This is a genomic window from Stenotrophomonas sp. YJH_SMC_29 (assembly GCF_059371235.1).
This window is the reverse complement of the sequence record NZ_JCAFUK010000002.1, coordinates 227,221-284,231: the sequence shown is the minus strand read 5'-3', so window position 1 is coordinate 284,231 and position 57,011 is coordinate 227,221. Positions and strand designations below refer to the sequence as shown.

49 protein-coding genes (2 of these 49 only partly in view) are annotated in these 57,011 nt (G+C 67.8%); 14 read left to right on the top strand and 35 right to left on the bottom strand.

The window, feature by feature from the left end; translation table 11 throughout:
- From queE to aspS, 17 genes are all read right to left on the bottom strand, one after another.
- Positions 1-21, bottom strand: the 5' portion of a protein-coding gene (gene queE, locus AC5P9I_RS04430) for a 7-carboxy-7-deazaguanine synthase QueE (protein ID WP_049465524.1). The gene continues 681 nt to the left of window position 1, outside the view; 21 of the gene's 702 nt are visible here — the first part of the coding sequence; its start codon is at positions 19-21; its stop codon lies beyond the left edge, outside the window.
- A gap of 109 nt (positions 22-130) precedes the next feature.
- Entirely contained in the window at positions 131-949 is an 819-nt protein-coding gene (gene ybgF, locus AC5P9I_RS04425; RefSeq protein ID WP_049465527.1) for a tol-pal system protein YbgF, read from the bottom strand.
- Positions 950-952: 3 nt separating this feature from the next.
- On the bottom strand, positions 953-1,471 hold the full coding sequence (gene pal, locus AC5P9I_RS04420; RefSeq protein ID WP_049465529.1) for a peptidoglycan-associated lipoprotein Pal: 519 nt from the start codon (positions 1,469-1,471) through the stop codon (positions 953-955).
- A 64-nt stretch (positions 1,472-1,535) separates the two neighbouring features.
- A complete protein-coding gene (tolB, locus tag AC5P9I_RS04415; RefSeq protein WP_049465532.1) occupies positions 1,536-2,855 on the bottom strand; it encodes a Tol-Pal system beta propeller repeat protein TolB in 1,320 nt (439 codons plus the stop codon).
- Between the two features lie 282 nt (positions 2,856-3,137).
- Entirely contained in the window at positions 3,138-4,193 is a 1,056-nt protein-coding gene (tolA, locus tag AC5P9I_RS04410) for a cell envelope integrity protein TolA (RefSeq protein ID WP_049465534.1), read from the bottom strand.
- The gene (gene tolR / locus AC5P9I_RS04405; RefSeq protein WP_005410751.1) at positions 4,183-4,611 is read right to left on the bottom strand and encodes a protein TolR; all 429 of its coding nucleotides are present in this window, start codon (positions 4,609-4,611) and stop codon (positions 4,183-4,185) included. Before tolR ends, tolA begins: the two co-directional genes overlap by 11 nt.
- Before the next feature lie 24 nt (positions 4,612-4,635).
- Entirely contained in the window at positions 4,636-5,415 is a 780-nt protein-coding gene (tolQ, locus tag AC5P9I_RS04400; RefSeq protein ID WP_005410752.1) for a protein TolQ, read from the bottom strand.
- Positions 5,416-5,425: 10 nt separating this feature from the next.
- Entirely contained in the window at positions 5,426-5,857 is a 432-nt protein-coding gene (gene ybgC / locus AC5P9I_RS04395) for a tol-pal system-associated acyl-CoA thioesterase (protein WP_049465537.1), read from the bottom strand.
- Positions 5,847-6,887, bottom strand: coding sequence for a Holliday junction branch migration DNA helicase RuvB (gene ruvB, locus AC5P9I_RS04390; RefSeq protein ID WP_049465540.1), 1,041 nt, complete (start codon positions 6,885-6,887; stop codon positions 5,847-5,849). The genes ybgC and ruvB overlap by 11 nt, the downstream gene beginning before the upstream one ends.
- 126 nt (positions 6,888-7,013) lie before the next feature.
- Positions 7,014-8,933, bottom strand: coding sequence for a potassium transporter Kup (locus tag AC5P9I_RS04385; protein ID WP_049465542.1), 1,920 nt, complete (start codon positions 8,931-8,933; stop codon positions 7,014-7,016).
- 49 nt (positions 8,934-8,982) lie between these two features.
- A complete protein-coding gene (gene ruvA, locus AC5P9I_RS04380) occupies positions 8,983-9,576 on the bottom strand; it encodes a Holliday junction branch migration protein RuvA (protein ID WP_005418517.1) in 594 nt (197 codons plus the stop codon).
- Positions 9,577-9,589: 13 nt separating this feature from the next.
- On the bottom strand, positions 9,590-10,111 hold the full coding sequence (ruvC, locus tag AC5P9I_RS04375) for a crossover junction endodeoxyribonuclease RuvC (protein ID WP_049465546.1): 522 nt from the start codon (positions 10,109-10,111) through the stop codon (positions 9,590-9,592).
- A 105-nt stretch (positions 10,112-10,216) separates the two neighbouring features.
- Positions 10,217-10,948: a YebC/PmpR family DNA-binding transcriptional regulator gene (locus AC5P9I_RS04370; protein WP_049465548.1), complete on the bottom strand. Its 732-nt coding sequence runs from the start codon at positions 10,946-10,948 to the stop codon at positions 10,217-10,219.
- A gap of 177 nt (positions 10,949-11,125) precedes the next feature.
- Entirely contained in the window at positions 11,126-11,758 is a 633-nt protein-coding gene (locus AC5P9I_RS04365) for an esterase/lipase family protein (protein ID WP_049465551.1), read from the bottom strand.
- Between the two features lie 75 nt (positions 11,759-11,833).
- The gene (locus AC5P9I_RS04360; protein WP_049465553.1) at positions 11,834-12,355 is read right to left on the bottom strand and encodes a GNAT family N-acetyltransferase; all 522 of its coding nucleotides are present in this window, start codon (positions 12,353-12,355) and stop codon (positions 11,834-11,836) included.
- A 31-nt stretch (positions 12,356-12,386) separates the two neighbouring features.
- Positions 12,387-12,707 (bottom strand): hypothetical protein, encoded by a 321-nt coding sequence (locus tag AC5P9I_RS04355; protein WP_049465555.1) that lies wholly within the window; start codon positions 12,705-12,707, stop codon positions 12,387-12,389.
- Positions 12,708-12,723: 16 nt separating this feature from the next.
- Positions 12,724-14,475: an aspartate--tRNA ligase gene (gene aspS / locus AC5P9I_RS04350; RefSeq protein ID WP_049465557.1), complete on the bottom strand. Its 1,752-nt coding sequence runs from the start codon at positions 14,473-14,475 to the stop codon at positions 12,724-12,726.
- Between the two features lie 157 nt (positions 14,476-14,632).
- Between aspS and AC5P9I_RS04345 the strand changes: the two genes are divergently transcribed.
- Positions 14,633-15,370 (top strand): DUF3011 domain-containing protein, encoded by a 738-nt coding sequence (locus tag AC5P9I_RS04345; protein ID WP_049465559.1) that lies wholly within the window; start codon positions 14,633-14,635, stop codon positions 15,368-15,370.
- A 99-nt stretch (positions 15,371-15,469) separates the two neighbouring features.
- Here the strand turns inward: AC5P9I_RS04345 and AC5P9I_RS04340 are convergent, their stop codons facing one another.
- The 4 genes from AC5P9I_RS04340 to blaL2 all read right to left on the bottom strand — a co-directional run bounded on the left by AC5P9I_RS04340 (position 15,470) and on the right by blaL2 (position 20,052).
- On the bottom strand, positions 15,470-16,111 hold the full coding sequence (locus AC5P9I_RS04340; protein WP_049465561.1) for a hypothetical protein: 642 nt from the start codon (positions 16,109-16,111) through the stop codon (positions 15,470-15,472).
- 60 nt (positions 16,112-16,171) lie between these two features.
- On the bottom strand, positions 16,172-17,728 hold the full coding sequence (locus AC5P9I_RS04335) for an ArnT family glycosyltransferase (RefSeq protein ID WP_049465563.1): 1,557 nt from the start codon (positions 17,726-17,728) through the stop codon (positions 16,172-16,174).
- Positions 17,729-17,832: 104 nt separating this feature from the next.
- A complete protein-coding gene (locus AC5P9I_RS04330; RefSeq protein WP_049465566.1) occupies positions 17,833-19,062 on the bottom strand; it encodes a cation:proton antiporter in 1,230 nt (409 codons plus the stop codon).
- Between the two features lie 84 nt (positions 19,063-19,146).
- On the bottom strand, positions 19,147-20,052 hold the full coding sequence (gene blaL2, locus AC5P9I_RS04325; protein WP_057494722.1) for a L2 family extended-spectrum class A beta-lactamase: 906 nt from the start codon (positions 20,050-20,052) through the stop codon (positions 19,147-19,149).
- Between the two features lie 175 nt (positions 20,053-20,227).
- On the opposite strand from blaL2, the gene ampR reads away from it, so the two are divergent.
- Entirely contained in the window at positions 20,228-21,094 is an 867-nt protein-coding gene (gene ampR / locus AC5P9I_RS04320) for a LysR family transcriptional regulator AmpR (RefSeq protein ID WP_049465574.1), read from the top strand.
- 159 nt (positions 21,095-21,253) lie between these two features.
- Here ampR and AC5P9I_RS04315 read toward each other — a convergent pair whose 3' ends face one another.
- Positions 21,254-23,119, bottom strand: coding sequence for an ABC-F family ATP-binding cassette domain-containing protein (locus AC5P9I_RS04315; protein ID WP_032958937.1), 1,866 nt, complete (start codon positions 23,117-23,119; stop codon positions 21,254-21,256).
- Between the two features lie 334 nt (positions 23,120-23,453).
- Here AC5P9I_RS04315 and AC5P9I_RS04310 point away from each other — a divergent pair, with 334 nt between their 5' ends.
- Complete coding sequence (locus tag AC5P9I_RS04310; protein WP_049467960.1) at positions 23,454-25,841, top strand: TonB-dependent receptor plug domain-containing protein; 2,388 nt, start codon at positions 23,454-23,456, stop codon at positions 25,839-25,841.
- Positions 25,842-26,041: 200 nt separating this feature from the next.
- A complete protein-coding gene (gene ybaL / locus AC5P9I_RS04305) occupies positions 26,042-27,739 on the top strand; it encodes a YbaL family putative K(+) efflux transporter (RefSeq protein WP_049467962.1) in 1,698 nt (565 codons plus the stop codon).
- A 411-nt stretch (positions 27,740-28,150) separates the two neighbouring features.
- Here ybaL and AC5P9I_RS04300 read toward each other — a convergent pair whose 3' ends face one another.
- Positions 28,151-29,437, bottom strand: a complete 1,287-nt coding sequence (locus AC5P9I_RS04300) for an O-acetylhomoserine aminocarboxypropyltransferase/cysteine synthase family protein (RefSeq protein ID WP_130767801.1) — start codon at positions 29,435-29,437, stop codon at positions 28,151-28,153.
- A 180-nt stretch (positions 29,438-29,617) separates the two neighbouring features.
- Here AC5P9I_RS04300 and AC5P9I_RS04295 point away from each other — a divergent pair, with 180 nt between their 5' ends.
- From AC5P9I_RS04295 to AC5P9I_RS04285, 3 genes are all read left to right on the top strand, one after another.
- Positions 29,618-30,355, top strand: a complete 738-nt coding sequence (locus AC5P9I_RS04295; RefSeq protein WP_049467562.1) for a winged helix-turn-helix domain-containing protein — start codon at positions 29,618-29,620, stop codon at positions 30,353-30,355.
- Positions 30,352-31,641 carry an ATP-binding protein gene (locus AC5P9I_RS04290; protein WP_130767800.1) on the top strand — a complete coding sequence of 430 codons (1,290 nt, stop codon included), beginning with the start codon at positions 30,352-30,354 and terminating at the stop codon, positions 31,639-31,641. Before AC5P9I_RS04295 ends, AC5P9I_RS04290 begins: the two co-directional genes overlap by 4 nt.
- A gap of 140 nt (positions 31,642-31,781) precedes the next feature.
- On the top strand, positions 31,782-32,582 hold the full coding sequence (locus tag AC5P9I_RS04285; RefSeq protein ID WP_049467567.1) for a MipA/OmpV family protein: 801 nt from the start codon (positions 31,782-31,784) through the stop codon (positions 32,580-32,582).
- A gap of 39 nt (positions 32,583-32,621) precedes the next feature.
- Here AC5P9I_RS04285 and AC5P9I_RS04280 read toward each other — a convergent pair whose 3' ends face one another.
- The 3 genes from AC5P9I_RS04280 to AC5P9I_RS04270 all read right to left on the bottom strand — a co-directional run bounded on the left by AC5P9I_RS04280 (position 32,622) and on the right by AC5P9I_RS04270 (position 36,849).
- On the bottom strand, positions 32,622-33,167 hold the full coding sequence (locus AC5P9I_RS04280) for a hypothetical protein (protein WP_210240849.1): 546 nt from the start codon (positions 33,165-33,167) through the stop codon (positions 32,622-32,624).
- A 93-nt stretch (positions 33,168-33,260) separates the two neighbouring features.
- On the bottom strand, positions 33,261-35,846 hold the full coding sequence (clpB, locus tag AC5P9I_RS04275) for an ATP-dependent chaperone ClpB (protein WP_012481080.1): 2,586 nt from the start codon (positions 35,844-35,846) through the stop codon (positions 33,261-33,263).
- Positions 35,847-36,027: 181 nt separating this feature from the next.
- Complete coding sequence (locus AC5P9I_RS04270) at positions 36,028-36,849, bottom strand: DUF3014 domain-containing protein (RefSeq protein WP_049467570.1); 822 nt, start codon at positions 36,847-36,849, stop codon at positions 36,028-36,030.
- Positions 36,850-37,017: 168 nt separating this feature from the next.
- Here AC5P9I_RS04270 and AC5P9I_RS04265 point away from each other — a divergent pair, with 168 nt between their 5' ends.
- Positions 37,018-37,728: a glutathione S-transferase gene (locus tag AC5P9I_RS04265; RefSeq protein WP_049467572.1), complete on the top strand. Its 711-nt coding sequence runs from the start codon at positions 37,018-37,020 to the stop codon at positions 37,726-37,728.
- 228 nt (positions 37,729-37,956) lie between these two features.
- On the opposite strand, the gene AC5P9I_RS04260 is transcribed toward AC5P9I_RS04265, so the two are convergent.
- From AC5P9I_RS04260 to AC5P9I_RS04245, 4 genes are all read right to left on the bottom strand, one after another.
- Positions 37,957-39,561 carry a SulP family inorganic anion transporter gene (locus tag AC5P9I_RS04260; protein WP_049467574.1) on the bottom strand — a complete coding sequence of 535 codons (1,605 nt, stop codon included), beginning with the start codon at positions 39,559-39,561 and terminating at the stop codon, positions 37,957-37,959.
- 556 nt (positions 39,562-40,117) lie between these two features.
- Complete coding sequence (locus tag AC5P9I_RS04255; RefSeq protein WP_049467576.1) at positions 40,118-41,836, bottom strand: thiamine pyrophosphate-dependent enzyme; 1,719 nt, start codon at positions 41,834-41,836, stop codon at positions 40,118-40,120.
- Between the two features lie 108 nt (positions 41,837-41,944).
- Positions 41,945-42,802, bottom strand: coding sequence for an SH3 domain-containing protein (locus AC5P9I_RS04250; RefSeq protein WP_049467585.1), 858 nt, complete (start codon positions 42,800-42,802; stop codon positions 41,945-41,947).
- A gap of 36 nt (positions 42,803-42,838) precedes the next feature.
- Positions 42,839-43,321 carry a DUF3574 domain-containing protein gene (locus tag AC5P9I_RS04245; protein ID WP_049467579.1) on the bottom strand — a complete coding sequence of 161 codons (483 nt, stop codon included), beginning with the start codon at positions 43,319-43,321 and terminating at the stop codon, positions 42,839-42,841.
- A gap of 215 nt (positions 43,322-43,536) precedes the next feature.
- Between AC5P9I_RS04245 and AC5P9I_RS04240 the strand changes: the two genes are divergently transcribed.
- The 4 genes from AC5P9I_RS04240 to otsA all read left to right on the top strand — a co-directional run bounded on the left by AC5P9I_RS04240 (position 43,537) and on the right by otsA (position 50,045).
- On the top strand, positions 43,537-45,972 hold the full coding sequence (locus AC5P9I_RS04240) for a TonB-dependent receptor plug domain-containing protein (protein ID WP_049467581.1): 2,436 nt from the start codon (positions 43,537-43,539) through the stop codon (positions 45,970-45,972).
- A gap of 130 nt (positions 45,973-46,102) precedes the next feature.
- Complete coding sequence (otsB, locus tag AC5P9I_RS04235) at positions 46,103-46,861, top strand: trehalose-phosphatase (protein ID WP_049467582.1); 759 nt, start codon at positions 46,103-46,105, stop codon at positions 46,859-46,861.
- A 41-nt stretch (positions 46,862-46,902) separates the two neighbouring features.
- Entirely contained in the window at positions 46,903-48,684 is a 1,782-nt protein-coding gene (locus AC5P9I_RS04230; protein ID WP_495217227.1) for a glycoside hydrolase family 15 protein, read from the top strand.
- Positions 48,681-50,045: an alpha,alpha-trehalose-phosphate synthase (UDP-forming) gene (gene otsA, locus AC5P9I_RS04225; RefSeq protein ID WP_049467583.1), complete on the top strand. Its 1,365-nt coding sequence runs from the start codon at positions 48,681-48,683 to the stop codon at positions 50,043-50,045. The genes AC5P9I_RS04230 and otsA overlap by 4 nt, the downstream gene beginning before the upstream one ends.
- Before the next feature lie 72 nt (positions 50,046-50,117).
- Here otsA and AC5P9I_RS04220 read toward each other — a convergent pair whose 3' ends face one another.
- From AC5P9I_RS04220 to rluD, 4 genes are read right to left on the bottom strand one after another with little or no spacing between them, the layout of a single operon-like run.
- A complete protein-coding gene (locus tag AC5P9I_RS04220; RefSeq protein WP_053461182.1) occupies positions 50,118-50,555 on the bottom strand; it encodes a thiol-disulfide oxidoreductase DCC family protein in 438 nt (145 codons plus the stop codon).
- Positions 50,530-51,036, bottom strand: coding sequence for a DUF4166 domain-containing protein (locus tag AC5P9I_RS04215; protein ID WP_049466566.1), 507 nt, complete (start codon positions 51,034-51,036; stop codon positions 50,530-50,532). Before AC5P9I_RS04215 ends, AC5P9I_RS04220 begins: the two co-directional genes overlap by 26 nt.
- 20 nt (positions 51,037-51,056) lie before the next feature.
- Positions 51,057-51,827, bottom strand: coding sequence for a peptidoglycan editing factor PgeF (pgeF, locus tag AC5P9I_RS04210; protein WP_049437910.1), 771 nt, complete (start codon positions 51,825-51,827; stop codon positions 51,057-51,059).
- A complete protein-coding gene (gene rluD / locus AC5P9I_RS04205) occupies positions 51,827-52,816 on the bottom strand; it encodes a 23S rRNA pseudouridine(1911/1915/1917) synthase RluD (protein WP_053461185.1) in 990 nt (329 codons plus the stop codon). The genes pgeF and rluD overlap by 1 nt, the downstream gene beginning before the upstream one ends.
- Before the next feature lie 113 nt (positions 52,817-52,929).
- On the opposite strand from rluD, the gene AC5P9I_RS04200 reads away from it, so the two are divergent.
- Both AC5P9I_RS04200 and AC5P9I_RS04195 read left to right on the top strand, forming a co-directional pair.
- Positions 52,930-53,817, top strand: a complete 888-nt coding sequence (locus tag AC5P9I_RS04200; RefSeq protein WP_032960726.1) for an outer membrane protein assembly factor BamD — start codon at positions 52,930-52,932, stop codon at positions 53,815-53,817.
- Between the two features lie 171 nt (positions 53,818-53,988).
- On the top strand, positions 53,989-55,191 hold the full coding sequence (locus AC5P9I_RS04195; protein ID WP_049466562.1) for a lipase family protein: 1,203 nt from the start codon (positions 53,989-53,991) through the stop codon (positions 55,189-55,191).
- A 486-nt stretch (positions 55,192-55,677) separates the two neighbouring features.
- Here AC5P9I_RS04195 and AC5P9I_RS04190 read toward each other — a convergent pair whose 3' ends face one another.
- Positions 55,678-57,011, bottom strand: partial view of an NAD+ synthase gene (locus AC5P9I_RS04190; protein ID WP_049471428.1) — the 3' portion only. Its footprint extends 301 nt past the window's final position; only the last 1,334 of its 1,635 coding nucleotides appear in the window; the start codon falls outside the window, past its right edge — the gene reads right to left on this strand; it ends in the stop codon at positions 55,678-55,680.

The following is a 57,011-nucleotide window of genomic DNA, read 5'->3' as shown; positions in this document are numbered from 1 at the left end:
GGACGGGGTAACGGCGGTCATGGCAGGAAATTCTTCAGGGGCGGGCGACCGGTATATCGGCGCCGGAAACGAAAGCAGCCGAGCATGGGCTCGGCTCTACGGGGTGCGCAGTGTACGCCCGTCAGGCAGGTCAGCGGATCTGCTTGCCCAGCCGGATCGACTGCAGGCGGTCCTGCGCGGTGCGCGCGGCGTCCGAGCCGGGGTACTGCGCCACGACGGCCTCCAGCGTCTGCTGGGCCTGGTCGACCTTGCCCTCGCCGTATTGCGAGAGGCCAACCTTGAGCAGGCCGCCAGCGGCCTTGTCGTGGGTCGGATAGCGCGAGAGCAGTTCACGGAACTGGGCCTCGGCCATCGGGAAGTTGCGGGTGGCGTAGTAGCTCTCGCCCAGCCAGTACAGCGCGTTCGGCGCATAGACGCCGTTCGGGTACAGCTGCAGGAAACTCAGGAACAACTGCGCCGAATCATCGTACTTGCCGGCCTTCAGTGAATCGAAGGCGACGTTGTAGGAGGTGCGCTCGTCGCCGGTGGCGGCAAGACTGCCGGCATCACCGTGTACGGAAGGCGGCCGCTCGGAAGTGGCCGCCGCTGCGGGTGTTGCCGGGGCCGGAGCGGCCTTCGGCGCGCTCGCCGGAACGGGCGGCAGGGCCGGGGCGGCATTGCCCCCTTCCAACCGGTTCAGGCGGCTGTCCAGATCCAGGTACTGATCCTGGGCGGACTGCTTGAGCTGGGCATTGTCGTGCTGCAACTGCTCGATCGAGGCCTGCAGGCTGGTGACCTGCTGCCGCAGCTGATTGATCTGGTTCAACAGGTCCTGGTTGGCACTGTTGTTGTACATCTGCTGCTCGAGCGCGCCGACACGGTCGGCCAGGCTCTGTCGCTGTGCGTGCGCCGGTGCGGCAGCCACGAGGGCTGCCGCAACGACCAGCATCAGTTTGATGCCGATGCGCATGGATTACTGCGCGGTGTAGACGATTTCGACACGACGGTTCTGCGACCAGCAGGACTCGTTCGACTCGGTGCAGACCGGACGCTCTTCACCGTAGGACACGACGGTCAGCTGCGAAGCCGAGCCACCGTTGGCCTGCAGGGCCGAGCTGACGCCGTTGCCACGACGCTCACCCAGGGCCTGGTTGTACGCACGCGAACCGCGCTCGTCGGTGTGGCCCTGCAGGGTGATGCGCGAGGACGGACGGTCACGCAGGTACTTGGCGTGGCACGCCATGATGGCCTGGAATTCCGGCTTCACGTCTTCCTTGTCCAGGTCGAAGTAGACAACGCGCTGGCGCAGGCAAGCGTCGGTGTCCAGGTCGCCCGGGCCGTACAGGCCGGAGGTCGACGGGCCGGTCGGGGTGGTGGTCGAGGTGCCGGTGTCGACCGAAGCCGGCACTTCTTCCTTGACCTTCTTCGAGCAACCGGCCAGGACGGCCACAGACAGCAGGGAAACAAGCAGAACGCGGGTGGACTTGTTCATGGCGATACCTTTGTGGCTCCTAAGCCGATGAGGGGTTCAAGACAGCGAAAATATTAACACTCTTTTAGCGCTGGGTACGGTATGGGGACCATGCCGGTTCGCGCACATCTCCGTCAGCCAGAACCAACCGCTGGCGCACGCGCGCATCGGCGGAAACGGCATACAGCACACCACGGCCACCCTCGCGGGCGGCGTACAACACCATGCTTGCGTTGGGCGCAAAGCTCGGAGATTCATCCAGCGAACCCGGGGACAGCGTGCTCCAGCGGGGCGAGCCCAGCGAGCTGTCCATCATCGCGATCTTGTAGCTGTTGCCCGAGCCTTGGGCGACGGCGATCTTCTTGCCATCGTAGGACACCGAGGGCTTGGCGTTGTAGTTGCCCTGGAAGGTCACGCGCTCGGCGCTGCCGCCACCGGCACCGACCTTGTAGACCTGCGGACGGCCGCCGCGGTCGGAGGTGAAGTAGACGGCGCTGCCATCCGGGGCCCAGGTCGGCTCGGTATCGATGGCGAAGTGGTTGGTCAGCTGGGTCAGCTGCTTGCTGCCCAGGTCCATCACGTAGATCTCCGGGTTGCCCGAGCGCGACAGGGTCAGGGCCAGCTTGCGGCCGTCCGGCGAGAATGCCGGGGCGCTGTTGATGCCACGGAAGCTGGTCACCAGCTCGCGTGCACCGGTGCCGATGTTCTGGATGTAGATCGCCGAATTGCCACGCTCGAAGCTGACGTAGGCCAGCTTGCTGCCATCCGGGCTCCACGACGGCGACAGCAGCGGCTCGGCCGAACGCACGATGGTCTGCGGGTTGTAGCCATCCGAGTCGGCCACCATCAGCGCATAGCGCATGGCGTCGCCCTTGCCGCTGGCGGTCACATAGGCGATGCGGGTCCAGAAGGCGCCGCGGATGCCGGTGATCTTCTCGTAGATGGCGTCGGCCATCTGGTGGGCAACGTCGCGCATGGCATTGCCACGGGCGGTCATTGCCAGGCCGAGCAGGCGCTCGCCCTTGGGCACGTCGAACAGTTCGTACTCGACGCGGTAGGCGCCGGCACCGGCATCGAGCACGCGGCCGACCACGATGTAGTTCTGCTTCAGCGCGCGCCAGGTGGCGAACTGGATGTCGCCGCCGCGCACTGGCTTTTCGACGATCTGCGCTTCCGGCAGCGTGCGGAACTGGCCCGAGCGCTCCAGGTCGGCGCGGACCACGCCGGCGACGTCGGTCTGCGGAGCGGCCGACGAACCCTGGTAGGGCATCGGCACGATGGTGATCGGCAGGGCGGAGGCATTGCCGCCGATGATGTCGATATCCAGCCCCTTCTGCTGCGCGACGGCAGCAAAGGGCAGCAACAGGGCCGCAAACACGGCAAGCCAGCGAGGCATCTTTTTCATGGAGCGCTCAATAGGGGGAAACCGGAACGAGGGATAACAAAGCGGCGGTGAACCGCTTCGCAATCATGAACCAAGGGTACGTGAATTCCGGGTCAGTTCCAGCCCGTCCTCTCACACACCGTTAACGTCGTGGCTAACATCGCGCCGCCTGCCCCGGTCACCGCCCAGCGCTACGGTGCCCGACGACCGCCCACAGCCTGTCGGGTCGAGCCCCGGTCCGCCAGCGGCAATCGCGACATCAGTCGGCGCGGGCGGCCCGAGAGCCGCCCTGCCCTACCCGCCTCAGCGATCCTGGGCGGTAAAGGTGAAGTTGAGCGTGCGTGCGAACACCGACTCGAAGCCGCGGTACGGCAACGGCTGCGCGTTGAGCACGGCGGCCTCGATCGAACGCTTGCCGGCCTCGTCGTAGGGGCAGTTCGGGCTGACCTTGGCCTGCATCACCGTGCCGCCCGGAATCTGGGTAATGGTGATCTGGCAACGCTGGCCCAGCGGCACCGTATCCGGGCGCACCCACTGCGACAGCACCTTGGCCTGGATCGCTGCGGCGTACTTGGCTGAAAGATCGTCGCTGCTGCCGCCACCACCGGCGGCCGGCTGGGACGCGCCGCTGGCACCGGCGGCCGCACTGCCGGCGGCATTGCGCGCGGCGGCGACCTGGCGCAGCTTCTGCTCGGCCAGCTTGGCTTCCTTCTCGGCCTGCTCGCGGCGGGCCCGGATCTCGGCGATCTTCTTCTGCTTCTCGGCCTCGGCCTTGTCGGCGGCCACGCGTTCCTGCTCGGCCTGCTTCTTCTTCTCGTCCGCTTCCTGCTGCTTGGCCAGGCGCAGCTTCTGCTCCGCTTCTTCCTGGCGCTTGCGCTCGGTCAGGTCGATCTGCTCCTGGCGGCGCTTGGCTTCCTGCTCCTGCTTGGCCTTCTCCTGCGAGATGGCCATCGCGCTGACCGCTTCCTGGTCCTTGGTATCCGGCTGCGCGACGCGCTCCTGCGCCTGTTGCTGCTGCGGCGTGGGGGCGTCCTGCGGGCGCGGTTCGGGAATCGGCTGCGGCGGCGGGATGGTGTCTTCCGGCACCGGGATCGGCTCGGCGACCGGCGGCGGCAGGTCCTCCAGCTTCTCCGACTGGCGCAGCGCCTGGCGCGCGGCGGAGGCCTCGGACGCGGACAGCGCCAGGCTGGCCTCGACCGAGGGATCGCCTGCGGCGGCGTCGGTATTGCGTTGGGGTGACCACAGCCAGGCCACGATGAAGACCAGCGCGACCAGCAGGTGCACCAGCAACGCCAGCGCCAGGGGCAGGCCCCAGCCGGGTTCGCGCTGATGCGGGGGTGGCAGGGCGTCAGCGTGCATCGGTGGCCAGGCCTACCTTGTCTACCTTGGCGCGCTTGATCACGTCCATCGCGGCAATGACCTTCTCATAGGCCACGGCGCGGTCGGCGGCGACGATCACGCGCACGCCCTTGTCCTGGGCGGCGATGCCGGCCAGGCGGCCTTCCAGTTCCTCGGCCGACACGGCGGTCGGTTCCTTGGCGTCGGGCAGCTTCAGGCTGAGCTGGCCGTCCTGGCGCACCGAGACGATCACCGGGTCCTGCTTGCTCTCCAGCGCCTTGGCATTGGACTGCGGCAGGTCGACGTCGAAGCTCAGGGTGAGCAGCGGCGCGGTGACCATGAAGATGATCAGCAACACCAGCATGACGTCGATGTAGGGAACGACGTTGATTTCCGATTTCAGCTTGCGGCGCTTGCGGCGACCGATGGCAGCGGACATGGCTTGGACTCCCGGGTCAGGCGCTTACTCGTCGCCAGCGCTCTGGCGCTGCAGGATGGAGCTGAACTCTTCGGCGAAGGTCTCGAACCGCACCGACATGCGTTCGACGCGGGTGGTGAAGCGGTTGTACGCCCACACCGCCGGGATCGCCACGAACAGGCCGATGGCGGTGGCGAACAGGGCTTCGGAAATGCCCGGCGCGACGGCGGCGATGCCGGCCTGCGCACCGCTGCTGATCATGTCGTGCATGGTCACCATGATGCCGAACACGGTACCGACCAGGCCCACGTACGGCGCGGTGGAGCCGATGTTGGCCAGCAGCTCCAGGTTGCGCTCGAGCTGGTCCACTTCACGGGTATAGGTGGTGCGCATGGCGCGCTGGGCGCCTTCCAGCTGCGCACGGCCATCCAGGCGGCGCTTGTCGCGCAGGCGGGTGTACTCGCGGAAGCCGGCTTCGAAGATGGCTTCCAGGCCGGTCACGCTGCGGCTGCGGTCCGTGGCCGCGCTGTACAGCTTGCCCAGGTCGGCACCGGACCAGAAGCGGTTCTCGAACTCGTCGGCTTCGCGGGTGGCCTGCTTGAACACGCGGGCCTTGCGGAAAATGATCACCCAGCTGACGAACGAGCCGACCAGCAGCAGCAGCACGATGATCTTCACCGGCAGGCTGGCCTTGGCCATCAGTTCGAGGTAGTTGATGCCGCCGCCGGTGGTGGCCTGGGCAAGGGTCTGTGTCGCGGCGTTGCTGACGTCGGCCGGCAGTGCCTCGGTGACCGTGGCCTGCAGGGCCAGGAGCGTTGCGATCATCCGTTGTTCCTCAGTGTTCGGATTCGGGGTGGAGGTGGGGTTGCAGCACGGCAAGGACGGCCTCGTCCATGCCACGCGGGCGGAAACTGGCCGCTTCCAGTGCGGCGATGCGGACCTGGGCCGACAGCAGCAGCTCGCCGTCGCGCAGGATCTGCTGGTCGAAGACCATGCTGGCCTTCTTCAGCTGGACCAGGCGGGCAGTCACCTGCAGGGTGTCATCCAGCCGTGCCGGCCTGATGAAATCCATCTGCATCGAGCGCACCGCGAAGACCATCCCGTGCTCGGCGCGCATGCGCTCCTGGCCGTAGCCGAGCGCGCGCATCCATTCGGTCCGGGCCCGTTCCATGAAGGCCACGTAGCGGGCGTGGTAGACCACGCCACCCGCGTCGGTATCTTCCCAGTAAATGCGTGTCGGCCAACTGAATCGCGGCTCAACCGACATCGGGAACCTCCGCGAACAGGTCCTGCGGCGGATTCTTCGGCTTCAGGCCCATGTGCCGGTAAGCCTTGTGGGTGGCCATGCGGCCGCGCGCGGTACGCACCAGGAAGCCCTGCTGGATCAGGTACGGCTCGACCACGTCTTCCAGCGTGCCACGCTCCTCCGACAGCGCCGCGGCCAGCGATTCGATGCCGACCGGGCCGCCGTCGAAGTAGTCGACCAGGGTCTTGAGCAGGCGCCGGTCCAGCTCGTCGAAGCCCTCCGGGTCGACCTTCAGCATCTTCATCGCGGCCTGTGCCACCGCCTCGTCGATATGGCCGCCGGCCTTCACCTGGGCGTAGTCACGCACCCGGCGCAGCAGGCGATTGGCGATACGCGGCGTGCCACGCGCGCGGCGCGCGATCTCGCCGGCGCCATCGGCGGTGCAGTCGATGCCGAGGATGGTGGCCGAGCGGCGCACGATCCGGGTCAGTTCTTCGACGCTGTAGAACTCCAGGCGCTGGACGATGCCGAAGCGGTCGCGCAGCGGAGCGGTCAGCAGGCCGGCGCGGGTGGTGGCACCGATCAGGGTGAACGGCGGCAGGTCGATCTTGATCGAGCGGGCGGCAGGGCCCTCGCCGATCATGATGTCGATCTGGAAGTCTTCCATCGCCGGGTACAGCACTTCCTCGACCACCGGCGACAGGCGGTGGATCTCGTCCACGAACAGCACGTCGTGCGGCTGGAGGTTGGTCAGCAGCGCTGCGAGGTCGCCGGCCTTCTCGATCACCGGGCCGGAGGTCACCCGCAGGGCCACGCCCAGCTCGTTGGCGATGACGTGGCTGAGGGTGGTCTTGCCGAGGCCGGGCGGCCCGAAGATCAGCACGTGGTCGAGCGCGTCGCCGCGGGCCTTGGCCGCTTCGATGTAGATCTCCAGCTGCTCGCGCACCGGGGCCTGGCCGAGGTAGTCGGCCAGGCGCTTGGGGCGGATGCTGGCGTCGGCGGCGTCATCCTCGCGGGTGGCGCCGGCGCCGATGATGCGGTCGTCGGTCATACCGTGATTATGCGGTAAATGGTTGCATTCCGGGGCCGGAAGCAGGGTAGTGCCGGCCGCTGGCCGGCAACCCCATGACCACCAGTGGTGCGGCGGATGCCGGCCAGCGGCCGGCACTACCAGACCTCAGATCTCGACCTGGGCCCCGAGTTCCACCAGGCGGTTGCCCGGAATCCGGAAGAAGCCGGTGGCCGGGGCGGCGTTGCGATGCATCAGCGCGAACAGCTTGTCGCGCCAGATCGGCATGCCGCGGTTGGCGGTGGCCACGATGGTCTCGCGGCTGGCGAAGAAGGTGGTGTCCATCGGGTCGAAGTAGATGCCGCCGTGGTCACACGAACGCATCAGCGCCAGCGGCACGTCCGGGGTCTCCATGAAACCGAAGCGCACGTAGACCCGGTAGAACTCGTCGCCCACCGATTCGATCTTCAGCCGCTGCCCTTCCATCGCATAGGGGATCGGCAGGGTTTCCACGTGCAGGAACACGTTGCGCTCGTGCAGCACCTTGTTGTGCTTGAGGTTGTGCATCAGCGCATGCGGCGCCACGGTCGGGTCGGCGGTGAGGAACACCGCGGTGCCCGGCACGCGTACCGGCGGGGCCAGCATCAGGCCCGGCAGGAAGGTATCCAGGCGGATGCCGTCCTTGCGGATCTCGTCGCGCAGCAGCTCGCGGCCACGGCGCCAGGTGCGCATCATGGTGAACAGGAAGATGCCCAGCACCACCGGGAACCAGGCGCCCTGCAGCAGCTTGGCGCCGTTGGCGATGACGAAGCCGAGGTCGATGATGAAGAACACCACGCACAGCGGCAGCAGCCAGCCACGCGACTTCGGCCACAACGTCCGCGCCACCACGGCCAGCAGCAGGGTGTCGATCAGCATCGTGGCCGACACCGAAATGCCGTACGCCACGGCCAGGTTGGACGAGCTGCGGAAGGCCAGCACCAGGCCGAATACCATCACCGCGATGCCCCAGTTGATGCCCGGGATGTAGATCTGGCCGATGGTGTCGTGCGAGGTGTGCTTGATGCGCATGCGCGGGATGTAGCCCAGCTGCATGGCTTGGCGCGAGACCGAGAATGCGCCGGTGATGACCGACTGCGACGCGATCACCGCCGCCATGGTGGCCAGGATGATCATCGGGTACAGCGCCCACGACGGCACGGCCTCGAAGAACGGATTCTTCAGCGCCTCGGGGTGGTTGAGCACCAGCGCGCCCTGCCCCAGGTAGTTCAGCACCAGGCACGGCAGCACGAAGAAGTACCAGGCATGGCGGATCGGACGCAGGCCGAAGTGGCCCATGTCGGCGTACAGCGCCTCACCGCCGGTCACCGCCAGCACCACCGCGCCAAGGATGAAGATGCCGTGCCAGCCATGCTCCATGAAGAAGCGGATGCCCCACCACGGATTGAACGCCTTCAGCACCTCCGGTGCGTCGACGATGTTGTAGATGCCGATCGCCGCCAGCGACAGGAACCAGATCGCCATGATCGGCCCGAACGCCTTGCCGATCTTCTCGGTGCCGAAGCGCTGCGCGGCGAACACCGCCAGCAGCACCACCAGGGTGACCGGCACGATGAAGACATGCAGGCCCGGCGCGGCCACCTCCAGGCCTTCCACCGCACTGAGCACGGACATCGCCGGGGTGATCACGCCGTCGCCGAAGAACAGCGAGGCGCCGAAGATGCCCAGGATGCCCACCACGTACGCCGAGCGCGAGCCGTTGCGCAGCGTGCGCTGGGTCAGCGCCATCAGCGCCATGATGCCGCCTTCGCCGTCATTGTCGGCGCGCATGATGATGGTGACGTACTTCAGCGTCACCACCAGGTTCAGCGCCCAGAACGCCAGCGACAGCACGCCCAGCACGGTGTCGTGGTCGCTGTTGAGCCCGTAATGCGGCGAGAACGCCTCCTTCAGGGTGTACAGCGGGCTGGTGCCGATATCGCCGAAGACCACGCCGATCGCACCGATGACCAGCGCCAGCCCTCCAGCGGAGGGGGCGTGGCCGTGGCCGCCGGGCGCGGCTGCGTGCGGGGTTTGACTGCTGGACATGGGACTCCTGGCGAAGCTCAGGCGGTTCGTTGAGGGAAAGGAAGGCCGTTCAGCGCAGCGCCGACTGCAGCGCCTTGCGGATCACGGTGGCCACTTCGTCGCCTTCATTGAAGGCATCGCGGGCCATGCGGGCCGCTTCGGCCGGCTTGTAGCCCAGCTGCTGCAGGGCCACGGTGGCATCGGACAGCGGATCGGCCGGCGCCGGGCCGCTGCCGGTGGGCAGCGCGCCGCCGGCACCGAACTGGGCGGCACGGTCACGCAGTTCCAGCACCATGCGCTCGGCAGTCTTCTTGCCGATACCCGGGATGCGGGTCAATGCGGTGATGTCGCCGGCCTGGACCATCCGCGCGAATTCCTCGACGCTGACGCCGGACAGCACGGCCAGCGCGATCTTCGCGCCGATACCGCTGACCTTCTGCACGTCGCGGAACAGGCGCCGCTCGCCCTCGCGCAGGAAGCCGTACAGCGAGACGCTGTCCTCCTTCTGCGCGTAGTGGGTGTACAGGGTGACCTCGCGGCCGAGCTCGGGCAGGTCGTAGAAGGTGCTCATCGGCGCCTCCAGTTCGTAGCCCACTCCGTTCACGTCCACCACCAGCCACGGCGGCGCCTTGTAGGCGACGATGCCGCGCAGTCGACCGATCATTGCGTGCAGCTCCTCATTTGCGGCCCCACGCCTGGCGGGCACTGAGCCCCAGGCGGTTGGCCGTTGCCCTTACGTGGGCATGGGTGATCGCCACCGCCAACGCGTCGGCCGCGTCGGCCTGCAGCTTGGTTTTCAGGTTGAGCATGAGCCCGACCATGTGTTGAACCTGTTGCTTTTCGGCGCCACCACGGCCCACCACGGCGAGCTTGATCTCGCTGGCAGCGTATTCGTGCACCGGCAGGTCGCGCAGCACCACCGCCGAGATCGCCGCGCCGCGGGCCTGGCCCAGCTTCAGCGCCGAATCGGGATTGCGCGCCATGAACACCTTTTCGATGGCCACTTCGTGCGGCTGGTACTCGCGGCACAGGTCGGCCAGGCCCAGCACCAGCAGTTTCATGCGCTGCGGGAAGTCGTCGGCGCCCAGCAGCACCAGCGGCTGGTGGTGCACGTAACTGACGCGGCCGGCAGCATCGACATCGATGATGCCGACCCCGGTCCGCTGCGAACCGGGATCGATGCCGAGGATGCGGGTCATGCCGCGCTCCTGGCGGGGCGGAACGGAGTGCGCTGGCAGGCGTATGGGCTCATGACTGTCCGCGGTGACCGTTCAACGGCCCGCGCCCAGGCCGTCGGGGACGGCTCAGGCGTAGGCGTCGGCGCCGAGTTCGGCGTTGGAATACACGTTCTGCACGTCGTCCAGGTCTTCGAGCATGTCCAGCAGCTTCTTGACCTGCAGGGCGACCTCGCCCTCGACCTTGATGTCGTTGTCGGCGCGGAAGGTGATCTCGGCGTGGTCGGCGACATGCCCGGCAGCGGCCATCGCGTCCTTGACCGCGTTGAACGCGTCAGGGCTGGTGACCACGTCGATTGAACCGTCGTCGGGATAGACCACGATGTCGTCTGCGCCGGCCTCGATGGCCGCTTCGGTGATCGTTTCCTCGTCGGCGCCGGGGGCGAAGCTGAGCACGCCCAGGCGCTTGAACATGAAGGCTACCGAGCCTTCGGTGCCCATGTTGCCGCCGCACTTGCTGAACGCATGGCGGACGTCGGCCACGGTGCGCACGCGGTTGTCGGTCAGGCAGTCGACGATCACGGCCACGCCACCCGGGGCATAGCCCTCGTAGCGGATTTCCTCGTAATCGACGCCTTCCAGTTCACCGGTGGCCTTCTTGATGGCGCGCTCGATCACGTCCTTGGACATGTTCACGGCCAGGCCCTTGTCCACCGCCACGCGCAGGCGCGGGTTGTTGTTGGGGTCGCCTCCACCGCCGCGCGCGGCAACGCCGATCTCGCGGATGATCTTGGTGAAAATCTTGCCGCGCTTCGCGTCGGACGCGTTCTTGCGGGCTTCGATGGAGGGGCCTCTACCCATGGGTGCTACCGTTTGGCTGCTTCAGGATCAAGGCGCGGATTCTACCTGATCGGGGGCGGCAACCGTGTCTAGGCCCCCTATTGTTGTAGCGCCGAGCCAATGCTCGGCTCAATCGGCCCGACGGAATGCCGCCGAGCATGGGCTCGGCGCTGCAAGGCGGCCCTGCGTTCCCTGCCTCTAGGCCGCCGCCGCGTCGCGGCTGTGGTCGAAGTGGCCGTGGCGCAGGAAATGCGCGGTCTGCCGCGCGGCATCAGGCGACACCACCAGGCCGCTGTGGCTGGTGCGGACCACGCAATGGTCGGCCAGGCCCGGCAGCCGCGTCTCGGCCAGTGCCACGGTGCCGTCGGACGCATCGTCGATCGCGCCCAGCAGGCTGCCCAGCCCATGCGGCACCGATCCGGCGATCAGCCCGACTTCGGCATTGCCCTGCCAGTCCGGCAGGCCATCAAGCAACAATTCGCTGCTGCGCCCCAGCGCCAGGCCCCAGCCGTGCTCGGACAACGAGCGCGCGGTCCCACTGCCGCGCAGCGGCGAACCGAGGCAGACCACGCGCTGCACCGGCAGTTCCGGGTTGCGCCGCAGCGCCTCCAGCGCCAGCAGTCCGCCCAGGCTGTGGCCGACCAGCGACAACGGGCCGGCGTCGGCCAGCCGCTCCAGCAGCTGCGGCACGGCCACGTCGGGGCCGCCGAACACCGAGGAGTAGCCGAACGCATGCACCTGGAAGCCGCGCGCGCGCAGGCGCCAGGCCAGCGGCCCGACCCAGGCGCGGGCATTCCAGATGCCATGCAGCAGCAGTACGGGGGGAGTCATGCAAACAGCCTGGCGGTCAGCGGGGCAGGAACGTGGGGTGATTGAACACGCGCGCGCAGCAAGCCGCGGTGAACGTCAGGACGCGCGCGGTGCGCGGCGCAGAATGAATTCCAGATCGTTGGTATCGCCAACCGGGAACAGGTACTCGCCGGCCTTCTCGAAACCGTAGCGTGCATAGAAGCGCTGCGCGCCGAAGTTCTCCGACCATACCCCCAGCCAGAGCGTGCGCGGGCCTTCGTGCTCCAGCCAGGCCAGTGCGGTTTCCAGCAGGCGGCTGCCCCAGCCGCAGCTCTGCTGGGTCTTGATCAGGTACAGACGCTTGAGTTCGCCGTCACCGGGTTTCACCTCCGGATGCGGCAGGCCGCAGGGGCCGGCGGCGGCATGGCCGACCGCCTCCCCGTCCAGTTCCAGCAGCCACACCGCGTAATCGGGGTGGGCCAGGATCACGCGCTGGCGCTCGACCGAGTAGGCCTCTTCGAGGAAGGCCTGCAGGTCCTGCGGTGGATACAGATGGCCGAAGGTTTCGGTGAACGTGCGGGCGGCCAGCGCCGACAGGGTCGGCGCGTCGTCCACGGTGGCGCGGCGGATCGAATACATGCAGGAAGTTGACGCCAGGGCGAAGCGCCGGTCAAGCCTTTTCAGGCGATTCCGCTTCTTCGTCTTCGTCCTCGTCCTCTTCCTCGTATTCCTCTTCGTCCTCTTCTTCCTCGCCGTCCTCGTCCTCGTCGTACTCTTCCTCTTCGTCGTCCTCGTAATCCTCGACGCCGAAGTCCTCACCGTCCCAACGGCCTTCGCCGTCGGCGACGAAGGTCAGCGCCATCGCCGCCGGGTTGGTACCGACACGGACCAGCCAACCACCGAACACGCGTGCACGCTCGGTGACCAGGGTGGCCTCGGAGCCTTCATTGCCCAGCTTTTCCCACTCCAGCGAAAACGCAAATTCGGTCATTGCCTGGATCTCCTGATCAGTTGGTCTTGGGGCGAACCTGGATGTGCACTTCGGCCAGCTGCGCGTCGACGATCGGCGACGGCGCGTCGGTCATCAGATCCTGTGCACCGGTGGTCTTCGGGAACGGGATGACGTCGCGGATCGACTCCGTGCCGGCCATCAGGGCGGCGATGCGGTCGATGCCGAAGGCGATGCCACCGTGCGGCGGCGCGCCGTAGTTCAGCGCGTCGAGCAGGAAGCCGAACTTGGCGCGGGCCTCTTCGGCACCGATGCCCAGCAGTTCGAAGACCGCACTCTGCATGTCCGGACGGTGGATACGGATCGAACCGCCGCCGATTTCATTGCCGTTGAGCACCATGTCGTAACCGCGCGAGACGGCGGTACGGGCGTTGGCGCGCAGGTCGGCGATATCGTCCACGGCCGGTGCGGTGAAGGGGTGATGCAGGGCGACGTAGCGCTGTTCTTCCTCGTCCCACTCGAACATCGGGAAGTCGGTGACCCACAGCGGCGCCCAGCCGCCGGCAACCAGGCCGAAGTCCTTGCCGGCCTTCAGGCGCAGCGCGCCCATGAAGTCGGAGACCTTGTTGTAGCCACCGGCACCGAAGAACACGATGTCGCCGTTGCCGGCACCGACATGGGCCACCAGCGCGGCGAAGCGCTCTTCGCTGAAGAACTTCTGGATCGGCGAGCTGACTTCGCCGTTGTCGGCGATCTTGATGTAAGCCAGGCCCTTGGCGCCGTACTTGGCGGCATGCGCGGCGTACTCGTCGATCTGCTTGCGGCTCAGCGACGCGCCGCCCGGGATGCGCAGCGCGGCGACGCGGCCTTCGGCATCGTTGGCCGGGCCGGTGAACACCGGGAACTCGCTGTCCTTGACCAGTTCAGCCACATCGACCAGTTCCAGCGCGATGCGCAGGTCCGGCTTGTCCGAACCATAGCGACGCATCGCCTCGGCCCAGGTCATGCGCGGGAAGCTGGCATCCAGCTCGACATCGACCACCTCCTTGAAGATGGCGCGGATCATGTCCTCGACGAAGTCCTGCACGTCGCGCTCGCGGACGAAGGCGAACTCCATGTCCAGCTGGGTGAATTCCAGCTGGCGGTCGGCGCGCAGCGCTTCGTCGCGGAAGCAGCGCGCGATCTGGTAGTAGCGGTCGAATCCGGCCACCATCAGGATCTGCTTGAACAGCTGCGGGCTCTGCGGCAGGGCGTAGAACTCGCCCGGGTGCATGCGCGCCGGCACCAGGAAGTCGCGTGCGCCTTCCGGGGTGGCCTTGGTCAGGATCGGGGTCTCGATGTCCTGGAAGCCCTTTTCGTCCAGGTGGCGGCGCAGGGCCTGCACCAGCTTGATGCGGGTGCGCTGCATGCGCTGCATTTCCGGGCGGCGCAGGTCCAGGTAGCGGTACTTCAGGCGGGTTTCCTCGCCCGGGTTCTCGTGGGCGTGGAACGGCAGCGGCGCGGCCTTGTTCAGCACGGTGATGGCCGTGGCGATCACTTCCACCTTGCCGGTGCGCATCTTGTCGTTCACCGCGTGGCGGGCGCGCACGACGCCTTCCACCTGCAGTACGTCCTCGTAGCCCAGCGACGCGGCCACGGCGAACACTTCGGCGTTGTCGGCCTCCACGGTCACCTGCACGATGCCTTCATGATCCCGGAGATCGATGAAGCAGACGCCGCCCTGGTTACGGGCCACGTCGGTCCAGCCGGCGAGGGTGACAGTCTGGCCAATCAGGGTCTCGTCGACCAGGCCGCAGAAGTGGGTACGCATGGGGGAAGCTCCGCTGGAGAACGCCGGCACCGGATGGGGGCCGGAAAGCCTCGTATTCTGCGGCCGAGGCCCCGGCCGGGGCAAATCCGGGCAGTCACGCCGGCTTGATCGCCCCGGTCCCTATAGTCGGGCACCTGCCACCGTATGGGATGCCGCCATGAAATCGTTGTCCCTGGCCAGCCTGGCCGTGACCCTGAGCACTCTGGCCGTGCTCGCCCTGCCCTCTGCTCCGGCCGCTGCGCAGGACGGGGTGATCCGCTGCGAAAGCCAGAACAACCGTGAACGTGTCTGCAGCACAGGCTGGCGCAATGCGCAGCTGGTCCGCCAGCTGTCCGGCAGCGCCTGCGACGAGGGCCGCACCTGGGGCAGCCGCAATGGCAGCATCTGGGTCAGCAATGGCTGCCGCGCCGAGTTCGTTGAAGCCCGCGGCGGCTGGGGCGGCGGCAATGGCGGTGGCTGGGGCGGCAACAACGGCCGTCCCGGCGAAACCATCCGCTGCGAGAGCCAGAGCAACCGTGAGCGCAGCTGCCCGGTCGGCTGGCGCAACGCCCGCCTGGTCCGCCAGCTCTCCGGCAGCCCCTGCGACGAAGGCCGCACCTGGGGCGTGCGCAACGGCGCGGTCTGGGTCAGCAACGGCTGCCGCGCCGAGTTCGCCGAGGCCCGCGGCTGGGGCGGCGGCGGCGGTGGCTGGGGCGGCGGCAACAGCAATTATTCGATCACCTGCAGCAGCAACAACAACCGCACGCAGAACTGCGACTGGGATGAGCGCCAGGGCCGGCCGGTGCTGCAGCAGCAGCTGTCCGGCAGTGCCTGCCAGGAAGGCCGCAGCTGGGGCTATTCGCGCGGCCAGGTGTGGGTGAGCAACGGCTGCCGGGCGCGCTTCGGCGCGCGCTGAGCCCCGGGGTCGGATCCCTGGCCGACGGCCAGGGCGCTGACCCCGGTCAGGTATCCCGCATCCACGCATGGCGTGGATCCACTGGGGATCTTTCCGGGGTCAGGGTGCGGGTGCCTTGTCGTCGCCCCACGGTGGCGGCGGCAGGTCGACCGGCCTGCTCAGGTCGAACTTCACCCGGAAGCGCCGGCCTTCCGGTCGCGTCAGCTCGTAGACGAAGGTCTGGTCCGGATCGATTTCCATCGCCCAGGTGTTGAAGGTGGAGGCCCGCATGTCGGCACGACGGAACATCGCCACGGAATCGGTGTCGGCCGGGAACTGCTGCCGCTCGGCGGTGCCCGGCGGCGTGCTGTCGCCGCCATAGAGGGTGATCGCATCGGCGCTGCCATCCGGGTGGCGATGATCGTGCTTCAGCCGCAGGCCATTTTCGGTACGGGTCAGCACCCACGTGCGCGAATGGTCATCACCGACATGGAAGGGGATCCGCAGCTCATGGGCCGGGTCGGCACAGCCGCGCACATGCATGACCAGGCGCTGGCCGGCGAACGGGTCCTTGCCGGTGGGTGCCGGCGTGTCCTCCACCACCCGGCCCTCGAAGGCCTGGCCGCAATGCGCGGCGATGGCCGCCATGAAGGCATCGGCCGGTGCGGTCGCCAGATCATGGGCGACCGACTCGGAACGCTGCGAGCAGGCAGCAAGGGTGAGCAGGAGGGCGGAAGCAGCAGCAACGGCAGGCAGTTTCATGCCCCCAACCCTAACGACCCGGGCCGGTGCGCGCAAACCCTGCGCACCGGCCACGTCACCTCATCGGTGCAGCCAGACCTCGCAGCCGCCGATCTCCTGCTTCTGGCCACCGGCGGCATAGCGGCGGATGATCTCCGCCTGCCACTGCACGCGTCCGGGGCTGCTTCCCACCTGGCTGGGGCAGTTGACCAGTGCGGCCAGCGGCAGCCCACCCAGCGCGGCATCGTCGGCGGCCAGCGACGCGAGCACCTCGTCCGACGCCCAGTCTGGAATCATCACCGCGCGGCGGCCGGAGAAGTACGGCAGTTCGGAGGACCAGTCCTGCCCGAACGCGACCACCACGCCCTGCGCCGTCGTGCCGGTACGGATGGCCTCGGCAATCTGCGAAACCGCTGTCGGCTCGCGCGCTTCCCTGATGTCCTTCAGCGACTTCACCAGGCCGAAGCCCACCGACAGCACGCACAGGACGATCGCCAGCGCGACGCCGCGGCGCGGCTTGCCCGCCGCTTCGGCCGCCAGCACCGTCGACCACAGCACCAGGCCGATGATCGAGGTGGCGAACACGATGTTGGCCGCCTGGTAGTAGGGATGGGCGATGTGCAGGTTGGTGAAGACCAGGAACGGCGCCAGGTAGGCCAGCAGCAGGATCCCCACCGCTGCGCGCGTGCGCTTCTGCCACAGCCCGGCGATGACGAAGATGAGGAAGATCCAGTTGGAGCCGATCGCACCGGAGAAGCGCTTCTTGAACACCGTGCCCCACCAGGTGGCCGGATCCAGGCGCTGCTGCAGGGTGCCGTAGTTCCAGGTGGACAACGCATCGGAGGTGATCTGCCGGCCCAGCGCCGACTGCGCCTTCAGCGCGTCGGCATGCTGCAGCCACAGGGTGAGCGTGGCCAGCACGGCAAGTGCGGACAGGCCACCCCAGAACAGCAGGCGCCAATGCTGCCGCAGCCATTGCGGGCGCCAGCCATGTTCACGCAGCGCCAGCCACAGGAAGGCCAGCGCAACGAACGCGGCAAATCCGAAGAACGAGGTGACCTTGATGGCCGCCGACAGCACCGCGGCGACGATGGCAACCACGCCCACCCACGCGCGCGGCTGGCTGCGCAGGCGCGCCATCGCCCAGACAAAGAGCAGGCCGAAGAACACGGCGCTGGACTCCATCATCACCGAGCGCCCCCAGAACTGCGCGTACGGCGAGACGGCAAATGCGCCGGCCACGCACAGCGCCAGCGTGCGGTCGGGGCGCCACGCCAGCAGCGTGCGGTAGACCAGCCACACGCAGCCGACATGGAAGAGCGCAGACACCAGGCGCCCGCTGTTGTCGGCGCTCATGCCGGTGAGGCTGGACAGCAACGCCGCCAACCACTGGTAGAAGGGGAATTCGAAGGGAATCGACCAGGGCGCGCCCAGCACCGGGGTCACGTAGTCCAGCCAGGGGCCGCCGCGCAGCAACCAGTCGATCGACAGTGCAGTCTGCGTCTGCCGGAAACCGGAGGCATCGACCGGGGGCATCGACCAGCTGCAGGCCAGCAGGATCAGCAGCGCGGCCGCCGAAAACCACAACAGGATCTTGCCCGGCAACAGGCTGCGGTCTGGGTTGCTTTCCTGGGTCACGCCTGTTGCTCCTGACAGTGGCCGCCCACGGCAGGGCGCGCTTCACGGGCGCGCAGTGTCTGCGTTGGCGCACCGGAGTGCAAGCCGCTGCACGCGGCTGCGGCTCAGCCCGGCGGTGGCAGTGGTGCCTTCAGCGGCTCGGCATGGCCCGCGTCGGTGGCCGCGACCGGTGCGATTTCGCCCTCGCCCGCAGGTTCCTGCTCGACCGGATCGACGTCGAACGGCGTGCGGAACACCAGCGACGGCAACAGCGTGGTCAGTGCGGCGTACAGCAGCAGCGCGCCGAACAGCACCGCCGGAATCTGGAAGCGCTCGCGCATGATCGCCGCCAGCACCAGGGTGAAGATCAGGGTCGGTGCCAGCGCCAGCGAGACGCGCAGGCTGCTGCGGAAGCTCTCGCCGAACATCACCCGGCGCTGCAGCCAGACCACGCCGATGCGCAGCGGCAGTACCACCAGGGTGATCACGATGCCCAGCCCCAGCGCCTCGAAACTGAGCGCTTCGCTGGGCACCTTGGTGCCAGCGTTGAAGAAGTAGAACGGCACGAAGAACGAGGCGAACAGGCGCAGCGCGTGCAGGTTCTCGTGCGAGGCCAGCAGCGGCATGCGCTGGTGCAGCAGGCGCGCGACCAGGCCGGCGATGAAGGCGCCCACCAGGTAGTACACGCCCAGCAGGTAGGTGATGTAGGCGGCCACCATGCCCACCATCACCAGCAGCGAGAACTCCGAACCGGGGGCGTGCGGCGCCACCCAGCGTCCCAGCGCGATGAACAGCAGCGGCAGGCCCACCATCATCGCCAGCAGGGCCAGGCTGGACAGCGCCATGTGGCCCGGGTCGCCGGCCTGCAGCACAATGAACAATGCCGCCAGCGCCAGCAGTTCGCCGGCGATGGCCTTGCTGGTGACCCAGAACCGCTCGTCTTCGCTCAGGCCCAGCCGCGACAGCGAGTCCATGATGAAGCCGGTGGACGGTGTCAGCAGCGCCAGCGCCAGCAGTCCGGCCGCCTGCCACGGCAGGCCCGCGTAGCGCCAGGCCAACCAGCCGACCCCGAACAGCGTGGCACTGCGGATCACCAGATGCGCCAGCAACGGCCACATGCCGCGCCGCAGCGCCTGCAGATCCACCTCCAGGCCTGCGAACAGGAACAGCGAGGAAATCCCCAGCGTGGCCAGCAGGCCGATCACCGCGTCATGCGCCTGGTCGCCCAGCCACAGCATGCCGATGATGCCGAACAGCAGGCAGGTCAGCGGTGCGGGCAGGCTGAAGCGCTGCAGCGCGCGCGGGATCACCAGCAGCGCGAAGATCAGCAGCAGGTAGATCAACTCATGGCTCATCGGGGTCTTCCGTGGGGTTCGAACGCGCGCAGGATGCGCGTGCCCGACCGATCCGGCAAGCCATTTCGAATGACCCCGGTTACCTCATCCGATCATTGCATCGGCCAGCGCGCCCACCCGTGCAAGCACCGCTGCGCGCTGGTCGTCATCGACCGACGCGCCCTGCAGATAGGCGGTGACCACCCACGCCGTGCCGCCCCCATGCGGCCACAGCACGGCGATGTCGTTGCGCGTGTCATCACCGTTGCTGCCGGTCTTGTCCCCCACCCGCCAGCGCGTGCCCAGCCCGGCGCGCAGGCAGGCATCGCCGGTCTGGTTGTCGATGAGCCAATCGGCGAACTGCTGGCGCGATGCAGGCTGCAGGCCATTGCCCACCGCGAAGCGGGCCAGGCTGGTGGCCATCGCGGCCGGGCTGGTGGTATCGCGCGGGTCTCCCTTCACGAACAGATTCACGTCCGGCTCGTTGCGGTCATTGCGGGTAATGCTGTCGCCCTGCCCGCGCAGGAATGCCGTCAGCGCCGACGGCCCGCCCACCACCTCCAGCAGCAGGTTGGCCGCCGTGTTGTCGCTGGTGGTCAGCGTGCCCCGGCACAGGTCGCGGACAGTCAGGTCCTTGCCCACATGGCGGCGCGCCACCGGGGCGTAGGACAGCAGATCCTTCCCGGCGATGGGCACACGGGTGTCGAGCGAAACGCGGCCTGCATCGGCAAGGCTCAGCACATGGGCAACCAGCAGCGACTTGAACGTGCTGCACATCGGGAAGCGCTCATCCTGCCGATGCCCGCCGATGCGACGGCCGTTACCGGTATTCAGCACGGTGACGCCCAGGCGGCCACCGCTGGCTTTCTCCAGCGCGGCGAAATCGGCGGCGCCGGCAATGGCGGCGGGTATGCCGGACGCTGGGGAAACAGCTCGCGCCAGCGCCGGGGCAAGCAGCGAGGAAGCAACGGCAGCACCACTGAACTGCAGGAATCGGCGACGGGCGAGCATAGGGTTTCTCCTGGTGACCGCCCGATTATTGGCGCCTCCCCTGCGACCGACCAGCGCGAAAAATCAGGGCAACCCATAAGTTGAATTCATGCCTGACGCGATCAACTATTTGAGATTTACGAAATTCCTCATTGAACGGGTAGGATCAGCCATCACCCTGGCTCACGGCTCTCCGATGCTGCACCCCACCCTGCCACTGAACGCGCTGCGTGCGTTCGAGGCGGCCGCCCGTCACCAGAACTTCACCCGAGCCGCGCTGGAGCTGTGCGTCAGCCAGGCCGCACTGAGCCACCAGATCCGGGGCCTGGAAGACCGGCTCGGCATCCGCCTGTTCCATCGCCTGCCGCGCGGCGTGGCGCTGACCGACGAGGGCGCGGCGCTGTATCCGGTGCTCAACGAATCGTTTGAACGCATCTCCGCCAGCATTGCGCGCTACACCGGCGGGCCGGCCCGGGAAGTACTCACGCTGGGCGTGGTGGGTACCTTTGCCACCGGCTGGCTGCTGCCACGGCTGGCCGCGTTCGAGGCGGCGCACCCGGACATCGAGCTGCGCCTGCAGACCCACAACAACCGCATCGACCTGGCCGGCGAAGGGCTGGACCTGGCGATCCGCTTCGGTGATGGCGACTGGCAGGGACAGGCCTGCACGGCGATCCTGGATGCCCCGTTCGCGCCGCTGTGCGCACCGGCATTGGCGCGGCGGCTGAAGCAGCCGCGCGACCTGGCCACACTGCCGTTGTTGCGCTCCTACCGCAGCGACGAATGGCCACGTTGGCTGCAGGCGGCCGGCGTCAGCGGTGTGGAAGCGCGCGGGCCGGTGTTCGATTCCTCGCTGACCGTGGCGATGGCCGCCGCAGGGGGAGCCGGCGTGGCGCTGCTGCCCCTGCGCATGTTCGAGCAGGAACTGGCCGAAGGCCGCCTGCTGCAGCCGTTCGGCACCACGCTGGAGCTGGGCCGCTACTGGCTGACGCGATTGCGTTCGCGCGCCGAGCGCGAGCCGGCCAAGCGCTTCCGCGAGTGGCTGCAGGCGCAGGGCGCGTAGGTAGTGCCGGCCGCTGGCCGGCAACCCCTGGATCCTTGTGAGCGCATCGCGCTGCCGGCCAGCGGCCGGCACTACCGATCAGAAAGAAACGGGGACGGAGGGGATTAAGTCGTTTGTGGCACAAACGACTTAATCCCCTCCGTCCCCTTTTTTGCGTGCTCAGGACTCCAGCAGCTCCATCCACGCTGCCTCAGCTTTTTCCAGCTGCGCCGCGGTGGTTTCGCGGTCACGTCCGATCACCGCCATGCGGGTCGCATCGGCGTAGTTGGCCGGATCGGCCAGCTGGCGGTCGAGCTCGGCCAGCGCGCTCTCCAGTTCGGCCACCTTGGCCTCGGCAGCGGCCAGCTTGTGCGGGTTCACCGGCTTCTTCTGCACCACCTGCGCCACCGGTGCGGTCTTGACCACCACCGGCTCTTCCACCTGCTCCATGCGCGCCTTGGTGCCCTGCGCCTGCGGGCGGGTGCGCAGCCACGCGGCGTACGCGTCCAGGTCGCCATCGAACGGTTCGACCACACCATCGGCCACGCGCCAATAGGTATCGCAGACCAGGCCGATCAGGTGGCGGTCATGCGAGACCATCACGATCGCGCCTTCGAAGGTGGCCAGCGCTTCGGCCAGTGCTTCGCGCATTTCCAGGTCAAGGTGGTTGGTCGGTTCGTCCAGCAGCAGCACGTTCGGCTGCTGCCAGGCGATCAGCGCCAGCGCCAGGCGCGCGCGCTCGCCACCGGAGAAGCCATCAACCGGCTCGAATGCACGATCGCCCGGGAAGTTCCACTTGCCGAGGAAATCGCGGAAGGACTGGTTCGGTGCGTCCGGGGCGATCTCGCGGAAGTGCTCCATCGGCGATTGGCCTTCGTGCAGCGATTCCACGGTGTGCTGGGCGAAGTAGCCGATCTTCAGGTCCGGGTGCGCCATGCGCTCGCCGACGATCGGTGCAAGTTCGCCCACCAGGGTCTTCACCAGGGTGGTCTTGCCCGCACCGTTCGGCCCGAGCAGGCCGATGCGCTGTCCCGCTTCCAGGCCGAAGCCGACGTTGTGCAGGATCACCGCGTCCTTGCCGTAACCGGCCTCGACGTGGTTCAGGCGGATCAGCGAGAACGGCAGCTTGGCCGGCGGCGCGAACTCGATGCGGAACTCGCGCTCGGCGCGCACCGCTTCGGTGCCGGCCAGCTTGGCCAGGCGCTTCATGCGGCTCTGCGCCTGCGCGGCCTTGCTGGCCTGCGCCTTGAAACGGTCGATGAAGCTCTGCAGGTGGGCGCGCTCGGCCTGTTCCTTCTCGTGCGCGATCTGCTGCTGGCGCAGCTGTTCGGCGCGCTGGCGCTCGAAATCGGTGTAGCCGCCCGGGTAGAGCTTGGCGCCGCCGCCGTGCAGGTGCAGGGTGTGGGTGGCCACGTTGTCGAGGAACTCGCGGTCATGCGAGATCAGCAGCAGGGTGCCCGGGTACTTCAGCAGCCACTGTTCCAGCCAGTACACCGCGTCCAGATCCAGGTGGTTGGTCGGTTCGTCGAGCAGCAGCAGGTCGCTGGGCATCATCAGCGCGCGGGCCAGGTTCAGGCGCACGCGCCAGCCGCCGGAGAACGAGGACACCGCACGGTGGTGCGTCTCGGCGGGGAAGCCGAGGCCGTGCAGCAGCTTGCCGGCACGCGCTTCGGCGTCGTAGGCCCCCATCTCGGCCATCTTGGTGTGCGCGTTGGCCACCGCCTCCCAGTCTTCGCGGGCGGTCGCCTCGGCCTCTTCGGCCAGCACCGCGGCCACCTCGGTATCGCCGCCCAGCACGAAGCTCAGCGCCGGATCCGGCAGCGACGGGGTTTCCTGGGCCACGCTGGCGATGCGCACCTTGCCGGGCAGGTCGACATCCCCCTTGTCGGCCTCCAGCTCGCCCTTCACCGCCGCGAACAGGCTGGACTTGCCAGCACCGTTGCGGCCGACCACACCTACCCGGTAACCGGCGTGCAGGGTCAGGTCGACATTGGACAACAGCAGCCGCTCGCCGCGGCGCAAGGCGAAATTACGAAGGGAGATCATCGGGGGAGGGGTCCATATAACCGAATGGAATGTGCTGGTGAGCACTGTTCCTGCGACGCAATTCTAGCGTTAACGAATACTTGACGCGTCCCGGGATGCGCAGTGGCCGACGTTCCTCTCTCCCACGTCCCCGCCGCGCGCGTCCCGGGGTCCCTTCCTGCCAGCGCTGATCCGGGCTAAATGGTTGCTGCTGCAACGTTTTTTCTGACGCCTGGCATTTGACAGGCACTGAATATCCCGTTAATTGCTGTATTGCGCACCGCAACAACCGCCGTCCGCCTCACGCTCGTGATGTCGATTCCGGTGCCGCCCCCGCCAACCGGAGCCCATCCCGATGACCCGCAAGACCCGCCTGATCGCCGCCGCCGTCGCTGTCGCACTCGGTGGCTCTCCGTTCGTCGCCGCTGCACAGCAGGCCGGCACCGCTGCCAACACCCTGGACACGGTGATCGTCACCGGCACCCGCGTGGCCGACCGTACGGTCGCCGAATCGCAGTCGCCGATCGACATCATCACCCCCGAAGTGCTGCAGTCCACCGGTACCAGTGAACTGGCCACCGCACTGTCGCGCGCCCTGCCCTCGCTGAACTTCCCGCGCCCGGCGCTGACCGACGGCACCAGCGGCGTGCGCCCGGCGCAGCTGCGCGGCCTGTCGCCGGACCAGGTGCTGGTGCTGGTCAACGGCAAGCGCCGCCACACCTCGGCGCTGATCAACGTCAACGGCAGCATCGGCCGTGGCTCGTCGGCGGTGGACATCAACGCGATCCCGATCGCCGCGATCGAGCGCGTGGAAGTGCTGCGCGACGGTGCCTCGGCACAGTACGGCTCGGACGCCATCGCCGGCGTCATCAACATCGTGCTCAAGGGCAGCGGCAGTGGCGGCAGCCTGGCAGTGGACTACGGCCAGTACTCGGCCGGCGACGGCAACAAGTACCAGCTGTCCGGCGACACCGGCGTCGAGTTCGGCAACGGCCGCGGCCGCGTGCACGTGGCCGGCCAGATCAGCCAGCAGGACGAGAGCAACCGCGCCGGCCCGTACCGCGGCACCACGCCGAACACCGGCAACTTCCCCAGCATCGGCCAGAAGACCTTCATCGTCGGCGACCCGCGCGTGGATGCCACCGCGGCCTCGGCCAACGCCAGCTTCGACTTCAGCGACCACGTGACCGGCTACGCCAGCGCGCTGCTCAGCAACCGCGACATCACCTCGTTCGCCTTCTACCGTTCGCGCAACCACAGCGGGCAGAGCGCGCTGCTGGCGCAGACCTACCCGGACGGCTACGTGCCGGAGATCAACCAGTATTCCAAGGACCGCTCGCTGGTGGCCGGGGTCAAGGGCAACACCGACAACGGCTGGACCTGGGACCTGAGCCTGAACCACGGCGAGAACACCCTGGACTTCCACACCCGCAACAGCATCAACTACAGCCTCGGTGCGACCAGCCCGCGCTCGTTCTACGACGGCACGCTGAAGTACCAGCAGGACATCTTCAATGCCGATCTGACCAAGTCGCTGGACTGGGGCCTGGCCTACCCGGTCACGCTGTCCTTCGGCGGCGAGTACCGCAAGGAGAAGTGGGACCAGAACCCGGGCGAACTGAACTCGTACACCGGCAGCGGCGCGCAGGGCTTCGCGGGCTTCACCCCGACCAATGAAGTGCATGCCGACCGCCACAACTACGCGGTTTACGCCGGCCTGGAAGCGGACCTGACCGAGAAGTTCTCGGCCGGCATCACCGGCCGCTACGAGGACTACTCGGACTTCGGCGACCGCTTCTCGGGCAAGCTGTCGGCGCGCTACGCGTTCACCGACAAGGTGGCGCTGCGGGCCACCGCCTCCAGTGGCTTCCGCGCGCCCTCGCTGGCCCAGCAGGGCTACCAGGCGGTGACCAGCCAGTTCCTCAATGGCGTATTCGTCGAGCGCGGCACCTTCCCGACCACCAGCCAGGCCGCGCAGGCGCTGGGCGCCTCGCCGCTGAAGGCCGAGACCTCCACCTCGTACAGCCTGGGCCTGGTGCTGCAGCCGGTCGATCGCCTGTACATCACCGTCGATGCCTACCAGATCGACATTGACGACCGCATCGCGTTGTCGTCCAGCATCACCACCAACGCGGCCACCAGCGCGCTGCTGGGCACCCTGGGCCTGCCGCAGGTGACCGCGTTCTCCTACTTCACCAACGGCCTGGATACGCGCACCCGTGGCGTCGACTTCGTCTCCAGCTACACCGTACCGTTCACCGCCAGCAGCCTGGAGCTGACCGCGGCCTACAGCTACAACGACACCGAAGTGCGCCGTGTCGGCGGCACCCCGGCGGTATTCGGCACCCTAGGCCTGACCCAGTCGCTGATCGGCCGTGATGAGATCGGTCGCATCGAGGACAGCTACCCGCGCGACAAGGCGATCCTGAGCGGCACCTGGCGTTCGGACCACTGGGAGCTGGGCCTGGCCGCCACCCGCTACGGCAAATTCACCGTGCGCAACTCGGCCACCGCGCTGCGTGACCAGACCTACGGCGACGCCTGGGTGGTGGATGCCTCGGCCAGCTACAAGCCGAGCAGCAACTGGACCCTCACCGTGGGCGCCGACAACCTGCTCGACAAGTACCCGGACCGCACCGAAGACCTGCAGAACTCCACCTTCGGCATGCTGCCGTACAGCAACTACTCGCCGTTCGGCTTCAACGGCGCGTATGTGTACGGACGGATCAAGTACACCTGGTAAGGGGTACTGCCGGCCGCTGGCCGGCATAACCCGGGCCGCGCCTGGAGGAGAGCCCCTTCTTGTTGAAGCGGCGCGCCGAAGGCGTGGGTTGAAGAGGAATGCGTGGGCAAATCCGCCGGCCACGGCACGTGGCCGGCGGATTTGCCGTATCTGGCCTCATCGGTGAAAATCGGGATACCCCCGATTGCCTGCGAGTGCCGATGCACCATGACACCGACCTGATCAACATCGTTGCCGTTGGCCTGGGGCTCGCCTTCATCTTCGGCGCGCTGGCCAACAAGCTCCGCTTGTCTCCCCTGGTCGGTTACCTGGTTGCTGGCATCTGCGTAGGCCCGTTCACCCCCGGCTTCGTCGCCGACCAGGCACTGGCCAACCAGCTGGCCGAACTGGGCGTGATGCTGCTGATGTTCGGCGTCGGCCTGCACTTCTCGTTGAAGGACCTGATGGCGGTCAAGGCGATCGCCATCCCCGGCGCCATCGGCCAGATCGCGGTCGCCACCCTGCTCGGCTGGGGCGTGGCCTCGCTGATGGGCTGGCCGGCCATCCATGGCGTCATCTTTGGTTTCTCGCTGGCCACCGCCAGTACCGTGGTGCTGCTGCGGGCAATGGAGGAACGCCGCCTGCTGGAAACCATGCGCGGCAAGATCGCGGTCGGCTGGCTGATCGTGGAAGACCTGGCCTGCGTGCTGGCGCTGGTGATGATGCCGGTAATGGCCGGCGTGTTCGGTCCGGACGCGTCCAAGGAATCGCACTCGCTGGGCAGCGTGCTGGCCGACATCGGCTGGACCTTCGTGCAGCTGGGCCTGTTCGTGGCGGTGATGCTGGTGGTCGGCCGGCGGGTCATCCCGTGGATCCTCGAGCGCATCGCCGGCACCGGTTCGCGTGAGCTGTTCACCCTGTCCGTGCTGGCGATCGCGCTGGGCGTGGCGTTCGGCTCGGCGATGCTGTTCGGCGTCTCGTTCGCGCTGGGCGCGTTCTTCGCCGGCATGCTGCTCAACGAATCGGAGCTGAGCCACAAGGCCGCGCATGATTCGCTGCCACTGCGCGATGCGTTCGCGGTGCTGTTCTTTGTCTCGGTCGGGATGCTGTTCGACCCCAACATCCTCGTCCAGCATCCGTGGCAGGTGCTGGCCACCGTCGCCATCATCATGTTCGGCAAGTCGGCGGCGGCGTTCTTCATCGTGCGTGCCTTCGGCCACCCGACCAGCACTGCGCTGACCATCTCGGCCAGCCTGGCGCAGATCGGCGAGTTCGCCTTCATCATCGCCGGCCTCGGCGTGGCCCTGCAGATCCTGCCGAAGGAAGGCCAGTCGCTGGTGCTGGCCGGTGCGCTGGTGTCGATCATGCTCAACCCGCTGGTGTTCGGCCTGCTGGACCGTTGGCAGGCCAAGCAGGAGCAGTCGCCGCAGGCGCCCGAGCCGCCCGAAGCGATCGGCCCGTCGCGCGACCTGCATGACCACGCCATCGTGATCGGCTATGGCCGGGTCGGCAGCGAACTGGCGCAGGTGCTGCGCGACCGTGGCGTGCCGGTGCTGGTGATCGACGACAACAAGGAACACGTCGAGGAAGCCCACGCCAAGGGCCTGGCGGCGATCCGCGGCAGTGCGGCGGCCGACCGGGTGCTGGCCGAGGCGCATCCGGAGCGGGCCAAGATCGCGGTGCTGGCGATTCCGCAGCCGCTGGAAGCCGGTGAAGCACTGGCCAAGCTGCGGGCGATCAATCCGGACCTGACGCTGCTGGCGCGTGCGCACAGCGATGCCGAGGTGAAGCATCTGCTGGAACATGGTGCCGATGGCACGGTGATGGCCGAGCGCGAGCTGGCCTATTCGCTGGCGGAGATGATCATGTCGACGCCGCCGTACCGGAACCTGGGGCAGCACAGCATCCCGGTGGTGTGAGGGGTCTGCGGCAGGGCTTGCAGCCCTGCACCGGCTGAATCAACTTCAACGGCAACGGCAGAAGCAAAAGCTGGCATCCCGTGGAATGGCGGGATGGGTCCAGTTGCAGGAGACGCCGTAAACCCTTCCATGGGGGCTTGGCCGCGGCATCCATGCCGCGGACACTCCCGCAACCGGACCCACCCCGCCTTCGACGGTTTTCCGCGATCTATCGGAAATACTCCTGGGGTCAGATCCGTTTTCCGCAGGAAAACGGATCTGACCCCGGAAACAAAAAGATCCCCGGTCGACCCGCATCGACCGGGGATCTGGATCGCCACGTTGCCACTGCCTTGGAGAGGCAGTTCCACCGTAACGCATCGCTCGGCCCGTGGTGATCGCCTGTGGCGATGACGACCAAGCACGTGGCTATCAGGCGCCGGCCAGGGCCTGTTCCAGGTCGGCGCGCAGGTCGCCGATGTGCTCGATGCCGATGGATAGGCGCACGGTGTCCTCGCTGACCCCGGCCCTGGCCAGTTCGGCGGCATCCAGTTGGCGATGCGTGGTCGAGGCCGGGTGGGTCGCCAGCGACTTCGCATCCCCCAGGTTGACCAGGCGGGTGAACAGCTTCAGCGCATCGAGGAAGCGTGCGCCGGCTTCACGGCCACCGGGCAGGCCGAAGGTCAGCACGCCCGACCCATGCCCGCGCAGGTAGCGCTGCGCGGCGGCATGCTCGGGATCGTCAGGTAATCCCGCATAGCGCACCCAGGCCACCTTGGCGTGCGCCTTGAGGAACTGCGCCACAGCCAGCGCATTGGCGTTGATGCGTTCCATGCGCAGGGCCAGGGTCTCGATGCCCTGCAGGAGCAGGAACGCATTGAACGGCGACAGCGCTGCGCCGGTATTGCGCAATGGCACCACCCGCGCGCGGCCGATGTAGGCCGCCGGCCCCAACGCTTCGGTATAGACCACGCCGTGGTAACTGGGGTCGGGCTGGTTGAGCCGCGCGAAGCGCGTGGGTTGTGCCGCCCAATCGAAGCGGCCGGAATCGATGATCGCCCCGCCCAGGCTGTTGCCGTGCCCGCCCAGGTACTTGGTCAGCGAGTGCACCACGATGTCGGCGCCGTGCTCGAACGGGCGCAGCAGGAAGGGCGTAGCCACCGTGTTGTCGACGATCAGCGGCACCCCGGCGGCATGCGCGACCTCGGCGATGGCGGCGATGTCGGTGACATTGCCGCGCGGGTTGCCGATGGATTCGACGAACACCGCCTTGGTGCGTTCGTCGATCAGCGCGGCGAACGCGGCCGGGTCGGCCGGGTCGGCGAAGCGCGCCTGGATGCCGTACTGCGGCAGCGTGTGCGCCAGCAGATTGAGGCTGCCACCATAGAGCGCACTGGAGGCGACGATGGTGTCACCGGCTTCGGCGATGGTCTGGATGGCGTAGGTGATCGCGGCCTGCCCCGAGGCCAGCGCCAGCGCGCCGATGCCGCCTTCCAACGCGGCCAGGCGCTGTTCCAGCACGTCGGTGGTGGGGTTCATGATGCGGGTGTAGATGTTGCCGGGCACCTTCAGGTCGAACAGGTCGGCGCCGTGCTGGGTGTCGTCGAACGCATACGCCACGGTCTGGTAGATCGGCACGGCCACCGCGCGGGTGGTCGGGTCGGGACGGTAGCCGCCGTGCACGGCCAGGGTTTCCAGTTGCCACTGCGGGTCGCTCATCGGGCCAGGCTCCATCCGGGGAAACGGCCACCATAGGCCAGCCGCGGGCCGCCGCTGAAAGCCACTGGCGATGACGGCCGTACCCACGGTTATCAGGTTGGTCGCGATTCAGGCAGTCGTCATGGACCGTTGCTAGGCTTCGCCGCCGGGCGCTCCTGCCCGGGCACGGAGGCCCCTCGCATGCAGCCATCTTCCTGGACCCCTGCGCCCAGCCACTCACCCACCTCGGTGCTGCTGGTGGAGGACGACCGCCGCCTGGCCGAACTGGTCAGCGATTACCTCCACGAACATGGCTTTGCCGTGCGGCATGTGGCCCGCGGTGACCTTGCGGGCGCGGCCTGCCGCCAGCACGTGCCGGAGCTGGTGGTGCTGGACCTGATGCTGCCCGGCCTGGGCGGCATCGATGTGTGCCGGCAGATCCGCAGCTTTTCCGATGTGCCGATCCTGATGCTGACCGCCTGCGAGGACGACATCGAACAGGTGCTGGGCCTGGAGTCGGGTGCCGATGACTATGTGCACAAGCCGATCGAGCCGCGCCTGCTGCTGGCCCGCCTGCGCGCCCTGCTGCGCCGCCGCCATGGCAGCAGCACCACCGGCACGCCCAGCCGGCTGATGCACGGGCAACTGCTGATCGATCGCATGCAGCGCGAAGTGCACCTGCACGGCGCGGCGGTGGACGTGGGCACCACCGAATTCGAGATTCTGTGGCTGCTGGCCAGCCAGCCCGGACAGATCCTGTCGCGTGACCAGATCCTGCAGGCGGTGCGCGGGATAGGCTTCGACGGCCTGGACCGCAGCGTGGACGTCTGCATCGGCAAGCTGCGCCGCAAACTCGGTGACGACGCACGCGAACCGCGGCGCATCAAGACCGTGTGGGGACGCGGCTACCAGTTCAATCCTGCGGCCTGGTCGGAATGAAGCGGCTGTTCCTGTGGCTGTGGTTCGTCACCGGTGCCTGCTTCCTGGCCTCGGTGTTCTTCCTCAACCACATCCTGGATGGCATCTACACGCCCGTGCAGGATCGCGTTTTCGTCCAGCAGGTGCGCGGGCAGGTGTACGCCCTGCGCAGCGGCCTTGCGGGCCTGGACGCGGGCCAGCAGCGTGAGCGCCTGCGGCAGTGGCAACCCCACTACGGCATTGCCTTGACCCTGCTCGACGGTCCTCCCGCGCTCGATCGGCAGGAACAGGCGGCCGTGCAGGCCGATGGCTTCATCGTGCGCGATCAGTACCAGCAGGTCCTGCTGCCCATCGAGGGGGTCGATGGTCGCTGGCTGCACCTGCGCCTGCCTGGGGCCGTGCAGATGACCACGTACATGACCCTCGCCGCCTACCTCAGCATCCTGCTGCTGGTGGGCGCCAGCCTGTCTGCCTGGGTACGCCTGCTCTGGCGCGATCTCGAAGCGTTGCGCCTGCATGCCGACCGCATCGGCGCCGGTGATCTGCAGGCACGCGCACAGGTCTCGCCGCGCTCGCAGATCCGCGTCATCGTCGACCATTCCAACCGCATGGCCGCGCGCGTGGCCGAACTGGTGCAGCGCCAGCGCGATCTCACGCATGCCATTTCGCACGAACTGCGCACGCCCATCGCGCGCGTGGCCTTCGGCCTGGACCTGATGCAGGACAGCGATGATCGCGAACGCCGCGCGCGACTGGCGGAGGGACTGCATGGCGACCTGGCCGAACTCAACCGGCTGGTCAGCGAACTGCTGGCCTACGAACAGCTGGAGCATCCCAGCGAAGGCGAGCCGATGCAGCGCATCGAAGCCGATGACTGGCTGCAGGCCTGCCTGGCCGATGCGCGCCGTGATGCGGAACGCGCCGGCCTGGTGCTGCGCGTGCAGCCCAGTGCGTTGCCACGGGTGGATGCCGAGCCACGCCTGCTGCAGCTGGCGCTGAGCAACCTCGTCGGCAATGCGCTGCGCCACGCGCGCTCGCAGGTGGAAGTGTCGCTGGTCGGTGTGGGCGGACGCGCCTGCCTGCGCGTGGACGACGATGGCCCCGGCATCGCTGAGGCCGACCGTGAGAAGGTGGTCCGCCCGTTCACCCGCCTGGATGACAGCCGCAGCCGTGATACCGGCGGCTTCGGCCTGGGCCTGGCGATCGTCGGCCGCATCGCCGCGCGCCACCACGGCGAGCTGCGCATCGGCCGCGCCACCCTTGGCGGCGCACGCCTGGAAATGCACTGGCCGCTGGCTGCCAGCTGAACGCCCACGGGCGCGCTTACAGTTGGTTACAACTCCCGCACAACTGCGGACGGATCGGTCGCCGGCGTATCGCCACGCTGGCAACCCTGCAGCGCGCGCCGGATGCGCGTGCTGCTTTCCTCCCATTGTCGAGAGTTACCATGTCCCCGCTTCGCCGTTCCCCTGCCCTGCTCTGCCTGGCCCTGCTGCCGGTGTTCGCCGCCCCGATCGCTTACGCCAAGGATGACCACTGGACCTTCGAGCTCGCCGCCGGGGGCGGCGTGGCACCACGCTACAGCGGCAGTGAGGAGTATCGTGCAACGCCCTCGCTGTCGTTCGATGCCACCGCGCCGGGGGGCTGGTTTCTGGGCACCAGTGGCATCGGCTGGGGCACCTCCCTCGGCGAGCACACCCGCGTGCGGGCCTATGTGGGTGCCAGTGGTATCCGCAAGGACAAGGACTCGTTGCTTGGCGGTTCCGACTTCCTGCGCGGCATGGGTGATATCGATGCCCGTCCCCTGGTCGGCGTCTCGGCGGGTTATACGCTGGGCGAAGCCGTGCTGAGCGGCTCCTGGCAGTTCACCCGCAAGGATGAGGACAAGGCCGAGAATGGCCTGGCCACCCAGCAGATCCATCTGAACCTGACCCTGCCGCTGTTCGACCTGGCCGGCGGCGTGGTCAGCGGCAGCGTCTCCACCGACTACGGCAACCGCGGTTACCTGCAGACCTGGTACGGCGTCAGTCCGGCACAGGCGGCGCGCACCGGCTTTGCCGAACACACGCCGAAGGCCGGCCTGGTCAGCGCCGGTGTCGGCCTGAAGTGGAGCCACCGCGTCGGCCGCAATGGCAACTGGTACGTCTCGGCCGAAGGCACGCGCCTGCTCGGCGATGCGGCCGACAGCCCGATCGTGCAGAAGGCAAACCAGTTCGGGCTGATGAGCGGTTACACCCACCGCTTCTGATGCATGAAGGGCGCCGCTGGGCGCCCTTTCTTTCTGCGGTCAGCGGCAGGCCGGCGCGTCGCCGCTGCCGCACAACCCGACCTCGCGCAGCCAGCCGATCCACTGCACGACGTCCTCCTTCTCCGGCTCGGAGCGGAACGACTTCTGCACGGTGTGGAAGCCCTGCCTGCCCTGCATGCCCTTGATCCAGGTGAACTCGGGCTTGCCTGTCCCCGGATTCTGCGGGCAGCCGAGCATCAGCAGGGCGAAGGGCCGTCCCCCTTCTTCACCTTCGCGGATCCAGTGGCTCTGCGCCGCCGGACAGGCGATGCGCCACCCCGCCTCGATGATGCCGAGGAACTCACGGGGACTCACATGGCCACTGTTCGGCGCATCGTTGACGGTGACCATGTCGGTCCAGTCGTGCACGGTCTGGCCCTGTGGCACGTACTCGGTGATGCGGTTGCCTTGCGCGTCGGTGCTCTGGTGGGCCTGCTGGTAGCCCTTCATCGGCGGCAGCTGGACCTGTTCGGCGGCCGCAGCGTGTCCACAAACAGCAGCCAACGCCAGCGTCATGCAGAGTGAAGCCCTGCGGGCAACGTCCATGCGGTTCTCCTCATCCTTGCGAAAGTGAAACAGGACCGTCGTGCGCTGCCAAGGCTCGGATGGCGCCCCAGCCATGGCCGGGGCGCCACCGGTTCAAGCCTTGGCGAAGACCAGGCGACCACCGTCGTTGCCGACTTCGATGGTATCGCCGTTGACGAAGGCGCCGGACAGGATCTGCTGCGCCAGCGGGTTTTCCAGCTGCGACTGGATCGCACGCTTCAACGGGCGCGCGCCGTACACCGGATCGAAGCCGACGTTGCCAAGCAGGTCGAACGCCGCATCGGAGACCGCCAGCTTCAGCCCGCGCTCGGCCAGGCGCTTCTCCAGCCCGCGCATCTGGATGCGCGCGATCTGCTTGATCTGCTGCTTGTCCAGCGGGTGGAACACCACGATGTCGTCCAGGCGGTTGATGAACTCCGGACGGAAGTGCGCCTGCACCACGCCCATCACCGCTGCCTTCATCTGCGTGTAGGCCTCCGGACTGTCGTCGGCGCTCATGTCCTGGATCTGGTGCGAGCCCAGGTTCGAGGTCATCACGATGACGGTGTTGCGGAAGTCCACGGTGCGGCCCTGGCCATCGGTCAGGCGGCCATCGTCCAGCACCTGCAGCAGGATGTTGAACACATCCGGATGCGCCTTCTCCACTTCGTCGAGCAGGATCAGCGAGTACGGGCGACGACGCACCGCCTCGGTCAGGTAGCCGCCTTCCTCGTAGCCGACATAGCCCGGGGGCGCACCGATCAAGCGGGCGACGCTGTGCTTCTCCATGAACTCGCTCATGTCGATGCGGATCATCGCGTCGGCGCTGTCGAACAGGAACTCGGCCAGCGACTTGCACAGCTCGGTCTTGCCGACGCCGGTCGGGCCAAGGAACAGGAACGAGCCGGCCGGGCGATTCGGATCGGACAGGCCTGCACGCGAGCGGCGCACCGCATCGGAGACGACCTTGATCGCTTCCTCCTGGCCGACCACGCGGTTGTGCAGCACCTCTTCCATGCGCAGCAGCTTGTCGCGCTCGCCTTCGAGCATCTTGTTGACCGGAATGCCGGTCCAGCGCGATACGACCTCGGCGATCTCCTCGTCGGTCACGCGATCCTGCACCAGCTTGAAGTCCTTGTGCTCGGCTTCCTGGGCCGCGGCCAGCTGCTTTTCCAGCTGCGGCAACAGGCCGTACTGGATCTCGCTCATCTTGGCGAAATCCTGGCGGCGCTGCGCGGCCTCCAGCTCCAGCTTGGCCTGCTCGACCTGTTCCTTGATCTTGGTGGCGCCCTGCAGCGCGGCCTTCTCCGACTTCCAGATTTCATTGAGGTCGGAGAACTCGCGCTCCAGCCCGTCGATGTCGTTTTCCAGGTCGGCCAGGCGCTGCCGCGAGGCCTCGTCCTTCTCCTTCTTCAGCATCTCGCGCTGGATCTTCAACTGGATCACCCGGCGCTCCAGCCGATCCAGCTCCTCCGGCTTGGAGTCGATCTCCATGCGCAGGCGCGAGGCAGCCTCGTCCATCAGGTCGATGGCCTTGTCCGGCAGCTGGCGGTCGGTGATGTAGCGGTTGGACAGCGTGGCGGCGGCCACGATGGCCGGGTCGGTGATCTCCACCCCGTGGTGCACGGCGTACTTTTCCTTCAGCCCGCGCAGGATCGCGATGGTGTCCTCCACCGACGGCTCACCGACGAAGACCTTCTGGAAGCGGCGCTCCAGCGCAGCGTCCTTCTCGATGTACTTGCGGTATTCGTCCAGCGTGGTCGCACCGATGCAGTGCAGCTCGCCGCGTGCCAGTGCCGGCTTCAGCATGTTGCCGGCATCCATCGCGCCGTCGGCCTTGCCCGCGCCGACCATGGTGTGCAGCTCATCGATGAACAGGATGATCTGGCCTTCGTTCTTGGCCAGGTCGTTGAGCACACCCTTCAGGCGCTCCTCGAATTCGCCGCGGAACTTGGCCCCGGCAATCAGCGCGCCCATGTCCAGCGACAGCACGCGCTTGCCGCGCAGGCCTTCGGGTACTTCGTCGTTGATGATGCGCTGGGCCAGCCCTTCCACGATCGCGGTCTTGCCCACGCCCGGCTCGCCGATCAGCACCGGGTTGTTCTTGGTCCGGCGCTGCAGCACCTGGATGGTGCGGCGGATTTCCTCGTCACGGCCGATCACCGGGTCGAGCTTGCCGCTCTCGGCACGCGCGGTCAGGTCGATGGTGTACTTCTCCAGCGCCTGCCGCTGTTCCTCGGCATTCTCCGACTGCACGTTCTCGCCGCCACGCAGCTTGTCGATCGCCGCCTGCAGGCGGGTCTTGTCGGCACCGGCGGCGCGCAGCGCCATGCCCAGCGTGCCGCCGTCGTCCAGCGCCGCCAGCACGAACCACTCGCTGGCAATGAAGGCGTCCCCGTGCTGCTGCGCCAGCTTGTCGGTCTGGTTCAGCAGGCGGCCGAGGTCGTTGCCCATCGAGACGTTGCCGGCCTGGCCGGATACCTTGGGCAGTGCGTCCAGCGCCTCGGTCAGGCGCTCGCGCAGCACCGGCACGTTCACCCCGGCCTGGGCCAGCAGTGGGCGCGTGCTGCCACCCTGCTGGTCCAGCAGCGCGCTGAACAGGTGGACCGGTTCGATGATGCTGTTGTCGCGGCCCACGGCCAACGACTGTGCGTCTGCCAGCGCCTGCTGGAAACGCGAGGTGAGCTTGTCCATCCGCATTGCGAATCCTCATCGGTCATCAGGGCCGGCCTGGGCCGGCAATGCTGGAAAGATGCGGTTGCCCCACCCGGTTTCAAGGGTGGCTGCGACTGCACCCCGGGGCCAGTCAGCCTGCGGCCAGCATGCCGGACCGGGTGTGGTCGGCGCGTTGATCCCGATCAGTCCGGGGCGGCGGACCGGCTCAGCGGGTGATCGCGGTGCGGATCGCCCGCAGCTGCTGCTTGACCGCATGCACCTGGGCTGCGTCCATGCGCAGCAGCGCCTTCTGGCCGACCGAGCGCGACTGCAGGGTGGCATCGACAAAGCGGTAGCGGCCGCGCGCATCGCGCTGCACCGCCGGGGGCTGCGCCAGCTCCGGGGTCTCCAGCAGGTGGTCGATGACTGCTACCAGACGGTCGTTGAAGTAACCCTCGGGCCGGCCCAGGTCGACGTAGGCCTGCTGGATCAGCGGATAGAAGCGCTTGTAGGCGGTGGCCGTTGCCGCCGGGTCGAGCGCGGTGAAGGCCTGCACGTAGGGCGCGTAGCGCGCCGCGTTGCTGGCGGCGATGCGTTCGCCGCCCTCGGCGGGTTCGACCTGCAGGCTGCCCGGCAGCGGTCGCGCGGCCAGCGCGGTCGGCGGCACGCTGGGCGTGTCCAGGTTGTCGAGCTGGGTAACCAGGCGCTGGATCAGGTGGTCGCGCAGCAGCAGGGTCAGTGGCCCCTCGCCCTGGAACAGCTGGCTCAATGCGCCCCAGGCGGCCGCATCGCTGTCGGCCAGCGTCGGCAGCGCCGGGTCAGCCGCGGCCTCGGTATCCAGCGGATGCCTGATCGGCGGTGGTGCCGGCGCGGGCTGCGCGGCCGCCTGCGGTTGTGGCGGCGCGCCGGTACTGGCGGGGGTTGATTGCACGGGTACCGCAACACCGTCTGCCATGTGCTTCAGCTGATCGCGGAACAACCAGCCGCCCGCGCCACCGATCACCACCATACCCAACACCCAGGGCCAGACCGCCTTTCCGCTCTGCATGATGCAGCACCTCGTATCACACGCATGGAAAGGGTGTGACCCCCACGGTTGCAACGGGTTCCCCGCCTGTTCCGCTGCCGTTGGGGTTCGCCTGCACCCGTGTCGCGCTCACGCCTGCTTTGCATGCTTCGCGCGAGGCTGTACGCCTTGCACTGTGGAGGCACCACCATGCAGTACGCGCTGTATTACTGGACCGGCATCCAGGGCCGTGGCGAGTTCGTGCGGCTGGCGCTGGAAGACGCCGGCGCCGACTACATCGACATGGCGCGGGTGCACGGCGATGCAGTGATGCAGTCGTTCCTGGAGGGCCGCAGCGAAGGCGCACAGCCCTTCGCGCCGCCGTTCCTGAAGGCCGGTCGCCAGGTCATCGCGCAGGTCGCCGCGATCCTGGATTTCCTCGGCCCGACGCTGGACCTCGTGCCGCAGGCCGCATCGCGGCGGATGCAGGCGCTGCAACTGCAGCTGACCATCGCGGATCTGGTGGCCGAGGTGCATGACACCCACCATCCGATTGCCGCGTCGAAGTACTACGAAGAGCAGAAGACCGAAGCCAAGGCACGTGCCGCGTCACTACGCAGCGAGCGCCTGCCGAAGTTCCTCGGCTACTTCGAACAGGTGCTGGCCGCCAACGGTGGCCGCCATGCCCTGCGCGAGCATTCGTATGTCGATCTGTCGCTGTTCCAGCTGCTGAGCGGGCTGGACTACATGTTCCCGCGGCTCATGCAGGCGCTCGGCCCTACCGTGCCCCTGCTGCGGGCGTTGCAGGAGCGGGTGGCGAAGCGACCGAACATCGCCGCCTATCTGGCGTCGGAGCGGCGGTTGCCGTTCAACACCAACGGCATCTTCCGCCATTACCCCGAACTGGACGCCGAACGGTAGTGCCGGCCGCTGGCCGGCTGCTGCACCCTCCGCCCGAAGCCCACAGGTAGTGCCGGCCGCTGGCCGGCAGCTGCACCCTCCGCCCGAAGCCCACGGGTAGTGCCGGCCGCTGGCCGGCAGCTGCACCCTCCGCCCGAAGCCCACGGGTAGTGCCGGCCGCTGGCCGGCAGCTGCACCATTCACGCGAGCCCACGACGGTGCCGGCCAGCGGCCGGCACTACCGGGGGGTCAGCTGTTCCCACCCAGCGGCTGCACCGGCTGTTTCTGCAGCGACAACAACCCCAGCAGCAGTGCCAACGCCACATAGGCACCGGCAAACTGCCAGCTGATGATGCGCGCCAGGCCGTCCAGGTCCCATGGCAGGTAGATGCCACCGCGCGGATCCACCGAATGGATCAGGCCGAACAGGGTCAGCCCGGCGGCCACCAGCAGGACGCCACAGGCACGGCGCAGGCGGCCATCGACCATCGCCGCCACGGCCGAGATCCACAGCATCGAGGTGATGATGAAGCCATTGCCCAGGGTGAAGATCACCGCCAGCTCCGGCAGGCCGTGGCCGTCAAGCTTGGTCAGCAGCTGCGGCAGCTGGTCCGGTGCGATCCAGCCGGGCGCCTTGATCGCCAGCAGGTAAGCCACCGACGGCAGGAAACCGAACACCATCGCGCCGGTGTGGTGGCGCGGCGTCGCCTGGAAGGCCTGGGTGGTGATGTCGATGGCCACGTACACGATGATCGGCGCCAGCACCGCCAGCGGCAGCCATTGCACCAGCCCGGAGATGATGCCGAGCATGCCGCCGATACCGACGAACAGGCCGGTCAGCAGCGTGTAGCCGCTGCGCGCGCCCATGTGCTTGTACGCTGGCTGGCCGATGTACGGCGTGGTCTGCGCGACGCCGCCGCAGATGCCGGCCACCAGCGTGGCCACCGCTTCCACCAGCAGAATGTCGCGGGTGCGATAGTCATCACCGGCCGCACGCGCGCTTTCAGAGACGTTGATGCCGCCGACCACCATCAGCAGGCCGAACGGCAGCAGCAGCGGCAGGTAGGTCATCGCGGTGGGCAGGCCGTCGAGGAAGCCCAGCGTCGGCAGCGGCAGCACCACCTGCGGCGGCACCCACTCCGGCACATGGAAGCCGGGCGCGCCCAGCCCGGCCAGGCCGAGGCCGTAATACAGCACGGTGCCGAACACGAAGGCCAGCAGCACGCCCGGACCCCGCACCGGCAACTTGCCCTTGGCGATCAGCACATACAGCAGCAGGCCCAGCGTGGTGAAGCCGACCAGCGGCGAGCGCAGCGTTTCCAGCAGCGGCAGCAGGCCCATCAGCACCAGCGCAATGCCGGCAATGGAGCCCAGCAGCGCCGCACGCGGCAGCGCGCGGGTGACTGCTTCGCCGAAGAACGACAGCACGAACTTGAGCACGCCCATGATGACCAGCGCGGCCATGCCCAACTGCCAGGTGGCGATGCCTGCGGCATGCGGATCCATGCCCTGCTGCTTGAAGGCGATGAAGGCCGGGCCAAGCACCAACAGGGCCATGCCGATGCTGGTGGGGGCATCCAGGCCGAGCGGCATGGCGGTGACATCGTCGCGGCCGGTACGCGCAGCCAGCCGACGCGCCATCAGCGTGTACAGCAGGTTGCCGACCAGCACGCCGAAGGCCGTGCCGGGGAACATGCGGCCGAATACCACGTCGGCGGGGAACTGGAAGATCCCGACCAGAGCCATGGCGATGAAGCCGAGGATGGAAAGGTTGTCGACGACCAGGCCGAAGAAGCCATTGAAGTCGCCGGCGACGAACCAGCGACGCGGTGCGGCGGAAGCGGGAGCGGACATGGAAGGGGCGGAGGGGGTGGGGAGCGCCGATGGTAGGCCCAGCGGGGCCGGCGCGCCAATTCCGTCGTGGAATGATGGGTTCCAGCCAACGGCGGGGCCCCTCGTGGCTGGTCGCGGGTAGAGTCGACTGTCAGTCGACTGGCATTGCGCGTTGGGTCGGTCGGGGTGGACAGCGCAGGACGCGCCGTAAACCCGTCCTTGGGGGCTCGATGGTGCCATCCATGGCGCCAACGGTCCTGCGCAGCCCATCCCGACCGGCCCCTGACAGTTTCCTGCGCGCGGCAGCCACGGAAGAACATCAAAAGATCCAAAGCCAAGTCAGGCTCTCGCTGTAGTGCCGAGCCCATGCTCGGCTGCTGTACGCGACGCCTCTGAGCCGAGCATGGCTCGGCAGTACAAGAACAATTCGATCATTTCCACGCTATCCACGCATGGCGTGGATCTACCGTGTCGACCAAGGTCGACACCTGCCCAAGGATGGCCGCCGTTGCTTCCGAGGTGGCCGGCCAGCGGCCGGCACTACCGCGGGTGCAGGGCGCAGCCCTGCATCCTCGCCCTACTTCTTCAGGAAGTTGTCCACCAGCAGATGCTTCACGTCGTCGAAGCGGCCATTCAACACCGCCTTGGCGGCATACAACGCCGTACCGGCCACCTGCTTGGCCTCGATCTGCGGCGGCATCACCAGTTCGGCGCGGCTGGTATGCACGTCCAGCAGCGCCGGGCCGCGCTGGGACAGGAAATCCAGCACCGCTTCTTCCAGATCCTCGCTGCGGGTCACCGTGCGGCCGTGGAAGCCGATCACCTCGGCCAGGCGGCCGAAGTCCGGGTTCTTCAGGTCGGTGTAGTTGTCCAGCAGGCCTTCCACCTTCTGCTCCAGCTCGACGAAGTTCAGCGAGCCGTTGTTGAACACCACCACCTTGATCGGCAGGTTCTCCTGCACTGCCGTGAGCAGGTCACCCAGCAGCATCGCCAGGCCACCATCACCGGACAACGAGATCACCTGCCGGCCGGGGAAGGCCTTCTGCAGGCCCAGCGCCTGCGGCATCGCGTTGGCCATCGTGCCGTGCAGCAGGCTGGTCAGCGTGCGGCGACGGCCGTTGACGCGGATGTGGCGCAGCACCCACACCATCGGCGAGCCGCCGTCAGCAGTGAACAGCGCATCATCGCTGGCGTGCTTCGACAGCAGCGCGGTCAGGTGCTGCGGATGGATCAATTCGCCTTCGCCCGGTTGTTCTTCCTGCTCGCGCGTCTTCAGTGCCTTGTCGCGACGCTCGATGCACTCGTCCAGGAAGCTGCTGTCCTCGCGCGGCGGCAGCATCGGCAGCAGCGCGTCCAGGGTCGGTGCGATGTCACCGACCACGCCGAGGTTCACCGGGTGGCGGCGGCCGAGGTGGCTGCCATCGCGGTCGACCTGGATGATCGTGGCCTTGTCCGGGTAGAACTGGCCCCAGGCGAAGTCGGCGCCGAGCAGCAACAGCGTGTCGCACGCCATCAGCGTGTGGAAGCCGGATTCGATGCCGAAGATGCCGGTCATGCCCATGTTGTACGGATTGTCTGGCTCGACGAAATCCTTGGCGCGCGAAGTATGCGCAACCGGCGCCTGCAGGCGCCGGGCCAGTTCCAGCAGCTGCGCGTGTGCGCCCTGGCAACCGGCACCGGCGTAGATGCCAATGCGCTTGCCCTGCCCCAGCAGTTCGGCAATGCGCTGCAGTTCGGCATCCGCCGGACGCAGCACCGGCTGGGTGTAGTGCACCGAGAACGGCACATCGTGCTTCACCTCAGCCTGGCTGATGTCGGCCGGCAGGATCACTACCGCCACGCCGCGGCGGCTGATCGCCGCCTGGCAGGCCAGGGCCACGACGCGCCGCGCCTGCTCCGGGCTGTGCACCTGTTCGCAGAACACCGTACAGCTGCCATAGACCGCCTTGAAATCCACTTCCTGCGGAAATTCCATGCCCAGCTCACTGGTCACCACCTGGCTGGCGATCAGCACCATCGGTGCACGGTTGCGATTGCTCTCGAAGATGCCGTTGATGAAGTGCAGGCCACCGGGACCACAGGAACCCGCACAGGCGGTCAACTCGCCGCTCACCAGCGAATCGGCGCCGGCAGCGAAGGCGGCCACTTCTTCGTGGCGTACATGTACCCAGTCGATTTCACTGCGGTGCAGGGCATCAGTGACGTGATTCAAGGTATCGCCGACGATGCCATAACAGCGGCGGACGCCCGCCTGCTGCAGGGTATCGACAACGATCTCGGCAACGCGCTTGCTCATCGGAGACATCCTCGAGGGGAGAACATCCGAGGCTAGACCCGAAGAAGTGATGCCTCCGTGGGCAAGGCGCACATCACCTCGATAGGCAAACTACCGGCGGAGATCGAGTCAATCGTTGACGTTGATCCAGCCCACCACCTCACCCTGCCTGGGGTTGCGGTAGCGCAACTTCACCCAGCCGTCCCGCTCATCCAGCAGTTCCACGCGGTCGCCCTGGACCAGGTAACGCCTGGTGCTGGATGCGCCGGGTTGGTCGAACAGGAACAGGCGTGCGGGTGCCACCGCGGCCTGCCGACCACGCAACGGTCCATCCGGCGGAGCACCCAGGCCATCGGCGATGGCACTTTCCAGCACGCGGCCGGCGGCATCATAGGTGCGCCAGACTGCCAACGGCCCGTTCTCGTCGCGTTGTTCCCACTGCAGCGCGGCGTTCAACGTATCGCCCAGCATCAGCACGCGCTCGGCGCGGTACAGATAGAGTGTCGCGCCTGCAAAGCGATACTGGTCGGTGTACCACATCGGGCCGCTGCGGCAGGTGCTGGTCAGCGTGCGGCTGGGGCGGTCGACCGTCAGCCCCATCAGCTCACCGCAGCTGTCCTTGCCGTGGGTCTCGGCCTGCAGCACGCGGAATGCCTCAACGGCCGGATCGAACCGGTACACCGCCACCGCTTCGTTGACCATGCCTACCGGAGCGCGTGCGACCAGTTCCGGGTAACCATCGAAATCGACATCTTCGAGCGACCAGCGCGAATTGCCGTCGGCATCGGCCGCGCCGGCCAGCGTCTGGCGCTTGCCCGAGGGTGACAGCTGCACCGCGATGCTGCCGTCCTGCTGCGGATCGGCATGCGCCTGCACATGCGCGGCCACCTGGAAGCGCAGCGTTTCTCCGTCGTCCCCACCCGCCTGCGCCGTCGGTGCCAGTACGCCTGCCAATGCCAGGCCCAGCAGGCATTTCCTGTAGTCCATCATCGCTCCCTGCGGCACCGCGGCGGCACCTTCAACTCAGAACGATACCTCGACCGCCTGCCGCGACCACAGCACCGACTGATGCCGGGTCTGCTGCTTCCACGCCAGGCGGATCGCCTCGATGTCGGCGCGGCGCTGCGGGGTGTCCTCGTGCAGCACCACCAGCACCTTGGTGCGCAGGCGGTTGGGCGCGGCATCGCCGCGGAACAGCCACTGGCCGTAGGCATCAAACACGGTCAGGCCGTCCGGGAAGCGCGGCGTTACTTCCTTGTCCAGGAAGGCGCGCCACTGCGCCTCGCTGATGGTGTCGGCCTGCGGGCGGTTGCCGGCCCCCTGCTCCTCGCCCACCCCGAAGTACAGCTCGCTGCGCACCCAGCCATGGCCGGCGGAAGGGCGGGCGGCATCGCCCTTCAGCTCGGCGGTGGTGGCCGTGGCATAGGCGCTGGGCGCCTGCGAAGACAGGCTGGCGCAGCCACTGGTGGCCAGCAGCACGGCGAAGACGAGGCCAAGGTGTTTCATCGGTACAGCTCCGGGGAAGGGGGACAGGGCGAGCCGGCAGCGTACAGCGCCACCGGCCCGGCGTGCTGATGCCAACCGGGCATCAGCTCATGCCGGACCGGCAGGGGCTTGCATCGGCACCGGCCATCACGCGAAGATAATATATCGCTTCATCCGGATGGATGTAAGTGAAACCATCTCCCCCTTCCCCGTCGTCGTTGTTGCTGGAGCCCCCCATGTCCGCCCGCCTGCCCGCGTCGCCGCTCGGCCTCGCCATCGCCCTCGCGCTTTCCTCCGCTGCCATCCCGGCCCTGGCCCAGGACGCCACCAACCTGGACACCGTGATCGTCACCGGCACCCGTGCCGCAGACCGCACCGTGCTCGAATCCACCTCGCCGGTGGATGTGCTCACCGCCGAGGACATCCGCAAGGCCGGCGTGGTCAACGGCGAACTGGGCAGCGCGCTGCAGGCGCTGCTGCCGTCGTTCAACTTCCCGCGCCAGTCCAACTCCGGTGGCGCCGACCACGTACGCGCGGCGCAGTTGCGTGGTCTGTCGCCGGACCAGGTGCTGGTGCTGGTCAACGGCAAGCGCCGCCACCACACCGCACTGGTCAACACCGACAGCAAGATCGGCAAGGGCACCACGCCGGTCGATTTCAATTCGATCCCGGTCAGCGCGATCAAGCGCATTGAAGTGCTGCGCGATGGTGCCGGTGCGCTGTACGGATCGGACGCCGTGGCCGGCGTGATCAATGTGATCCTCGACAACGGCGGCGACGGTGGCGAGATCGAGGCCAGCTACGGTGCCAACCACACCGACCTCAAGCCGATCGGCCGCACCCTCACCGACGGCCAGACCGGCAACATCAGCGCCAAGGTCGGCACCTCGCTGGGCGAGGACGGCGGCTTCCTGCGCGTCGGCCTGGAATACAAGCACCGCAACGGCACCAACCGCGCCGGCTTCGACCAGGTTCCGCCGTGGGACCAGACGCCGGACAACCTGGCGCTGCAGGGCAAGCGCAACTACGTGCTGGGCGATGGCAAGAGCAAGGACATCAACCTGTGGCTGAACACCGAGATCCCGGTGGGACAGACCTCGACGTTCTACGCGTTCGGTACCTTCAACCAGCGTGACACCGAAGGCGCCAACTACTTCCGCTATCCCGATGGCGAGGCCAACTGGAAGCAGGTCTATCCGAACGGTTACCGGCCCATTTCCGAAGGCGAAAACCGCGACGTGCAGGCCGTGGCCGGCGTGCGCGGGCAGTGGGGCGAATGGAGCTACGACGGCAGCCTGGATTACGGCCAGAACGACTTCACCTACCGCCTGCGCGATTCGCTCAACGCCTCGCTGGGCCCGACCAGCCCGACCCGCTTCAAGACTGCCGATTACCAGTACGCACAGACGGTGGGCAATCTCGATCTGAGCCGCGTGTTCACCCAGAGCGACAGCATCAGCCACACGCTGGGCCTGGGCGTGGAAGCGCGCCATGAGCGCTACCAGACCCGCCCCGGCGACCCGGCCAGCTATGCGGCCGGCCCGTACACCGACCGCCCGACCGGTTCGCAGGCCGGTGGCGGCCTGACCCCACAGGACGCCGCCACCCTGTCGCGCGACGTGGCCAGCGCCTATGCCAGCCTGTCCAGCCAGTTCGGCGACCACTTCTCCAGCGACCTGGCCGCCCGCTACGAGCACAACGACGACTTTGGCGGCGAACTGACCGGCAAGCTCGGCCTGCGCTACGAATTCACCCCGGCGTTCGCATTGCGCGGTGCCATCTCCAACAACTTCCGCGCGCCGTCGCTGGCGCAGATCGGCTACGAATCCACCTCCACCGGTTACAACGCCGGCGGCCAGCTGGTGCAGGGCCGCCTGCTGTCGGTCAACAATCCGATCGCGCGTGGCCTGGGTGCGCAGAACCTGAAGCCGGAGAAGTCGATCAACACCTCGCTGGGCTTCACCAGCCGCATCGGCGAGCACTTCGACCTGTCACTGGACTTCTTCCAGATCGACATCGATGACCGCATCGCGCTGTCGGAGAGCATCACCGGTGACGCATTGACCGATTACGTGGCCGCCAACTACGGCGTCAGCGGACTGCAGAGCGCCAGCTTCTTCGTCAATGCCGCCGATACCCGCACCCGTGGCGCCGAGCTGGTAAGCAACTGGCGGCAGTCGCTGGGCGATGGCCAGCTGCTGCTGACCGGCACCTACGCCTACACCAAGACCACGCTGAAGAATATGCTGGCCACGCCGGCGCAGCTGCGCGCCCTGAACCCGGACTACGTACTGTTCGGCATCGAGGAAACCAACACCCTGACCGATGCCACTCCGCGCACGCGTGGCAGCTTCTCGGCCGCCTGGAACAACGACCACTGGTCGCTGAGCACCCGCGTGAACCGGTACGGCAGCGCCACCCGCGTGTTCAATTTCGGCGATGGCTACATCCCGCGCCAGACCTACCAGGCCGAGTGGCAGCTGGATGCGGAAGTGGAGTACCGCATCACCCCGCGCTGGAGCGTGGCCATCGGCGGCCAGAACCTGACCGACAACTACCCGGATCGATCCAACAACGACATCTACTACTTCGGCAACCTGCCGTACGACGTGCTGTCGCCGATCGGCAGCAATGGTGCGTATTACTACGGCCGCGTCCGCTATACGTTCTGATTCGCCAGTCTGGTAGGTAGTGCCGGCCGCTGGCCGGCAACCTCAGGGTGCCGGCCAGCGGCCGGCACTACCCCGATCAGTAGCCTGTCCTCGACCCCACGTACACGCCCGCGCTGGCAGGCTGGGCGTCATGGCTGAATCGCTCCCCCTGCGTCCGCCACCGCCATTGCTGGACGACGCCTGTGCGTTGTTTCTCGATGTCGATGGCACCCTCGTCGAATTCGCTGCACGACCGGATGCCGTGCAGCTCCTGCCGGATGTGCGTGAAGCCATCGGCCGCATCAGTGACCGCCTGGAAGGCGCCGTGGCACTGGTCAGTGGCCGACCGCTTGAACAGCTGGACCAGCTGTTCGCTCCCCTCCAGCTGCCTGCCGCCGGCCTGCATGGGCACGAGTTGCGCGGCCACGATGGTCGCGTGCTGCGCGACGAACACGATGACGACACCGCCGAATGGCTGCATGCACTGCACCAGCAGGCGATGCGCTTCGCCCACGGCCATCCCGGCGTGCTGGTGGAGGACAAGGGCGTCGGCCTGGCCCTGCACTGGCGCGGCGCGCCACACGCGGCCAGCGACGTGCGGACCTTTGCCAACCGCCATGTGCGCGGCCGGCCCGGTTACCGCCTGCAGCCGGGCGACCACGTGGTCGAATTCGTTCCGGTAGGCAGCGACAAGGGGCGCGCCGTGCGCCGGATGATGCAGTACCTGCCCTTCCGCGGCCGTCTTCCGGTCTTCCTCGGCGATGACCTCACCGATGAATTCGGCTTCGACGCCGCCAACGTCCAGCACGGCTGGAGCGTGCTGGTGGGTGAACGTGAACCCAGCGCGGCGGTGTTTGCGCTGCCCGACATACGCAGCGTGCACGCCTGGCTGCGTGAGAATGCCTATTGACCCGGCCCCCCCCCACGGCCGCAACCGAGATGTACCGCGTGATGACCCAACCCGATCTTGATCTGGGCGTGGTCGGCAACGGCAGCTTCGGCGCCCTGGTCGACAAACATGCCCGCGTCGTCTGGAGCTGCCTGCCCACCTTCGACGGCGCCCCCACCTTCTGCGCCCTGCTCGGCCCCAACCAGCAGACCGGCGGCGACTTCGCCATCGAACTGGAGGACTTCGCCGGCAGCGAGCAGGAGTACCTCACCAACACGGCGATCCTGCGTACCGTCCTGCGCGACGCGCACGGCGGCGAGCTGGAAATCCTCGACTTCGCCCCACGCTGGCGGCAGAACGACCGCTTCTACCGGCCGGTCAGCCTGATCCGCCAGGTACGCCCGCTGGCCGGCAGCCCACGCATCACCGTGCGTGCGCGCCCGCTGGCTGACTGGGGCGCACGCGTGCCGGAGTCGACCTGGGGCAGCAACCATGTGCGCTGGATCCTGCCCGAGCACGTGCTGCGGCTGACCACCGATGTGCCGGTGCGCTTCGTGCGCGATGGCCTGCCGTTCGTGCTCAACCATCCCATCCACCTGATCCTGGGCGTGGATGAGTCGCTCAACCGCTCGATCAGCGGCTATGTGCAGGAAGCCTTCCAGCGCACCCGCGACTACTGGCGCGAATGGGTGCGCTACCTGTCCATCCCGCTGGAATGGCAGGACGCGGTGATCCGCAGCGCGATCACCCTGAAGCTGTGCCAGTACGAAGACAGCGGCGCGATCATCGCGGCGATGACCACCTCCATTCCGGAAGCGCCGGGCAGCGTGCGCAACTGGGACTACCGCTACTGCTGGCTGCGCGACGCGGCCTTCGTGGTGCGGGCGCTGAACCGTCTCGGCGCGACGCGCACGATGGAACAGTTCCTCGGCTACATCTTCAACCTGGCCACCACCGACGGCACGCTGCAGCCGCTGTATGGCATCGGCTTCGAAGCGAAGCTGGACGAAGACGAGGTTCCCAGCCTGTCCGGCTACCGCGGCATGGGCCCGGTGCGCCGTGGCAACCTGGCCTGGGTGCAGCGCCAGCACGATGTCTACGGCAGCGTGGTGCTGGCCTCCACGCAGCTGTTCTTCGACCGCCGCCTGCAGGATCCCGGCGACGCCCACACCTTCGCCCGCCTCGAACCGCTGGGCGAACAGGCCTTCGCCCTGCATGACGTGCCCGATGCGGGCCTGTGGGAGTTCCGGGGCCGCACCGAGGTGCACACCTACACCAGCGCGATGTGCTGGGCGGCCTGCGACCGCCTGTGCAAGATCGCCGTGCGCCTCAAGCGCGATGACCGTGCGCACTACTGGCGCGAGCGCGCCGACACCATCCATGCGCGCATCATGGCCGAGTCCTGGAATGAGGAACTGGGCCACTTCACCGATACCTTCGGCGGCCATCGCCTGGACGCCTCGCTCCTGCTGCTGGCCGACATCGGCTTCATCGACGCGATGGACGCCCGCTTCATCGCCACCGTCGATGCGATCGGCCGCGACCTCAAGCATGGCAATTCGCTGTACCGCTATGTCGCGCCGGATGACTTCGGCGAACCGGAGACCAGCTTCACCATCTGCACGTTCTGGTACATCGATGCGCTGGCGGCGATCGGGCGCATGGACGAGGCGCGCGAGATGTTCGAGCTGCTGCTGAAGCAGCGCAACCACCTGGGCCTGCTGTCGGAGGATCTGGCCTTCGACAGCGGCGAGGCCTGGGGCAATTTCCCGCAGACCTATTCGCACGTCGGCCTGATCACCGCCGCGATGCGCCTGTCGCGGTCGTGGCAGGAGGCATCGTGAGTCGTCTGGTCGTGGTTTCAAATCGTGTGGCCGTACCTGGCGAGAACCGTGCCGGCGGCCTGGCTGTCGGCCTGCTGGCCGCCCTGAAGGAACGCGGCGGCCTGTGGTTCGGCTGGAGCGGCAAGACGGTAAAGGACGGCAGCGGCACGCTGCACCGGCAGAAGGACGGTGACATCGACTACGTCACCATGGACCTGAGCAAGCGCGAGGTGGACGGCTACTACAACGGCTTTGCCAACCGCACGCTGTGGCCGCTGCTGCACTTCCGCCTGGATCTGGTCGACTACGATCGTGCCACCCGCGAGACCTACCACAAGGTCAATGCGCTGTTCGCCGACAAGCTCGCGCCCTTGCTGCGCGAGGACGACATCGTCTGGATCCACGACTACCACCTGATCCCGCTCGGTGCACTGCTGCGCGAGCGCGGCATCGGCTGCCGCATCGGCTTCTTCCTGCATATCCCGATGCCCTCGGCCGACCTGCTGCAGGCGATGCCCGATCACCTGCGGTTGTTCTCCGCGCTCTACGCGTATGACCTGGTGGGCTTCCAGACCCAGCGCGATGCCGATCGCTTCCAGACCTACCTGCGCCTGTTCGGCGGCGGTCGCGTGCTCGACAACGGCACGCTGGAAGCGCCGGGCGGGCGTCGTTTCCGCGCAGCGGCGTTCCCGATCGGCATCGACACCGAGCTGATCGCACGCCAGGCCGGCACCGCCGCGACCAAGACCGCGGTGAAGAACCTGCGCAACAGCCTGCGTGACCGCCAGCTGGCGATCGGCGTCGACCGCCTGGATTATTCCAAGGGCCTGCCCGAGCGCTTCCTCGGCTTCGAACGGTATCTTGAGCGCCATCCGGACCAGCGCGGCTCGCTGACCTACCTGCAGATCGCCCCGGTTTCGCGCGGCGATGTCACCGAGTACCGGCAGCTGCGCAGCCAGCTGGAACAGATCGCCGGGCACATCAACGGTGGCCACGCCGAACCTGACTGGACACCGCTGCGCTACGTCAACCAGAACTTCACCCATGCCACCCTCACCGGCTTCTACCGGGCGGCGGCGGTCGGCCTGGTTACGCCGCTGCGCGATGGCATGAACCTGGTGGCCAAGGAGTACGTGGCCTCGCAGGACCCGGAGGATCCCGGCGTGCTGGTGCTGTCGCTGCTGGCCGGCGCCGCCGACGAACTCAAGCAGGCACTGCTGGTGAACCCGCACGACCTGGATGGCGTTGCCGACGCCATCGCCACCGCAGCGACGATGTCGCTGCGCAAGCGCAAGGAGCGCTGGCACGCCATGATGGAACACCTGCGCACCTACGACATCAACCACTGGCGCCGCAGCTACCTGGACGCACTGGAAGGCTGAAGGAAAAAAGGGGACGGAGGGGATTAAGTCGTTTGTGCACAAACGACTTAATCCCCTCCGTCCCCTTTTTCTTCAATCCAGGAATCGCGCGGCCTGCTCCGGTGCAGGCAGGTGGCAGGCGTCATGCCGGCCGAACCAGCGATAGCGGTTCCGTGCGAGCGCGCGATAGGCTGCATCGCGCCAGCGACGCGGCACCATCCGCATTACGCCGCTCAGGCGCCATGCACCGCCCAGCCCGGCCAGTACACGCAGGATCGCATCGGTATCGGTCCACGCGCCCTGCGCGTCCAGCAGCAGGAACGACGCCGGGTCCTGCGGGTCCAGCCCGTGCGCGCGCAGCAGCGCACTGCCCCGCTCCCCCTGCATCGCTGCAAAGCGATAACGTTGCTTGCGGTCGAAACGCAGCAGGAAGCGCACCCAGCGATTGCACAGGGCGCATACGCCATCAAACACGATCACCGGATTGCCCGCCCCGGCGGCGGCCTCACTGCGGTTCGAGCCAGCCTTCATAGCGGATCAGGGCTCCCACCCAGGGCAACGTCACATCAACCCGGAAAGTGTAACGCTCGCCCTCCCCGGCCTCCCGACACTGCACGCCCGCAAACCACCGTGCCGGCAGCGGCAGCAGCCCGAACGCCCAGACCCGCCGCACCGACCAGTCGATGCCACCTTCGCGGGCCTGCAGCGCGAACTCGAAACGCACCGCGCCCAGCTGCTCGCGCAGATGCCCCTCATGCGCCCACAGCCGCGACACCATCGGCCAGCGGCCGAACCGTCGCGCCCACCGCTCGCCCTGCCGGTAGTGGTTGAACGCCACCTCGGTGGGCAGCGCGTCACCGTCCTGTGGCAACCGCACCAACGCAGCCAGCAGCGGCACCAGCCAGTGCCGCCCCCTCACGATGCGCGCCTGTCCCACGTAGCGGCAGGGCAACGGCGCGGCATGCAGCGCCTGCACCGGCCCTGCCAGGGTGGCGAAGGCCGGCCCCAGCACGCGCGCGAACAGCGGCGGAGTCAGGGCGCGATCCAGGCCAGGGTCGCCATGCGCCCGGTACGACGGTCGCGCCGGTGCGAATACAGGTCCGGATCGGCCATGGTCGACACCGTGCCGCCATACACCTGTGCCGGGTCCATCCCCGCAGACTGCAGGCGCTGCCGCGCCAGGGCGAACAGGTCCACCTTCCAGTGGCCTGCGCGGGTGGCCACGAACGCCGCCTCGGCGGCCGGATCATGGCCGACGAAGGCGTGATAGACCTCCTCGCCGATCTCATAGTCGGCCGGCCCGGCGGCCGGGCCCAGCCAGGCCCGCAGCTGCGCCGGCGGCGTCTGCAGGGCGGCCACCGTGGCCTCCAGCATGCCGTCGGCCAGCCCGCGCCAGCCGGCATGGGCCGCGCCCACCTCGCTGCCATCGGCGGCGGCAAACACCACCGGCAGGCAGTCGGCGGTCAGGATCGCCAGCACCACGCCCGGCACCGAGGTTACCGCCGCGTCGGCCACCGGCTCGCTCGCGCCGGGCACCGGCGGTGCATCGAAGCGCAGCACGGTGCTGCTGTGCACCTGGCGCAGCCAGTGCGGTGCCGACGGCAGTGCCAGCCCCTGTTGCAGCAGCTGGCGGTTGTGCTCCACGTTGGCCGGGGTATCCCCATCGGCCGCGTGCCGGTTGCCCAGGTTGAACTGCGCGAACGGCGCCGGCGAGATGCCCGCGCCGTGCCGGCGCGTGGTCAGCGCATGGACGCCTGCGGGCGCCGGCCAGTCGGCCTGCAGCAACGGCAGCGCGGCTGCCATCACCAGCGGTCCCGCTCGCGGGCGGCGAAGGCTTCGCTGTCTTCGCGCAGCACCTTCATCAGGTGCAGCATGTCCTCTGGCACCGGCGCGGTATTGCGCACCGGCTCACCGGTGATCGGGTGCGTGAACTCCAGGGTCTCGGCGTGCAGTGCCTGGCGCTTGAAGCCGCGCAGCGCGGCGACCAGTTCGTCGCTGGCGCCCTTGGGCAGCTTCAGCGCGCCGCCGTACAGCGGGTCGCCGATGATCGGATGGCGCACGTGTGCCATGTGCACGCGGATCTGGTGGGTACGGCCGGTTTCCAGGCGGCACTCCAGCGCGGTGTGCGCCCGGAAGCGCTCGCGCAGGCGGTAGTGGGTCACCGCTTCCTTGCCGTCCTCGCGCACTGCCATCTTCAGGCGGTCACGCGGGTGGCGGTCGATCGGGGCATCGGCAGTACCACCGGCCACCAGCGCGCCCATCACGATGGCCAGGTACTGGCGGTGCACGTCACGTGCCGCCAGCTGCTCGACCAGCGCGGTCTGCGCTTCCAGGGTCTTGGCCACCACCATCACGCCGCTGGTGTCCTTGTCCAGGCGGTGCACGATGCCGGCGCGCGGCAGCACCGCCACCGACGGATCGCGGAACAGCAGCGCGTTGACCAGGGTGCCGCTGTGGTTGCCGGCACCCGGATGGACCACCAGGCCGACCGGCTTGTTGATCACCAGCACGTGCTCGTCCTCGAACAGCACGTCCAGCGGGATGTCCTCCGGCAGCGCGTCGGTCTGGGTTTCCAGCACCACATTGAGGGTCACGACCTCGCCGCCGCGCAGCGGATCGCGCGGGCGCACCTGGGCACCGTCCAGCAGGACCTCACCGGCCTTGATCCACTCGGTCAGCCGCGAACGCGAGTATTCGGGGAACAGTTCGGCCACGACCGCGTCGAAACGGCGGCCGGCGGCGGTGTCGGGGACGATGGCCTGGCGGGCCGATTCAGAGGGTTGTTCAGACATGGCAGGGGGCATTCTTTGAAATTTTGGGGTCCCGGCGGCCGGTTTCAGTCGCTGGACAGGACACTAGGCTATCATCGACCCTTCGTATTCCAGCCGCGTCCCGCCTCGACCCCATGATCCGACGCTCCGCCATGCTCTCCGCGCCCGTCCGCCTCACCGCCCTGCTGCTGGTGCTGGTCATCGCCGCAACCGGCTGCCACCGCGGCGCCAAGAAGGGTGATCGCCCCGACGAAGGCGTGCCGGTCGAACAGCTGTACGAGAAAAGCCACAAGCTGATGCAGGGCGGCAACTGGAGCGGCGCCGAAGCCAGCTTCCGTCGCCTGGTGGCCCAGTATCCCTACGGCCCGTACACCGAGCAGGCGATGATCGAAACCGCCTACGCCCAGTACAAGGCCGGCAAGCACGATGACGCCGTGTCCAGCATCGACCGCTTCATCCGGACCTACCCGACGCACCGCAACATTGCGTACCTGTACTACCTGCGCGGCCTGGCCAACTCCAACCGCAGTACGGTTTTCCTGCGCCGCGTATGGTCGCTGGATGCCAGCCGCCGCGACCTGTCCACGCCGCACCAGGCGTACTCGGACTTCAACATCGTGGTCGACCGCTACCCGAACAGCCGCTATGCCGCCGATGCGCGCCAGCGCATGCTGGAGCTGCGTGACGTGTTCGCCCAGCACGAACTGGACAACGCCCTGTACTACATGCGCCGCGGCGCCTGGGTCTCGGCCGTGGGCCGCGCCAACTACCTGCTGGAAACCTACCCGCAGAGCGCCTTCCAGTACGACGCCGTGGCCGTGCTGGCCGATTCCTACACCCACCTGGGCAACAAGACCCTGGCCGACGACGCCCGCCGCGTCCTGCAGCTGAACCAGCCGGACCACCCGTGGCTGGAAGGCAAGTGGCCGAAGTACCCGTGGATGATCCGCAAGCTGAACCCGTTCGCCGGCGAGAAGTCCGCCAGCACCGGCCAGCGCAACGCGCGACTGGAAAAGAAGTAAGAGAGGGCCCCGGAAGGGGCCTTTTCTTTGTCGGTCGATCCACGCCATGCGTGGACCACGACACTCGGAATGCTACGAATCCCCGGCGGTTGCGACGACGGTCGCATCCTGCCCGGGCGTGGCTGTCCACACTGCGGCGCTGCGGCCACACCGGCCATCACGGAGCGCCCCATGCCGACACGGCCCTGTAGTTTCCGTTTCCTGTCCTGCCTTCTCGCCAGCGCCCTGCTGGCGCTGACCCTGGCGCCCGCGGCCTTCGCGCGGGGCGCACCGGGCGATCTGCTGTCTGCCGCGCCCTATCGCGCGCCCTGGGTCCCGTCCAGGGCCGCCCAGGCGTACAAGCTGCACTACCGCACCCCGGATCACCACGGCGCGCTGGCCGAAGGCACCGGCCTGCTGTACCTGCCCGCCGGCACGCCGCCCATCGGCGGTTGGCCGGTGGTGTCGTGGGCGCATGGCACCCAGGGCATTGCGGATCGTTGTGCGCCCTCGGTCTCCGGCCCCACCCATGCCGAACGCGACGGGCGCTTCCTGGACGTGTTCCTGGCCCAGGGCTATGCCGTCGCCGCCGCCGACTACCACGGCCTGGGCAGCCCAGGCCGCCATGCCTACCTGCACGTGCGTACCGCGGCGCGCAACACCATCGACATGGTCAAGGCGAGCCGGCAGTACCTGGGCGCAGCAGCGTTGTCGCCGCGCTGGGTCTCGGTAGGCTATTCGCAGGGGGCCGCAGCCGCGCTGGTCGCAGGCCACCTGGCGGCTTCCCATGGCGGGCCCTCACTGCAGTACCGCGGTAGTTTCACCGCCGGAACGCCGACCGCCGTCGAACTGACCGCGCTGGTGATGAAGCCCGACAACCGCACTGCCAATCCCGGCGCGCTCAACGCGTATCACGCGTATCTGCTCGACGGCCTGCTGCAGGTCGCGCCGCAGGTCGACCGGGTACTGAGCGACGCCGGGCGCGCCCGCATTGCCCTGGCACGCGAGCAGTGCCTGGGTGATCTGGCCAACACGCTCGACGGCATGGATACCGGCAGCATGTTCACTGCACCGCTGACCGGCGTGCCGGGCATCTGGACGGTGCTGCATGACTACCTGGGCGTGCCGCGCCGCGGCTTCAGCCAGCCGCTGATGCTGGCCCATGGCAGCGAGGACCGCGATGTCCCCTATCTGACGACCCTGCTGTATGCCGCAGGCCTGGCCCTGCGCGGCGAGCCGGTCGCGTTCCGGCGCTATCCGGTCGACCACCGCGGCACGCTGGACGCAGCGGCGGCCGATGGCCTGGCGTTCGTGCGTGCGCGACTGGAGGACGACGCCTTCAACGACACTGCGGAGATCGCAGGCCTCGAACAGATGCTCGATGAAGCCCGGTAGATTCACGCCATGCCGGATAAGCGATCCAGGACGTTGCCGGCCAGCGGCCGGCACTACCAAGCGCGGTAGATCCACGCCATGCGTGGATGCGCGGGATACGGGCTGCCGGCCAGCGGCCGGCACTACCGAACACGGTAGATCCACGCCATGCGTGGATGCGCGCGATACGGGCTGCCGGCCAGCGGCCGGCACTACCGAGCGCGGTAGATCCACGCCATGCGTGGATGCGCGGGATACGGGTTGCCGGCCAGCGGCCGGCACTACCGACCGCGGTAGATCCACGCCATGCGAGGGTGCGCGCGATACGGGCTGCCGGCCAGCGGCCGGCACTACCGAACACGGTAGATCCACGCCATGCGTGGATGCGCGCGATACGGGCTGCCGGCCAGCGACCGGCACTACCGAGCACGGTAGATCCACGCCATGCGTGGATGCGCGCGATACGAGCTGCCGGCCAGCGACCGGCACTACCTGCCAACGGCTCCCTCAGCCCTTGTAGCCGTTGCTGATCGGGTAGCGACGCTCGCGGCCGAACGCCCGGCGCGAGACCTTCGGCCCCGGCGCGGCCTGGTGCCGCTTCCACTCGCTGATGCGCACCAGGCGCAGCACGCGATCGACCACGGCCGCGTCGTAGCCGGCGCCCACGATCTCCGTGCGCGACTGCTCCTGGTCGATGTAGCGGTACAGGATGCCGTCCAGCACGTCGTAGGCCGGCAGCGAGTCCTGGTCCAGCTGGTTCTCGCGCAGCTCGGCCGATGGCGGGCGGCTGATCACCGCCGGTGGAATCACCGGTGCGCCGCCCACGGTATTGCGCCACTTGGACAGGCCGAACACTTCGGTCTTGTACAGGTCCTTCAGCGGCGCATAGCCACCGCACATGTCGCCGTAGATGGTGGCGTAGCCGACCGCGTACTCACTCTTGTTGCCGGTGGTCAGCAGCAGGCCGCCGAACTTGTTGGCCAGCGCCATCAGGATCACGCCGCGGCTGCGCGACTGCAGGTTCTCTTCGGTCACGTCCGGCGCGGTGCCTTCGAACATCGGCGCCAGCGATTCCATCAGGCCCTTGAACGCCGGCTCGATCGACACAGCCTCAAGCTTCACCCCCAGCGCCCGGCACTGCTCGGCGGCCAGGTCGTTGGACAGGCCGGCGGTGTAGCGCGACGGCAGGCGCACGGCGGTCACGTTCTCCGCGCCCATCGCATCCACGGCCAATGCCAGCACCAGGGCCGAGTCGATGCCACCGGACAGGCCCAGCCACACCTTCTTGAAGCCGTTCTTGCGGCAGTAATCCTGGATGCCGCGCGTCACCGCGCGCCAGGCCAGCGCGTCCATGCTTTCGTCGCCGTCGTCCATCCACACGTGCGGCATGAAGCGGCGGCTGTCGCCGTCGTACTCCACCACCAGCCACTGGTCGACGAAGGCGGCGGCGGCCGGGTGCACCGTGCCATCACCATCGGCCACCACCGAGGCGCCATCGAACACCAGCGCGTCCTGGCCACCGACCACGTTGAGATAGGCGATCGCCGCCCCGCTCTCGCGGGTTCGTGCGGCCAGCACAGCATCACGCTGGGCGTGCTTGCCACGCTCGTACGGCGAAGCATTGGGCACCACCACCAGCTGCGCACCGGCGCGCACGGTGTCGGCCAGCGGTTCGGCAAACCACAGGTCCTCGCAGATCAGCAGCCCGACCGCAATGCCATTGACCTCGAACACGCAGCTGCCCCCATCCGGATCGACATCGAAGTAACGACGCTCGTCGAACACGGCGTAGTTGGGCAGTTCGCGCTTGCGATAGGTCTGCTCCACCAGGCCATCACGCA

Excerpts from the sequence above, each read along its gene's own strand:
- ybgF (WP_049465527.1), bottom strand. The coding sequence starts at position 949 with ATGCGCATCGGCATCAAACTGATGCTGGTCGTTGCGGCAGCCCTCGTG.
- pal (WP_049465529.1), bottom strand. The coding sequence starts at position 1,471 with ATGAACAAGTCCACCCGCGTTCTGCTTGTTTCCCTGCTGTCTGTGGCC.
- tolB (WP_049465532.1), bottom strand. The coding sequence starts at position 2,855 with ATGAAAAAGATGCCTCGCTGGCTTGCCGTGTTTGCGGCCCTGTTGCTG.
- tolA (WP_049465534.1), bottom strand. The coding sequence starts at position 4,193 with ATGCACGCTGACGCCCTGCCACCCCCGCATCAGCGCGAACCCGGCTGG.
- tolR (WP_005410751.1), bottom strand. The coding sequence starts at position 4,611 with ATGTCCGCTGCCATCGGTCGCCGCAAGCGCCGCAAGCTGAAATCGGAA.
- tolQ (WP_005410752.1), bottom strand. The coding sequence starts at position 5,415 with ATGATCGCAACGCTCCTGGCCCTGCAGGCCACGGTCACCGAGGCACTG.
- ybgC (WP_049465537.1), bottom strand. The coding sequence starts at position 5,857 with ATGTCGGTTGAGCCGCGATTCAGTTGGCCGACACGCATTTACTGGGAA.
- ruvB (WP_049465540.1), bottom strand. The coding sequence starts at position 6,887 with ATGACCGACGACCGCATCATCGGCGCCGGCGCCACCCGCGAGGATGAC.
- AC5P9I_RS04385 (WP_049465542.1), bottom strand. The coding sequence starts at position 8,933 with ATGTCCAGCAGTCAAACCCCGCACGCAGCCGCGCCCGGCGGCCACGGC.
- ruvA (WP_005418517.1), bottom strand. The coding sequence starts at position 9,576 with ATGATCGGTCGACTGCGCGGCATCGTCGCCTACAAGGCGCCGCCGTGG.
- ruvC (WP_049465546.1), bottom strand. The coding sequence starts at position 10,111 with ATGACCCGCATCCTCGGCATCGATCCCGGTTCGCAGCGGACCGGGGTC.
- AC5P9I_RS04370 (WP_049465548.1), bottom strand. The coding sequence starts at position 10,948 with ATGGGTAGAGGCCCCTCCATCGAAGCCCGCAAGAACGCGTCCGACGCG.
- AC5P9I_RS04365 (WP_049465551.1), bottom strand. The coding sequence starts at position 11,758 with ATGACTCCCCCCGTACTGCTGCTGCATGGCATCTGGAATGCCCGCGCC.
- AC5P9I_RS04360 (WP_049465553.1), bottom strand. The coding sequence starts at position 12,355 with ATGTATTCGATCCGCCGCGCCACCGTGGACGACGCGCCGACCCTGTCG.
- AC5P9I_RS04355 (WP_049465555.1), bottom strand. The coding sequence starts at position 12,707 with ATGACCGAATTTGCGTTTTCGCTGGAGTGGGAAAAGCTGGGCAATGAA.
- aspS (WP_049465557.1), bottom strand. The coding sequence starts at position 14,475 with ATGCGTACCCACTTCTGCGGCCTGGTCGACGAGACCCTGATTGGCCAG.
- AC5P9I_RS04345 (WP_049465559.1), top strand. The coding sequence starts at position 14,633 with ATGAAATCGTTGTCCCTGGCCAGCCTGGCCGTGACCCTGAGCACTCTG.
- AC5P9I_RS04340 (WP_049465561.1), bottom strand. The coding sequence starts at position 16,111 with ATGAAACTGCCTGCCGTTGCTGCTGCTTCCGCCCTCCTGCTCACCCTT.
- AC5P9I_RS04330 (WP_049465566.1), bottom strand. The coding sequence starts at position 19,062 with ATGAGCCATGAGTTGATCTACCTGCTGCTGATCTTCGCGCTGCTGGTG.
- blaL2 (WP_057494722.1), bottom strand. The coding sequence starts at position 20,052 with ATGCTCGCCCGTCGCCGATTCCTGCAGTTCAGTGGTGCTGCCGTTGCT.
- ampR (WP_049465574.1), top strand. The coding sequence starts at position 20,228 with ATGCTGCACCCCACCCTGCCACTGAACGCGCTGCGTGCGTTCGAGGCG.
- AC5P9I_RS04315 (WP_032958937.1), bottom strand. The coding sequence starts at position 23,119 with ATGATCTCCCTTCGTAATTTCGCCTTGCGCCGCGGCGAGCGGCTGCTG.
- AC5P9I_RS04310 (WP_049467960.1), top strand. The coding sequence starts at position 23,454 with ATGACCCGCAAGACCCGCCTGATCGCCGCCGCCGTCGCTGTCGCACTC.
- ybaL (WP_049467962.1), top strand. The coding sequence starts at position 26,042 with ATGCACCATGACACCGACCTGATCAACATCGTTGCCGTTGGCCTGGGG.
- AC5P9I_RS04300 (WP_130767801.1), bottom strand. The coding sequence starts at position 29,437 with ATGAGCGACCCGCAGTGGCAACTGGAAACCCTGGCCGTGCACGGCGGC.
- AC5P9I_RS04295 (WP_049467562.1), top strand. The coding sequence starts at position 29,618 with ATGCAGCCATCTTCCTGGACCCCTGCGCCCAGCCACTCACCCACCTCG.
- AC5P9I_RS04290 (WP_130767800.1), top strand. The coding sequence starts at position 30,352 with ATGAAGCGGCTGTTCCTGTGGCTGTGGTTCGTCACCGGTGCCTGCTTC.
- AC5P9I_RS04285 (WP_049467567.1), top strand. The coding sequence starts at position 31,782 with ATGTCCCCGCTTCGCCGTTCCCCTGCCCTGCTCTGCCTGGCCCTGCTG.
- AC5P9I_RS04280 (WP_210240849.1), bottom strand. The coding sequence starts at position 33,167 with ATGGACGTTGCCCGCAGGGCTTCACTCTGCATGACGCTGGCGTTGGCT.
- clpB (WP_012481080.1), bottom strand. The coding sequence starts at position 35,846 with ATGCGGATGGACAAGCTCACCTCGCGTTTCCAGCAGGCGCTGGCAGAC.
- AC5P9I_RS04270 (WP_049467570.1), bottom strand. The coding sequence starts at position 36,849 with ATGCAGAGCGGAAAGGCGGTCTGGCCCTGGGTGTTGGGTATGGTGGTG.
- AC5P9I_RS04265 (WP_049467572.1), top strand. The coding sequence starts at position 37,018 with ATGCAGTACGCGCTGTATTACTGGACCGGCATCCAGGGCCGTGGCGAG.
- AC5P9I_RS04260 (WP_049467574.1), bottom strand. The coding sequence starts at position 39,561 with ATGTCCGCTCCCGCTTCCGCCGCACCGCGTCGCTGGTTCGTCGCCGGC.
- AC5P9I_RS04255 (WP_049467576.1), bottom strand. The coding sequence starts at position 41,836 with ATGAGCAAGCGCGTTGCCGAGATCGTTGTCGATACCCTGCAGCAGGCG.
- AC5P9I_RS04250 (WP_049467585.1), bottom strand. The coding sequence starts at position 42,802 with ATGGACTACAGGAAATGCCTGCTGGGCCTGGCATTGGCAGGCGTACTG.
- AC5P9I_RS04245 (WP_049467579.1), bottom strand. The coding sequence starts at position 43,321 with ATGAAACACCTTGGCCTCGTCTTCGCCGTGCTGCTGGCCACCAGTGGC.
- AC5P9I_RS04240 (WP_049467581.1), top strand. The coding sequence starts at position 43,537 with ATGTCCGCCCGCCTGCCCGCGTCGCCGCTCGGCCTCGCCATCGCCCTC.
- otsB (WP_049467582.1), top strand. The coding sequence starts at position 46,103 with ATGGCTGAATCGCTCCCCCTGCGTCCGCCACCGCCATTGCTGGACGAC.
- AC5P9I_RS04230 (WP_495217227.1), top strand. The coding sequence starts at position 46,903 with ATGACCCAACCCGATCTTGATCTGGGCGTGGTCGGCAACGGCAGCTTC.
- AC5P9I_RS04220 (WP_053461182.1), bottom strand. The coding sequence starts at position 50,555 with ATGAAGGCTGGCTCGAACCGCAGTGAGGCCGCCGCCGGGGCGGGCAAT.
- pgeF (WP_049437910.1), bottom strand. The coding sequence starts at position 51,827 with ATGGCAGCCGCGCTGCCGTTGCTGCAGGCCGACTGGCCGGCGCCCGCA.
- rluD (WP_053461185.1), bottom strand. The coding sequence starts at position 52,816 with ATGTCTGAACAACCCTCTGAATCGGCCCGCCAGGCCATCGTCCCCGAC.
- AC5P9I_RS04200 (WP_032960726.1), top strand. The coding sequence starts at position 52,930 with ATGATCCGACGCTCCGCCATGCTCTCCGCGCCCGTCCGCCTCACCGCC.
- AC5P9I_RS04195 (WP_049466562.1), top strand. The coding sequence starts at position 53,989 with ATGCCGACACGGCCCTGTAGTTTCCGTTTCCTGTCCTGCCTTCTCGCC.